Raw genomic sequence first — 51,041 nt, 5'->3', positions numbered from 1 at the left:
CCCCCCCCCCCCCCCACCCCCCCCCCCCCCCCCCCCCCCCCCCCCCCCCCCCCCACTCCTACAGTTGTTTTAGGGGGTATTCAAAATCAGGCTCAAACATCAGATTCCTGATGCGGCTTGAACCCTTGGCCCTCTCGGCGCATCTTTATTCCTGTCGCACAACAAGAATAAGGAACCGTCATGTTCGATATCAGCACGTTCCCCAAAGCCGATGCCGTCCGCCGGGCTGCGCAGTTGAGTCAGGACGACTATAAGCGTCTGTACCGCGAATCCATTGAACACCCCAGCGCCTTCTGGGCCGAACAGGCCACCCGCTTCCTCGACTGGAGCACACCGTGGCAGACCGTGCAGCGCTACGACCTGAAAACCGGTGAGGCGTCCTGGTTTGCCGGCGGCCAACTGAACGTCAGCTACAACTGCATCGACCGTCACCTCGCCCAGCGCGGCGAGCAGACCGCGATTCTCTGGGAAGGCGACGACCCTGCCGAATCGGCGCAGATCACCTACAAAAAACTCCACCATCACGTCTGCCGCCTGGCCAATGTGCTGAAAAGCCGTGGGGTGAAAAAAGGTGATCGGGTGTGCATCTACATGCCGATGATCCCCGAGGCGGCCTACGCCATGCTCGCCTGCGCGCGGATCGGCGCGATTCATTCGGTGGTGTTCGGCGGCTTCTCCCCGGACTCATTGCGTGACCGCATCCTCGACGCCGACTGCCGCACCGTGATCACCGCCGATGAAGGCGTACGCGGCGGCAAGTTCGTCCCGCTCAAGCACAACGTCGACAAGGCCCTGCAAAGTTGCCCGGACGTCAGCACCGTCGTCGTAGTCGAGCGCAGCCAAGGCCAGGTCGATTGGGTCGAGGGTCGTGACCTCTGGTATCACCAGGCCGTACGTGAGGTCAGCGACGATTGCCCGCCAGAACCGATGGACGCCGAAGATCCGCTGTTCATCCTCTACACCTCCGGCAGCACCGGCAAACCCAAGGGCGTGCTGCACACCACCGGCGGCTACCTGCTGCAAGCGGCGATGACCTTCAAGTACGTGCTCGATTACCGCGAAGGCGAAGTGTTCTGGTGCACCGCCGACGTCGGCTGGGTGACCGGCCACAGTTACATCGTCTACGGCCCGCTGGCCAACGGCGCAACCACGCTGATCTTCGAAGGCGTGCCAAGTTATCCGAGCACTTCGCGCTTCTGGCAGGTGATCGACAAACACCACGTCAACATTTTCTACACCGCGCCGACCGCCCTGCGCGCGTTGATGCGCGAAGGTGCCGGGCCGTTGCAGGAAACGTCGCGCCAAAGCCTCAGATTGCTCGGCAGCGTCGGTGAGCCAATCAACCCGGAAGCGTGGGAATGGTATTTCAACGTGGTCGGCGAGCAGCGCTGCCCGATTGTCGATACCTGGTGGCAGACCGAAACCGGCGGGATCATGCTCAGCCCGCTGGTCAGTGCGCAACGCATCAAGCCGGGTTGCGCCACGCAGCCAATGTTCGGCGTGCAACCGGTGCTGCTCGACGAGCACGGCAAGGAAATCAAAGGCGCCGGCAGTGGCGTGCTGGCGATCAAGTCCAGCTGGCCGGCGCAGATCCGCAGCGTCTACGGCGATCCGCAAAGAATGGTCGACACCTATTTCAAACCTTACCCCGGCTATTACTTCACCGGTGATGGCGCACGCCGCGACGAAGACGGCGATTACTGGATCACCGGGCGCATCGATGACGTGATCAACGTCTCCGGCCACCGCATCGGCACCGCCGAAGTGGAAAGCGCGCTGGTCCTGCACGACAGCATCGCCGAGGCCGCCGTGGTCGGTTACCCGCACGACGTCAAAGGCCAGGGCATCTACGCCTTCGTCACGCCCATGAACGGCTTCGAGCCGAGCGATGAGCTGAAGAAAGAACTGCTGGCCCACGTCAGCAAGGAAATCGGCAGCTTCGCCAAACCGGACCTGATCCAGTGGGCGCCGGCCTTGCCGAAAACCCGCTCAGGCAAGATCATGCGGCGGATCCTGCGCAAGATCGCCTGCAACGAACTCGACAGCCTCGGCGACACCTCGACCCTGGCCGATCCGAGCGTGGTCCAGGGCCTGATCGACAAGCGCCTGAATCAGTAACATCTCCGGCGCGGCCAACCGACCGCGCCCTCCACCACCAATGAGTTGTCATGGAATTCATCCGCAGCCGTATCGAAAACCAACTCATGAGCCTGACCGGTCTGTCCCTCGGTCAGCTCGATCTGGAAAATCCCAAGGGCGATCCCGGGCTGTTCGGGCCGGACTCGGTCAGTTGGCAAGTGCATGGCGACTTCAGCAGCATGCTGATCGGCGGCATCAGCGCGCTGTTGCTGCAAGCCCTGCATCCACTGGCGCTGGCCGGGGTCTGGGATCATTCGAATTTTCGTCAGGACATGCTCGGACGTTTGCGCCGCACCAGTCAGTTTGTCTCCGGCACCACCTTCGGCTCGCGCCGCGACGCCGAATGGCTGATCGACAAGGTGCGCACCATTCACCTGCAAGTGGTCGGTACCGCGCCGGATGGCCGGCCGTATGCGGCCAGCGATCCGGACCTGTTGACCTGGGTGCATGTGGCCGAGGTCAGCCATTTTCTTGCGGCGCATTTGCGTTACCGCAATCCGCAATTGTCGGGGGCGGATCAGGATCGCTACTACGCGGAAATCGCCGTGGTCGCCGAGCGCCTGGGTGCGCGGGATGTGCCGAAATCGCGGCAAGCCGTGGCCGACTATCTGCAACGCATGCGCCCGCAACTGCTCTGTGATGAGCGCAGCCGCGAAGTCCTGCGCCTGCTGCTCGACGCGCCAGCCCCGAGCGTGCTGGCCCGACCGTTTGGTGACCTGATGATGAAGGCCGGCATCGATCTGCTGCCGGACTGGGCCAGTGACCTGTTCGGCATACGGCAGAACCCGCTGCAACGCCAATTGATCCGCGCCAGCGTCAAGCGCAGTGCGCCGATGCTGCGCTGGGCGATGCGCAATGGTTCGGTACAGCGGGCCAAACGCCGAATGGGACTGCTCACCTGATTTATACACAGAACCTGTGGCGAGGGAGCTTGCTCCCGCTGGGTTGCGCAGCGACCCTCGGAATGTTGCGAGCGCTTCGCACTCGAGCGGGAGCAAGCTCCCTCGCCACAGATCTGCGCAATGTCTCAGGGCTTCGGTAACTGCTAAACTCCCGCGCCCCCATTCTCACCAGCAAGGCGCACGCATGTCTTCCTTGAATCAGGCGCTGCGCGCCGCCCTCGATCAACGCCAGGATCTGCTCGCTGAGCTGCACAGCCAGGGCACCGATTGCTATCGCCTGTTCCACGGCAGCCAGGAAGGCGCCGGTGGCCTGACCGTCGACCGCTACGGCCCGCAATTGCTGGTGCAAAGTTTTCACCAGACCCTGGAGCGTGACGACCTGCTGCAACTGCACGCCATGGTCAACCAGACCCTGGGCTTTGAAACGCTGTTGGTCTACAACGACCGCTCCCGCGGCAACTCGCGGATCGATCGCGAAGACAGCGTCTACCGCGCCGACGAGGCCGCCCTGGCGGATCTGGTCGGCCACGAATGGGGCCTGAACTATCGCGTGCGTGGGCGCCATGCCGGGCAGGACCCGCTGCTGTTCCTCGACCTGCGCAACACCCGCGGCTGGGTCAAGGATCACGCCAAAGGCAAAAGTGTGCTCAACCTGTTCGCCTACACCTGCGGCGTCGGCCTCAGTGCCGCCGCCGGTGGCGCGCGCGAGGTGTGCAACCTGGATTTCGCCGAAGGCAATCTGGCCGTCGGCCGCGAAAACGGTCTGCTCAATCCGCAGTTGCCCGAGATGCAATTTATCCAGTCCGATTACTTTCCGGCGATCCGTCAACTTGCCGGGCTGCCGATCAGCCAGCGGCGCGGGCAGAAACTGCCGAGCTATCAGCGTCTCGACCAGCGTCAATACGATCTGGTGCTGCTCGATCCACCGGCCTGGGCCAAGAGCGCGTTCGGCACCGTCGACCTGCTGCGCGACTATCAGAGCCTGCTCAAACCGGCACTGCTGACCACCGCCGACAACGGCGTACTGATCTGCTGCAACAACCTGGCAAAAGTCAGCATGGATGACTGGCGTGAACAGGTCCTGCGCTGCGCCGAGAAGGCCGGGCGCCCGGTGCGCGAATGGAGCGTGATGACCCCGGGCGCGGACTTCCCGTCGCGGGATCAACAACCACCGCTGAAAACCCTGATCCTGCAGCTGTAACCCCCCCTGCGGGACTGGCAACCATCCAATGTGGGAGCGAACTTGCTCGCGAAGGCGGCGTGTCAGTCAGCATATTTCTCGACTGATCCACCGCTTTCGCGAGCAAGCTCGCTCCCACAGTGTCTTGGTCCTACAGAACAATCTGAACAATCCTGCACCCCACGATGTACTTCGGAACCAGAATCGCGTGCCATACTCCAAGGCACTCCGATTCAGAGATGAAGCCGCACATGCCCAAAGGATTGATTCGCGCGATTGGCGCCTTGTTGACTGCTCTGGCCCTCTACAGCCTGCTGGGGTTTCTGATTTTGCCGGGCATCGCCCTGCGCATCGCCAACCAGCAGTTGGCCAACTACGCGACAGTGCCGGCGCATATCCAGCGCATCGAACTCAATCCGTTCAGCCTTGAAGTCACCCTGTGGGGGCTGGTCATCGGTGAGCCGGGCAAGGAGCAGGTCGGTTTCGAGCGGCTGTACGCCAACCTGCAACTCGACAGCCTGTGGACCAAGGCGCTGCATCTGGCCGATATCGAGCTGGACAAGCCCAAGACTGAAGTCCTCTTCGCCAAGGACGGCCAGCTCAATCTGCTGGGCCTGTTCAAAATTCCCGCCAGCGAGCCGACCCCGGCCGACCCGAATGCCAAGCCGTTCCCGCTGCGCATCGACCGCATTCAACTGGCCGGGGGCAACGTGCATTTCCAGGACGCCCGGCCGAGCGAGCCGATCGAGTTCCTCTACGACAAACTCGACTTCGAACTGAAAAACCTCAGCACCCTGCCCGAAGACAATGCTGACATGACCCTGGTGGCTGCCGGCCCGGCCGGTGGGAAGATCGACTGGAAAGGCAACTTCAGCCTGATCCCGTTCACCTCCGAAGGCACTTTGAAAGTCACCGACGGCAAGATGAAATCCTTCTGGCCCTACGTGCGCGATGCGCTGCCCTTGGTGCTCGAAGACGGCGTGATCAACCTCAGCACCGAATACAAACTGAATCTGTCGAAAGAAACCGAACTGCTGTTGAACAACGTCGCGGTGAGCATTGCGCCGTTCGCGATCAAGGCGCCGGACGGCCGCCCGCTGGCGAATCTCGAACGCCTCGATGTCAGCGAGACCTCGGTCGACCTGGCCAAACAGCAAGTGGTGGTCGGCAAGATCCGCAGCAACAAACTGGAAACCTGGGCCGCGCTCGAAGCCGACGGCCAGCTCGACTGGCAGAAACTGTTCGCCAGCCAGCCATCGAAACCGGCCGCCAAGGCCGCCGCCGAACCCAAGTCCACTCCAGCCGCCGCCGACTCGCCGAAAGCGCCGGGCGCGCCGAGCAAGCCTTGGCAAGTGCTGCTCAAAGACGTACAGCTACGCAACTACACCGTGCATCTCGCCGACCGTTCGGCCAACCCGCCGGTGGCGCTGGACATCACCCCGCTGAACATCGACCTGCAGGATTTCGACAGCCTCAACGGCTCGCCTTTCAAAGTCAGGCTCGACAGCGGCTTGGGCAAACAAGGCAAGATCAACGCCGACGGCGTGGTCAACCTGGCCCCGGTCACCGCCCAACTCAACGTGAAAACCCAAGACATCGACCTGCGTGTCGCGCAGTCCTACATCAATCCGTTCATTCGCCTGGAGCTGCGCAGCGGCATGCTCGGCAGTGACCTCAAGGTCAACCTCAAGAGCACCGCCCCCCTGGCACTCGGCGTGACCGGGCGTGCGCAGATCGATCAATTGCACACCCTCGACACCCTGAAAAACCGCGACTTCCTCAAGTGGCAGCAAGTGGTGGTCGAAGGTCTGAATTATCAGCACGGTGACAGCCTGTCGATCGACAAGGTCAACCTGTTCCAGCCGTATGTGCGGTTCATGATCAACGATGACCGCACCACCAACATTGACGACCTGCTGATCCCGCAGCCCGCCAACAGCGGTGCGAAACCTGCGGCAGCGAAACCGCCCAGCAAAGATAAACCACTGGGCATTCACATCGGCGCGATTGCGATCAACGACGGCTCGGCCAATTTCGCCGACTTCAGCCTGACGCCGAATTTCGCTACGGCGGTGCAACAGCTCAACGGCCAGATCGGTACCATCGACAGCCGTCAGGCGAAACCGGCCAGCGTCGACGTCAAGGGCAAGGTCGATCGCTATGCACCGGTGACCATCAAAGGTGCGGTCAACCCGTTCGATCCGATGGCCAGCCTCGACATCGCCACCAGCTTCAAACGTGTCGAACTGACGACACTGACGCCGTACTCCGGCAAGTTCGCCGGTTACCGCATCCGCAAGGGCCGGCTCAACCTCGACCTGCACTACCTGATCACCAAGGGCCAGTTGAAGGCTGAAAACAAAGTGGTGGTCGAGCAACTGCAACTCGGCGAGAAAGTCGACAGCCCGGATGCCGTGAGCCTGCCACTGAAGCTGGCGATTGCCCTGCTCAAGGACGTCGATGGCAAGATTTCCATCGAGCTGCCGGTGACTGGCGATCTGAATAACCCACAGTTCAGCGTGATGCCAATTGTCTGGCAGACCCTGCGTAATCTCATCGTCAAAGCTGCCGCGGCACCGTTCAAGCTGATTGGCGGGCTGATCAACGGCGGCGGTTCCGAAGACCTCGGCACCGTATCCTTTGCCCCGGGGTCCAGCGACCTGAGCAAGGACGCCCAGTCGGCGCTGGACAAACTGTCCCAAGCCCTCAAGGAACGTCCGGCCCTGCGCCTGGAAATCGAAGGCACCGCCGCTCAGAGCAGCGACGGTCCGTTGATCGCCGAACAGCGTCTGGAGCGCGAATACCAGTACAACTACTACAAGATGCTCCAGCGCCGAGGCGACAAGGTCCCGGCTCAGGCTTCCCTGCTGCAGGTGCCGGACAGCGAAAAAGGCCCGCTGCTCGAAGGCATCTACCGCACCCGACTGAAAACCCAGCCACCGGCCGAATGGAAGGATCTGGGCAAGGAAGAACGCACGGCGAAAATGCGTGACGGCGTGATCAAGTTCTGGAGTTCCAGCGATGTGCTGCTGCGGCAGTTGGGGCAGGAACGCGCCAGCAGCATCAAGGACTACCTGGTCGACAAGGGCCAACTGGCGGATGACCGGGTGTACTTCATCGACGCCAACCTTGGCGAGGCCGAAAGCGATGGTCGGGTCGTGACGCAAATGCACCTGGACGCCGAGTGATGAACCACAACTGGCTGGTTGCGCTGACACTGCTGCTCGCCGCCAGCCCCGCGCTGGCCTCCGACACCCTGCGCTGCGGCAGTCAGTTGGTCAGTCTCGGCGACCGCACCAGCGAAGTGCTGCAAAAGTGTGGCGAACCGGTCAGCCGCGATGTCCTCGGCTACAAGCGCAGCGCCAATCGCCGCGAAGAGTTTCAGGTCGAGGAATGGACCTACGGCCCGAGCAACGGCATGTACCAGTACCTGCGCTTTGAAGGCAACCGCCTGCGGCAGATCAACAGCAAGCGCGGTAACTGAACCACAACCTATATCCCTGTGGGAGCGGGCTTGCTCGCGAATGCAGTGTGTCAGCTGATGAATATGCCTGCTGACACACCGCATTCGCGAGCAAGCCCGCTCCCACATTTAGCTTTTGCTGACCTGAAATAGAACAGGCCCCGACACAAGTGCCGGGGCCCGTAATGGTCACGTCCGTGTGACCGTTCGCATGAACTCTAAAGTTGCGGCAGACGTATTGCTCGGCCCGTCTGTCGCGCCTTCTCCCGGTCCAGGCGAGAAGTCATGCCTTACTCGGCTTTCAGGCCGTCAGCGGAGACCGCTTTGACGCCTTTGATTTTCTTGGCGATAGCCACGGCGGTGGTTTTCTGAGCCTCGGTCACTGCAACAGTGGAGGACAGGGATACAACGCCTTTGTTGGTTTCAACTTTGATGTCAGTGCCTGGAATGCCTTTTTCGGTTACCAGGTCGCTTTTGACTTTGGTAGTGATCCAGGTATCGGAAGTAGCTTCTTTAGCCTTGGTCATTTCACCAGCAGCCAGAGTCATTGGAGCCTGAGTAGCCTGGGTGGTTTGTGCGAAAGCACCGGAAGCCATGGTCAGGGTCAGCGCGGTAGCAGCAGCGGCAGTGATAGCGAACTTCTTCATACGAGTAACTCCTGTTTTTCTGGAAAGTCTGCTGGTTGTCTTGTCAGCAGGGTTACTGGGTATATTGCGAAGGCTGTGCCAACTTTTCGAAAGACAATAAATCGTTATAAATCAATTAGTTATGAATTAGCCAAATTTTCGGAATCATGCAATTTGCATGACGCATGCATTATCGACATGCAAGTTGCGGCTTTTCGGAAAGTTCCTAACACGCTGAAATTATTGAAGCTTTTTTCCAGCGCAAAAAGGCAAAAAAAATGCCCCGCATCGCGGGGCATCTCAGGCCGTTTGCTGAATAGATCAGGCACCGGTACCCGCGCAACCTTTAGGCGCGTAGTCCGGGTTGACGGTCGACGCACAGCTCCAGACGCCGGAGGTGTTGCCGGTTGCAGCCCCCGTGCGGGTAAGGGTGATGGTTTTACCCAGCACCGGGCCCGGGGCGTTCACCAGTGTGCAGGTAATGGTGCCGGCACCTGTCGCAGCTGTTCCCGAAGCCGCCAGTGTGCAGTTGGAGGTGGTAGCTGTGGCACTACCGGCCACAAGTAACAGGGTTGGATCGGTACCTTGATTAATGGTGTCCTCGAACGGCACCTTCAGCGCGCTGATTTCGGCCAGACCTGCCGTCACCTTCGAACGCGCCTGATACTTGGAGTATTGCGGCAGGGCGATGGTCGCCAGAATGCCGATGATCGCCACCACGATCAGCAGCTCGATCAGAGTGAAACCTTTTTGGTTGTTCATAGACAGGCTCTCCATGCATGAGTCGGAATCTCATGATCTGCAAAGGGCTCAGCATAGGCCGTGCCAACCGCTTGCAGACCCCGTGCGCTCGGCATAAAGGGGCCGTGTCGCGCTTTCCTACAACCCGTAACCGCACTATCTGACACTTTTTGTCACCTGTACCGGGCGTGTTTGGCGCTGTCACTTGACTAGGCTATAAGTCATGAACTGTCAGCATCCGGAATCCCCATGAATGACATCGCTCTGAGCGGTCTGGCCAAGCAATTGGTACAGGCCGAACTGCTTACGGAAAAAAGCGCCCAGCAGGCCTGGCAACAGGCGCAGCGCAATCGGCTGTCGCTGGTCAGTTACCTGGTGCAGAACAAACTGGTGAAGAGCTCACAGGTCGCCGAGATCGCTTCCGAGCATTTCGGCATGGCCTTCATGGACCTCAACTGCCTCGACAAGGAAACCCAGCCCAAAGGCCTGGTCAGTGAAAAACTGGTGCGCCAGCACCACGCCCTGCCCTTGTGGCGCCGTGGCAACAAACTGTTCGTGGGCATTTCCGACCCGAGCAATCATCAGGCGATCAATGACATTCAGTTCAGCACCGGGCTGAGCACCGAAGCCATTCTGGTGGAGGACGACAAGCTCACCGAGGCCATCGAGAAATTCTTCGACACCCACGCCAGCGGCCTCGAAGAAATGGCCGACGTCGATCTCGACGGCGTGGATGTCGAGTCCGTCGACGACAGCCGCCAGGACGCCATTGGCGGACTCGACGCCGACGACGCACCGGTCGTGCGCTTCGTGCACAAGATGCTGCTCGACGCGATCAAAAGTGGCTCGTCGGACCTGCACTTCGAACCCTACGAAAAAAACTTCCGGGTGCGGGTGCGTACCGACGGCATCCTGCGCGAGGTGGCCAAACCGCCGATCCAGTTGGCCGGGCGAATCGCCGCACGCCTGAAAGTCATGGCCAGCCTGGATATCTCGGAGCGCCGCAAACCCCAGGACGGGCGGATCAAGATGCGCCTGTCGAAGAGCAAGTCGATCGACTTCCGGGTCAACACCCTGCCGACCCTGTGGGGCGAAAAAGTGGTGATCCGGATTCTCGATCCCTCCAGCGCACAGATCGGCATCGATGCGCTGGGTTACGAACCGGCGCAGAAAGACCTGTACATGGCAGCGCTCAAGCAGCCCCAAGGGATGATTCTGGTAACCGGGCCTACCGGGTCGGGGAAAACCGTATCGCTGTACACCGGCCTGAATATCCTCAACACCGTCGACATCAACATTTCCACCGCCGAAGACCCGGTGGAAATCAACATGGAAGGCATCAACCAGGTCAACGTCAATCCCAAGCAAGGACTGGACTTTGCCCAGGCCCTGCGTTCGTTTCTGCGGCAGGACCCGGACGTGATCATGGTCGGGGAAATCCGCGATCTGGAAACCGCCGAAATCGCGATCAAGGCCGCGCAGACCGGCCACCTGGTGCTGTCCACGCTGCACACCAACAGCGCCGCCGAAACCCTGACGCGTCTGCACAACATGGGCATTCCCGGGTTCAACATCGCCACCTCGGTGAGCCTGATCATCGCCCAGCGTCTGGCGCGCAAGCTGTGCAGCCACTGCAAGAAACCGATCGAGATCCCCCGCGAAACGCTGATCAAGGAAGGTTTCCCGCCGGAACAGATCGGCAGTTTCACGATCTATGAGCCGGTCGGTTGCGACCTCTGCAACGGCGGCTACAAGGGACGCGTGGGGATTTACGAAGTGGTGAAAAACACCCCTGACCTGCAACGGCTGATCATGGCCGAAGGCAATTCGCTGGAAATCGACAGCCAGATGCGTCGCGACGGCTTCGACGACCTGCGCACCTCGGGCCTGCACAAGGCCATGCAAGGCATCACCAGCCTGGAAGAAATCAACCGGGTCACCAAGGACTGAACATGGCGGTCAAGGCAGCGAAAATCAGCATCTACGCCTGGGAAGGCACGGATCGCAAAGGCAGCAAGGTCACGGGCGAGTTGAGCGGGCAGAACCCTGCGCTGATCAAGGCCCAGCTGCGCAAACAAGGGATCAATCCAGGCAAGGTGCGCAAGAAATCCACCTCCTTGCTCAGCCTCGGCAAACGCATCAAGGCCCAGGACATCGCCCTGTTCACGCGGCAGATGGCGACCATGATGAAGGCCGGCGTACCGCTGTTGCAGTCGTTCGACATCATTGGCGAAGGCTTCGACAACCCGGCGATGCGCAAACTGGTGGACGAGGTTAAGCAGGAAGTGGCCGCCGGCAACAGCTTTGCTGCGGCCCTGCGCAAGAAGCCGCAGTATTTCGATGAGTTGTATTGCAACCTGGTGGATGCCGGCGAGCAATCCGGCGCCCTCGATACGTTGCTGGAACGGGTCGCGACCTATAAGGAAAAAAGCGAAGCGCTCAAGGCCAAGATCAAGAAAGCCATGACCTATCCCGCCGCCGTGGTACTGGTGGCGATGGTGGTCACGGGGATTTTGCTGGTGAAAGTGGTGCCGCAATTCCAGGCGGTATTCTCCGGTTTCGGTGCTGAACTGCCGGCCTTTACCCTGATGGTGATCAGCATCTCGGAGTTCATGCAGCAATGGTGGTGGATAGTGCTCGGCGCGCTGATTGCGGCGGTGTTCGGCATCCGTCATGCGCTGAAGAAATCCCAGGCCTTGCGCGACCGCAAAGACACCTGGCTGCTGAAGCTGCCGCTGGTGGGCACGCTGATGTACAAATCGGCGGTGGCGCGATTCGCCCGCACCCTGTCGACCACCTTCGCCGCTGGCGTGCCACTGGTGGAAGCACTGGATTCGGTGGCCGGCGCCACCGGCAACGTGGTGTTCAAACGTGCCGTGCTGCGTATCCGCCAGGACGTCGCCACCGGCATGCAGCTGAATTTTTCCATGCGCAGCACCGGGGTCTTCCCCAACATGGCAGTGCAGATGACCGCCATCGGTGAGGAGTCGGGCGCACTGGATGACATGCTCGACAAGGTCGCCGGTTTTTATGAGGACGAAGTGGATAACATGGTCGACAACCTCACCAGCCTGATGGAGCCGTTCATCATGGTGGTGCTCGGGGTCATCGTCGGCGGGCTGGTCGTGGCCATGTACCTGCCGATTTTCCAACTCGGCTCAGCGATCTGACATGCCTATCGACGAACTCTTCAGTCTGTATCCGCTGGCCTTCGTACTCGCCGCCCTGCTGCTGGGGCTGGTGGTCGGCAGTTTTCTCAACGTGCTGGTCTGGCGTCTGCCGAAAATGCTCGAGCGCGATTGGCGCCAGCAGGCGCAGGACGTCCTTGGCCTGCCGAGCGAAACGCCGCTGCCAACCTACAACCTGATGCTGCCGCACTCCCAGTGCCCGCACTGCGGCCACCGGATTCGGGCGTGGGAGAACATTCCACTGCTCAGCTACCTGTTCCTGCGCGGACGCTGTTCGGCGTGTGCCGCCCCCATCAGCATACGATATCCCCTGACCGAACTGGCCTGCGGCCTGCTCTCGGCATTCGTCGCCTGGCATCTGGGGTTCGGCTGGCCGGCCGGTCTGTTGATCGTCTTCACCTGGGGGCTGCTGGCGATGAGTCTGATCGACACCGAACATCAACTGCTGCCCGATGTGCTGGTGTTGCCATTGTTGTGGCTGGGGCTGATCGTCAACAGTTTCGGGCTGTTCGTCTCGCTAAACGCGGCGCTGTGGGGCGCGGTGGCCGGTTACATGGCGCTGTGGTCGGTGTTCTGGCTGTTCAAGCTGCTGACCGGCAAGGACGGCATCGGCCACGGGGATTTCAAGCTGCTGGCGCTGCTCGGGGCCTGGGGTGGCTGGCAGATACTGCCGCTGACGATCCTGCTGTCATCGCTGGTGGGGGCGATTGTCGGGGTGATTCTGTTGCGTCTGCGCGAGCAGAAAACCTCGACGCCGATCCCCTTCGGCCCGTATCTGGCAATTGCCGGCTGGATTGCCTTGCTCTGGGGTGGTCAAATAACCGACTTCTATTGGCAGTTTGTCGGTTTGAAATGAATACCCCTGTGGAAAAACCCTGGATTCTCGGCCTGACCGGCGGCATCGGCAGCGGTAAAAGCGCCGCGGCCCAGCACTTCATCGATCTCGGAATCCATGTGGTCGACGCCGACCATGCGGCGCGCTGGGTAGTCGAGCCGGGACGTCCGGCACTGGCAAAGATTGCCGAGCACTTCGGCGCGGATGTGTTGCAGGCTGACGGCACGCTGAACCGCGCCGCTCTGCGCCAGCTGATCTTTGAAGTGCCGGAGGAACGCCGCTGGCTCGAAGCCCTGCTGCATCCGTTGATCGCCGAGGAAATCGCCCATCATCTGGCGCTGGCAAAATCGCCGTACGCGATTCTGGTGTCGCCGCTGTTGATCGAATCCGGGCAACACACGATGACCCAGCGGATTCTGGTGATCGACGCCCCGCAACAACTGCAGATCGAACGCACCTTGCAGCGCGACCAGACCAGCGAACAGCAGGTCCAGGCGATCCTCAAGGCCCAGTCGAGCCGCGAAGATCGCGTGAGCCACGCCGACGATGTAGTGGTCAACGACCGCGACCTCGCCTGGCTGCACAGCGAAGTCGAGCGTCTGCATCACTTTTACCTGACTTTATCCGGAGGCCAGTCATGAGCCCTACAACCGTCGAATGCCCAACCTGCGGCGCCCCCGTGGAATTCACCCCCGAGAACAAATTCCGTCCGTTCTGCTCCGATCGTTGCAAGCTGATCGACCTCGGCGCCTGGGCGTCCGAAGAGCACAAGATTCCGGTCGCCCCGGATGCCGAAGACGAAATGTTCTCCGGCGATTTCGACCCGCGTCACTGAGATCAGGGCCGCATGAAGCCGTAGTCCTGATCGTCGTCGAGGTTTTCCGCGAGAAAGCGCAACTCGTCGGCCAGGTCTTCGGCGTTGCGCACCGTCTTGCTCTGTTGCACCACCGCGCTGAGCAAGGCGCGCAAGCTCAGGCCCGGATCGAAACCCACCTCCAGCGCCATGTCCAGACTCTGCCGTGTCTCCTGCCTCGCCCACTCGTAAACACTCATGCCGCTGCTCCTGAAGGAATTTGGCCGAGCATGAAATGCCGTGCGGGTGGCGGGTTTGATGTGGATCAAGACTTGGGATCGTCGTCCTTCCAGGGCGCCGAAAGGTAGCGGGTGCGGTTGAAGGTTTCCAGCCACTCCGGACTGAACACCACCAGCGCGCTGATCACCATGCCGTTGATAAAGGCTTCGGGGAAAATCAGCAGCCACAGGTAGCCGATGAAGTCTTCCAGCCATTCCGGCATGGCGAACAGACCGTCGTACCACAGCAGGCCCAGGCTCAATGTCAGGCACAGCAACGCCGACAACGCCGCCGCAAAGAACCCGGAATAGAAGATGTACACAAACGGATTACGCGGCTGGGCACGCTCGACGATGATCGCCACGCACTCGGTGATCAACACCGGCAACAGGATCAGCAACGTACCGTTGACCCCGACCGCCGCCAGATCCTGGCGCCCGAGCAACACCAGCCCCAACTGCGCCACCAGCCCGCCGATGATCGCCAGCGGCCAGTCGAGCAGCAACGTCACGGCGGTCATGCCGATAAAGTGATAAGAAACCCCGGTGTCGAAATCCCTGCGCACCATCCACAGCAGAAACAAGGCGAACACCGTGCCGAACAGCAGATGCTGGCGGCGACTGTCAGTGAACAACTCGACCCACGGCGCACGACAGATCGCCCAGGCCAGCACCGGCAGGTAAATCAGCCAGCCAAGTGTCAGGATTGTCGAAGACAGCAGTTCTGCACCGATCATGAATCCCTTACCTTCTCCATGGGTTTGATTCCTTCATCGGAGTCTACACCGCCCTCTTCCAGGCATCAGCCGATGCAAAGCTTTCTGCTTGTCGCATTTGAACGCTAAGCTTGGGCCTATGGATGACTCAGATTACTTACGCCTGCTGACCATTGCGGCCGAGCAAGCCAACGCGTTCCTGTCCAATGCCCGCAAATGGGAGCGTGAGCGTTGGGTCTGCCAGCGCCTGCTGCAAGGCTTGAACATCCCTTACCGCGCCGATGAGTTCGCCCCCGCTGGCGAGCCGCCGGACGTGCTGTTTCGCGATGCCAATTTCGAAGTGTTCTTCGTTCTCGATGAAGGCCGCCGACTCAACGACGAATGGCGCGATGAACTGCAACGTCGCCGCAGTGCGTTTTCCCTCAGCCAACTGGTGCGCCGTGAAGCCAAGCCACGGCGGATCCCGGCCAATGAGTTCTTGCTGCGACTGGCGCCGACCTTGCGCAAAAAAGCGCACAACTACAAAGAACGCGGTATGGATCTGGGTGAACTGGACATCATTGCCTTCGCCAGCCTCAAGCGCGAGGTGCTGGACCTGAACAGCCATTTTCCACCGCCGACCGAGTATCTGCGTCAGGGTTGGCGCTCGCTGTCGCTGGTCGGCCCGACCTTCGCCCGAGTGCTGTTCGCCCATCCCGATGCGCCGGACTTTCTGCGCAGCAACCTCGGTCGCAGCATCGTCTTCGATGTCGGGATCAGCCTGTGACGCCGCTGCAGCAGTTGATTGCCGAAGTCCCGCAGACTGGCCGCGTACGCTGGATCGGCGTGCGCCCCGAGTCTCGCGGCCCGATGATCGAGCTCGACGCCGTCGAGGCACGGCTCGAAGCCGGATTGACCGGTGACCACGCCCGCCCCGGCGTGCGCAATGCGCGGCAAGTGACGTTGATTCAGTTCGAACACCTGGCGGTCATCAGCGCGTTGATGGGCCGGCCTGAAGATCAACCCGTGAGGCCTGAAGACCTGCGGCGCAATCTGGTCATCAGCGGTATCAATCTGTTTAGTCTCAAGGGTCGGCGCTTTCGCATCGGTCAGGCAATATTCGAGACCACCGGCTGGTGTCAGCCCTGCGCGCGCCTGCAAAACAACCTTGGCCCCGGCACCTTTCAAGCGGTGCGCGGGCATGGCGGAATTACCGCGCGGGTGTTACAAAGCGGGATCATTCGCCTCGACGACGGTGTTTCTGTCGAACCGGTTCCGGCCAGTGGCTATGCTGCCTTCAACCCGGGTTAAAAACCGCTGTAGCTTCCCCACCTTCAGCAACGTCTACCTGACGAGGCCTTTATGACCAGCCGCCTGAACCCCGAAGACCAGAAGCATGTCGAAGAGTACCTGCAGTTGTCCCAACACCGTGTCGAGCGCCGGCCTTTCCGGCCGTGGATGCTCCTGGTGCTGGTACTGGCAGTGACCATTGGTCTGGGCTTGCTGAGCCGATTAATCAGTTACCTGACGCTATGAGCTGCCTCGCGCTCGCTCGGGTAACCGCACCGATTTCCTTTAAAAACCTTGCGAGTTATCCCTATGTCCCATCGTATTGTTATTGTCGGCGGCGGCGCCGGCGGTCTGGAGCTGGCTACCCGTCTGGGTAAGACTCTGGGCAAGCGCGGCACGGCCAGTGTGATGCTGGTCGACGCGAACCTCACGCACATCTGGAAACCACTGCTGCACGAAGTGGCCGCCGGATCGCTGAACTCTTCCGAAGACGAACTCAACTATGTTGCCCAGGCGAAATGGAACCACTTCGAGTTCCAGCTTGGGCGTATGAGCGGGCTTGATCGCGCGCAGAAGAAAATCCAGCTGGCCGCCACCTACGACGAGAATGGCGTGGAACTGGTACCGGCTCGTGAAGTGGCCTACGACTCGCTGGTGATCAGTGTCGGCAGCACCACCAACGACTTCGGTACCCAGGGCGCGGCGCAGCACTGCCTGTTCCTCGACACTCGTAAACAGGCCGAGCGTTTTCACCAGCAACTGCTCAACCACTATCTGCGCGCGCATGCCGGGCAGACCGATGTGATCGAGCAGATCAGTGTGGCGATCGTCGGGGCCGGCGCCACGGGCGTCGAGCTGGCGGCAGAACTGCACAATGCCGCACACGAACTGGCGGCCTACGGCCTGGACCGGATCAAACCGGAAAACATGCACATCACCCTGATCGAAGCCGGCCCTCGGGTGCTGCCAGCCCTGCCGGAGCGCATCAGCGGCCCGGTGCACAAGACTCTGGAGAAACTCGGGGTCAATGTGATGACCAACGCTTCGGTCAGCGAAGTGACCGCCGACAGCCTGATCACCGCCGATGGCAACGTGATCAAGGCCAGCCTGAAAGTCTGGGCTGCCGGGATTCGCGCGCCGGGTTTCCTCAAGGACATCGACGGTCTGGAAACCAACCGTATCAATCAGCTGCAAGTGCTGCCGACGTTGCAGACCACCCGCGACGAAAACATTTTCGCCTTCGGTGACTGCGCCGCGTGCCCACAACCGGGTTCGGATCGCAACGTGCCACCGCGTGCGCAAGCCGCGCACCAACAAGCTTCGTTGCTGGCCAAGTCGCTCAAGCTGCGCATCGAAGGCAAGACCCTGCCGGAGTACAAATACACCGACTACGGCTCGCTGATTTCGCTGTCGCGCTTCTCGGCTGTGGGTAACTTGATGGGCAACCTGACCGGCAGTGTGATGCTCGAGGGCTGGCTGGCGCGGATGTTCTATGTCTCGCTGTACCGCATGCACCAGATGGCGCTGTACGGGCCGTTTCGCACGGCGATGCTGATGCTGGGCAGCAAGATCGGTCGCGGCACCGAGCCACGCCTGAAGCTGCATTGATTTAAAAACGGTGGGAGCGGGCTTGCTCGCGAAGAGGTCGTGTCATTCAACATTCCTGTCGACTGATACACCGCTTTCGCGAGCAAGCCCGCTCCCACATTGTTTTGCGCAGCTCACAAATCCAGCTCACTCCTAGTTCATCAGAGCTGGAAGCGCCGCACCATGCCTTGGAGCGCGTTGGCCAGTTGCGACAGTTCGTGACTCGACGCGCTGGTCTGATCGGCGCCCGCTGCCGAACGGACCGACAGGTCGCGAATGTTCACCAGGTTACGATCCACTTCCCGCGCAACTTGCGCCTGCTCTTCGGCGGCACTGGCGATCACCAGATTGCGCTCATGAATCTCATGCACTGACGCGGTGATGGTTTCCAGCGCCTCCCCGGCGCGCTCGGCCAACGCCAGCGTGGTCGTGGCCCGTGCAGCGCTGGCCTGCATCGAATCCAGCGCCAGGCTTGAACCACTGCGCATGCCCTGCACCATCTGCTCGATCTCCTGCGTCGATTGCTGGGTGCGATAGGCCAGCGCCCGCACTTCATCGGCGACCACCGCAAAACCTCGTCCGCTCTCCCCTGCGCGGGCCGCCTCGATGGCGGCGTTGAGCGCAAGCAGGTTGGTCTGCTCGGCAATGGCACGGATCACATCCAGCACTTTGCCGATGTCCTGTGACTGGTTGGCCAGCGATTGCACCAACTCGCCGGTGTGCTGCACGTCGCTGGCCAGCGCATTGATGGCCGATGCGGTGTCGCTGACCCGCGCCTGTCCCAGTTGCGCCGATTCACTGGATTGACGGGTGGCATCGGACGTCGACACGGCATTGCGAGCGACCTCTTCAACGGCCGTGGTCATTTCATTGACCGCCGTGGCGGCCTGTTCGATTTCGTTGTTCTGCTGTTGCAGACCTTGTGTGCTATCGAGCGTCACGGCGTTGAGTTCATCGGCAGCGGTCGCCAGTTGCGTGGCCGAACCGCTGATGCCTTGCAGCGTTTCCCGCAGGTTCTGCTGCATGGTCGCCAGCGCCTTGAGCAAACGACTGACCTCATCGTTGCCGTGGGTTTCGATCGGTCGGGTCAGATCGCCCCGGGCCACGCTTTCGGCAGCGCTGACAGCGCTGCTCAGCGGACGGACGATGCTGCGGGTGAGCAACATGGCCAGGGCCACCGTGGCCAGCGCCGCCAGCGCGATGAACAGACTGACGATGGTGCGCGAGGTCTGATAGTGGTCAGCGGATTTCTGGCTTTCAGCGGCCACCTGTCTGGCGAACAGATCCGCCAGGTCATTGAGTTGCTTGCCGGAGCCGTCGACCACGGTTTTCATATCAATCAGCAGCAGTTTGGTCAGTGCGTCACGCTGGCCTTGATCGGCCAGGGTGAAGGATTGCGCGATACCGGTGCGATACGCGGCAAAGGTTTTTTTGAACTGGTCATAGAGCTGCTGGCCTTCCGGCGTGGTGACCAGTTTGTCGTAGGCGGCGATCTTCTCGCTCAGCTCTTTGTCGCGGGTGTCCATCTGGCTGCGGTAAGTCGCAATGTTCTTCGGATCCTGATCAAGTGCCATGCGCAGGGAAATCGTGCGGATCCGCAGCATCAACTCACGAATCTCGTCGCCGCCGCGAATGCTCGGCAGCCACTGGCTCTCTACCGCGACCTCACTGTCACGGATGCTCGACATCTGCCCCAAGGCAAATACGCCAAGCAACGCCACCAGTACCGCGATCAGGGCAAAACCCAGTGCGGCACGTGGAGCAATATTCAATTGACGAAGCAACATGAGGGACGCCCTTATTCTTGTATTGGCCAGATTGAAGGGGCGAACAGCGGCAGTCCCCTCTCGTTAGCGGGCTATCGGCAAGTTGTACGATGACTTGAAGGGAATTGTCTTTTGCGAGGACAAAAAAAATCCCCGTATCTTTCGATACGAGGATTTTCAATATGGTCGGGGTAAGGGGATTCGAACTCCTGACATCCTGCTCCCAAAGCAGGCGCGCTACCGGACTGCGCTATACCCCGGTAAAAAAAAGGCGACCTTTCAAAGATCGCCTTCTTCGATCAGCGCTTTTGGCCTCTGATCTTAAGATTCGATCCCAGCGCTAACTGGTTTCAAAAATGGTGGGTCGTGTGGGATTCGAACCTACGACCAATTGGTTAAAAGCCAACTGCTCTACCAACTGAGCTAACGACCCAAAAATGGTCGGGGTAAGGGGATTCGAACTCCTGACATCCTGCTCCCAAAGCAGGCGCGCTACCGGACTGCGCTATACCCCGGCTTGAAATTGGCTCCGTGACCAGGACTCGAACCTGGGACCCAATGATTAACAGTCATTTGCTCTACCGACTGAGCTATCACGGAACTACATATTTCAATTTACAACAGTGAAACTTGAAGCTTCTCGACATCGTTTTCGCATCGCTGCGTTCGTGTGTCTGAGGCGCGCTATTCTACAACCTAGAACACCTCTGTCAACCCCCTAAATCGCTTTCAAGTTAATGATTTGCAACTTATTTCAGTTTTCAACCCAGTGGATTGAAACGCTGCCGGTGACTGACTGCGGGGCGCACTTTACAAGCCTTTTCCTTAGAGTTCAACAGCCTAACGAAAAAAAGGCCTCGCAAAGCGAGGCCTTCCTTATTTCATTGGCTTTGCCGCTCAGTCGAAAACGATTTCGTCGTTCACGACCTTGCCGGTCGCCGTATCGCCCGGCAGGAAATGCCCTGACAGGATCAACTGCGCCAACGGGTTTTCGATCCAGCGCTGGATCGCACGTTTGAGCGGACGTGCGCCATACACAGGGTCGTAACCCACGGCAATCAACTTGTCCATCGCTTCCGGACTCAGTTCCAGCTTCAGCTCGCGCTCGGCCAGACGACTGCGCAGACGGCCCAATTGGATCTCGGTAATGCCCGCGATCTGATCCCGCGCCAATGGCTCGAAGATCACCACTTCGTCGACCCGGTTGATGAACTCGGGACGGAAGTGCGACGTCAGCGCGTCCATCACCGCTGCACGCTGGGCCTCACGGTCACCGACCAGTTCCTGGATCTGCGACGAACCGAGGTTCGACGTCATGACGATCACGGTATTGCGGAAATCCACCGTGCGTCCGTGACTGTCGGTCAGACGGCCGTCCTCCAGCACTTGCAGCAGGATGTTGAACACATCCGGGTGCGCCTTCTCGACCTCATCCAACAGGATCACCGAGTAAGGCTTGCGACGCACCGCTTCGGTCAGGTAACCACCCTCCTCATAGCCAACATAGCCTGGTGGTGCGCCGATCAGCCGTGCCACGGAATGTTTCTCCATGAACTCGGACATGTCGATCCGCACCATCGCCTCTTCAGTATCAAAGAGGAATTCGGCCAGCGCCTTGCACAGCTCGGTTTTACCGACACCGGTCGGGCCGAGGAACATGAACGAGCCGCTTGGACGATTCGGATCCGCCAGCCCGGCACGCGAACGGCGTACCGCGTTGGAGACCGCAACCACCGCTTCGTCCTGACCGATCACACGCTGGTGCAACAGGCTTTCCATCTTCATCAGCTTGTCGCGCTCGCCTTCGAGCATTTTCGACACCGGAATACCGGTCCACTTCGAAACGACTTCGGCGATTTCCTCTTCGGTCACCTTGCTGCGCAGCAACTGGTTTTCGCTCTTGCCGTGCTGGTCGACCATTTGCAGGCTGCGCTCCAGATCCGGGATCACCCCGTACTGCAATTCGGCCATGCGATTGAGGTCGCCTTTACGGCGCGCCGCTTCCAGCTCCTGACGCGACTGCTCGATCTTTTGCTGAATCTGCGCCGAACCCTGTACCTCGGCTTTTTCCGAGTTCCAGATTTCTTCCAGATCCGAGTACTCACGCTCGAGGCGGACGATTTCCTCCTGGAGTTTTTCCAGGCGTTTCATCGCCGCTTCATCGCTTTCTTTCTTCAGTGCCTGAGATTCAACCTTGAGCTGAATCAGGCGACGCTCCAGACGATCCAGCACTTCCGGCTTGGAGTCGATCTCCATGCGGATACGGCTGGCGGCCTCGTCGATCAAGTCGATGGCCTTGTCCGGCAACTGCCGATCCGTGATGTAGCGATGGCTGAGCTTGGCCGCGGCGATAATCGCGCCGTCGGTGATCGCCACTTTATGGTGAACCTCATAACGCTCCTTGAGGCCACGCAGGATGGCGATGGTGTCTTCTTCGCTCGGCTCGTCCACCAGCACTTTCTGGAAACGCCGCTCAAGCGCCGCATCCTTCTCTATATATTGGCGGTACTCGTTGAGCGTGGTTGCGCCGACGCAGTGCAGCTCACCGCGCGCCAGTGCCGGTTTGAGCATGTTGCCGGCATCCATCGAGCCTTCGCCCTTACCGGCGCCGACCATGGTGTGCAATTCGTCGATGAACAGAATGATCTGCCCTTCCTGCTTCGACAGCTCATTGAGCAACGCTTTCAGGCGCTCTTCGAACTCACCGCGATACTTGGCACCGGCAATCAGCGCGCCCATGTCCAGCGACAGCAGACGTTTGCCCTTGAGGCCGTCCGGCACTTCGCCGTTGATGATGCGCTGGGCCAGACCTTCGGCAATCGCGGTTTTACCCACGCCAGGTTCACCGATCAGCACCGGGTTGTTCTTGGTGCGACGCTGCAGAACCTGAATGGTGCGGCGAATTTCGTCATCACGGCCGATCACCGGATCGAGCTTGCCTTCTTCGGCACGCTTGGTCAGGTCGACGGTGTATTTATCCAGCGCCTGACGCGACTCTTCGTGGTTGGCGTCATTCACCGCCTCACCGCCGCGCAGGTTGTTGATCGCGTTTTCCAGGGCTTTCTTGCTCACGCCCTGGCCAAGCAGCAATTTGCCGAGCTTGCTGTTCTCGTCCATCGCGGCGAGCAGCACCAGTTCGCTGGAAATGAACTGGTCGCCCTTCTGCTGGGCCAGACGATCCGCCTGATTGAGCAGGCGCGCCAAGTCCTGCGACATGTTCACGTCGCCGGTCGGGTTCTGGATTTTCGGTAATTGGTCGAGCTCTTTGGTCAGCTCTTTGCGCAAGCTGTTGACGTCGAAGCCGACTTGCATCAACAGGGGTTTGATCGAACCACCCTGTTGTTCAAGCATGGCTTGCATCAAGTGCGCCGGCTCGATGGCCGGATGATCGTGGCCGACAGCCAGGGATTGGGCGTCGGACAACGCCAACTGAAGTTTGCTGGTTAAACGGTCTATACGCATGGGGTCACCTTCCTTTTGAGCAGGCCGGACCTAAAAACCATCCTGAATAAAGAAACCTGCCAGATACCACTGTAGATGTGGTCGATTCTGGGAGATTCAAGCGGCGGACAGTTGATGCAGATCAGTCAGTCTAGCGGGTGAGCCAGATTAAGGAGGCGAACCGACCTGTGCGCGACGCACGGCGGTAAGAAAAGAAGCGCGGGTCGGTCACGGTGCAGAAACCGCCGCCATAAACCGCGGTGACACCGCGTTCAGCCAGACGCAGGCGCGCCAGCAGATAAATGTCAGCCATGAACTTGCCAGCATTGTGGCTGGGCACGAAGGCGGCTGCCGCTCCGGGCAATTGATTGACGAAGACTTCGTGTACTTCCGGCCCGACTTCGAAGGCTTTCGGCCCGATGGCCGGGCCGAGCCAGACCAGCACGTCCGCCGCAGCGGTGTCGAGATGATCGAGGGTGGCTTCAAGTACGCCCGCCGCCAACCCGCGCCAGCCGGCATGGGCCGCCGCGACGCGAGTGCCGGCACGGTTGCAGAACAATGCCGGCAGGCAATCCGCGGTCATCGCCGTGCAGGCAACCCCGGGAGTTGCCGTCCAACTGGCGTCGGCGGTGGCAACCACGCCCGGATCAGCATGAGCCACGTCAATTCCGTGCACTTGCTGCAACCAGGCAGGCTTGATCGAGAAGTGTTCGGTCAGACGCCGACGATTCTCGGCTACTGCTTCCGGGCGATCGTCGACGTGATCGCCCAGATTGAGGCTGTCGAACGGTGCCTCGCTGACACCCCCCTCGCGGGTGGTGACACAGGCCCTGACGCTGGCCGGCGCAGGCCAGTCCGGCGTCAGCCAGTTCATCCGACGAATGCCTCGCGATCCTGCTTGAGCAGGGTCAGCAGCCAGACGAAATCTTCCGGCAGCGGCGATTCCCAGCTCATGCGCTCACCGCTGGTCGGATGATCCAGTTCAAGGAAGCGCGCGTGCAATGCCTGACGCGGGAAGTGCTTGAGCGATTCGACCATGGTCGGGTTCGCGGCAGGCGGAATACGGAAACGCCCGCCGTACGCCGGGTCGCCGACCAACGGGAAGTTGATGTGCGACATGTGCACACGGATCTGGTGAGTCCGGCCGGTTTCCAGTTTGACCCGCACGTGCGTGTGCGAACGGAAACGCTCCAGCACGCGGTAGTGACTGACGGCCGGCTTGCCGCCTTCCATCACTGCCATGCGTTGGCGCTGCTGGCCGTGACGGCCGATCGGGGCGTTGATCTTGCCCCCGGCGGTCACGACACCGATCACGATGCACTCGTAGATCCGGCTGACGCTGCGGCTTTGCAGCTGGGCAACGAGCTTGGTCTGCGCCTGAATGGTCTTGGCCACCACCATCAGACCGGTGGTGTCCTTGTCCAGGCGATGCACGATACCGGCGCGCGGGACATTGATGATGTCCGGCACATGGTGCAGCAAGGCGTTGAGCAAGGTGCCATCGGCGTGACCGGCAGCCGGGTGCACCACCAGGCCCGCAGGCTTGTTGATCACCAGGATGTCGTCGTCTTCATAGACGATGTCGAGTTCGATGTCCTGGGCGATCCACTCGCCCTGGGCTTCCTGCTCGGCAGTCAGCTCAAGGATGGCACCGCCATGAACGATGTCGCGCGGGCGGATGACCGCCCCGTCCACAGTCAGGCGACCTTCTTTGATCCAGGCGGAAAGGCGCGAGCGTGAGTGCTCAGCGAAGAGTTGGGCGGCGACTTGATCGAGGCGTTGGCCGCCCAAATCGGACGGCACCTCTGCGCGAAGTTCAATTTTATCGGACATGCTCTGACTGGGCGTCGGCACAGCCTTTGGTTTCGGCTGCGCGCTTGTGGTTAAATACGGCGTCTTTTGCCCCGAGGCTTTTCAACGGGGCGCTCATCATAACAGGACGGCCCCGCCCAAGACAGCGGCCGTCATAGGGACGCAAGCCGCCATGCAAGTGAAACACCTGCTGCTGATCGCCATCCTCGCATTGACCGCTGCTTGCTCATCGAAGGAAGTCGTAGACGAAAACCTCAGCGAAGCCGAGCTGTATCAGCAGGCTCAGACTGACCTGGACAACAACAGCTACACCAGCGCCACAGCCAAGCTGAAGGCCCTGGAGTCGCGTTATCCGTTCGGTCGCTACGCCGATCAGGCGCAACTGGAGCTCATCTACGCCAACTACAAGAACGCCGAGCCGGAAGCTGCAAAGTCCGCTGCCGAGCGTTTCATTCGTTTGCATCCGCAGCATCCGAACGTGGATTACGCGTACTACTTGAAAGGTCTGACCTCTTTCGACCAGGACGTCGGCCTGCTGGCGCGCTTCCTGCCGTTGGACATGACCAAGCGTGACCCGGGCGCTGCCCGCGACTCGTACAACGAGTTCGCGCAGCTGACCAGCCGCTACCCGAACAGCCGCTACGCGCCGGACGCCAAGCAGCGCATGATCTATCTGCGCAACCTGCTGGCGGCCTACGAAATCCACGTAGCCGACTACTACCTGACCCGTCAGGCCTACGTCGCCGCCGCCAACCGTGGCCGCTATGTAGTGGAAAACTTCCAGGAAACCCCATCGGTCGGCGACGGCTTGGCGGTGATGACCGAGGCTTACCAGCGTCTGCACCTGGACGAGCTGGCCGCCACCAGTCTGGAAACCCTGAAGCTCAACTACCCGAACCACCCGAGCCTGAAGGACGGTCAGTTCGTGCCATCGGTCGCCGAAGCCGACAACCGTTCGTTCCTGAGCAAGGCGACTTTGGGCCTGATCGAGTCGCGTCCGCCGCTGCCGCCGGGAGAAACCCGCGCCAACCAGGACGTGCAGAAGCAGTTCCAGGATGCAAAAGACGCAATCCCGAACGAGCTCAAGCCAAAAGACGAAAACGGCGAAGTGATCGAAGAAACTCACGAAGCCGCCGGCAACAACGACGACCGCTCGTGGTTCAGCTACATGACTTTCGGCATCTTCGACTGATCACACCGGGTACACAAAAAAGGGAGATCTGCGGATCTCCCTTTTTCATTGCCGGGCGTTAATAGTCTGTGCGCCTGGCGACTCCTTGGCTAAACTGCCGAATCATTAGCCGAAAAGCCGCCCATCATGCTTCGTTTACTGTTCTGGATTGTCCTGATTTTCGCTGCGGTATGGCTGTGGCGAAAATTCAAGGCGCCCTCCGCGTCTGCCCAATCGCCCCGCGAGCAAGACGCCGCGCCGATGGTGCGTTGCGCTCACTGCGGCGTGCACCTGCCGCGCGATCGCGCGCTGAACCTTCAGCAACAGTGGTATTGCAGCCAGGCTCACCTTGAGCAAGGCCCAGGCACCAGTGATCGCTGAGGCCGCCAACGCCGACAGTAAACAGGCGCAGCGCCTGCTGCGCCTCTATCATCTCTACCGTTTAAGCGTCGGCATCACCCTGGTGCTGCTGATCTCCAGCAACATGGACAACCGCCTGCTGGCGTCGGCCGACGACGAACTGCTGCGCAGCGGCAGCTGGTTGTATCTGGTGCTGAACATTCTGCTGGTGGTGTTCCTGGAGAACACCCGCCGCCCGGCGCAGTTGTTCACCCTGGCGCTGGTCGATGTGCTCTTGCTGTGCGGCCTGTTCTACGCGGCGGGCGGCGTGGCCAGCGCCATCGGCAACTTGCTGATTGTCTCGGTGGCGATCGCCAACACCCTGCTGCGCCGACGCATCGGCTTGCTGATAGCCGCCATCAGCGCTCTCGGTATCATTGGTTCAAGTTTCCTGCTGAGTTTCAACCACCCCCTGAGCGCCAACAATTACCTGCAAGCCGGAACCCTCGGTGCCCTGTGTTTTGCCGCATCGCTGCTGGTACAGGGTCTGGTCAGGCGCCTGGAAGTCAGCGAAAACCTCGCCGAACAGCGCGCCAGCGAAGTGGTCGGCCTCGAAGCCCTCAACGCCCTGATTCTGCAGCGCATGCGCACCGGCATCCTGGTGCTCGATGACCAGCGCCGGGTGCAACTGGCCAATCACAGCGCGAAAAGCCTGCTGGCGCAGTCGCACCTTGAGGGGCATTTGATCGATGACTACTCGCCGGCACTGGTCGAGCGTCTGCAACTGTGGCTGAGCAACCCGACCCTGCGCCCGCAGAGCCTGAAGATTCCCGGCAACGGCCTGGAACTGCAACCGAACTTCATCGCCCTCGCACAGAGTCCGAACCAGCAAACCCTGGTGTTTCTCGAAGACCTTGCACAAGTCGCCCAGCAAGCCCAGCAACTCAAGCTCGCCGCGCTCGGGCGCCTGACCGCCGGCATCGCCCATGAAATCCGTAACCCGCTGGGCGCCATCAGTCACGCCGCGCAGCTATTGGGTGAGTCCGAGGAACTCGATGGCGCGGATCGGCGTCTGACGCAGATCATCCAAGACCACTCCCAGCGCATGAACCGAGTCATCGAAAACGTCCTGCAACTGTCGCGCCGCCAGCAGAGCGCTCCGCAACGCCTGGATCTGAAACCGTGGCTGGAACGCTTCGTCTGCGAGAGCCGCGAACAGGCGACTGAGCGCCAGTCGATTCATTTGCGGATCAACTCCGGGGACTTCATCACATTGATGGACCCCGACCAGCTCACGCAAATTCTCGACAATCTGTTACGCAACGGCTGGCGGCACAGTGCCCTGCTGCACGAGCAGGCCGAGGTCTGGCTGGCACTGTTCATCGACCCCGACAGCCAGTTGGCGGTGCTCGAAGTGCAGGACAACGGCCCCGGTGTACCACCCGATCAGCAGGCCGATCTGTTCGAGCCGTTCTTCACCACCAGTAGCCAGGGCACCGGCCTTGGGCTTTATCTGTCCCGTGAGCTGTGCGAAAGCAACCAGGCGCGCCTAGACTTCAAACCACGCCAAGGCGGCGGCTGCTTTCGCATCACCTTTGCTCACGGACGGAAACAAAGTTGAACACGAGCCCACGGCAAAAAATCCTTATCGTCGATGACGAGCCGGATATCCGCGAACTCCTGGAAATCACCCTGGGTCGGATGAAACTCGACACTCTAAGTGCACGCAACCTCGGCGAAGCCCAGGCGCTGTTGCACAACAACACCTTCGACCTGTGCCTGACCGACATGCGCCTGCCCGACGGCACGGGGCTGGACCTGGTGCAACACATCCAGCAACGTTATCCACAACTGCCGGTGGCGATGATCACCGCGTACGGCAGTCTGGAAACAGCGATCAACGCCTTGAAAGCCGGGGCCTTCGACTTCCTGACCAAGCCGGTTGATCTGACGCGCCTGCGCGAACTGGTCAGCACTGCGTTGCGCATGCCGGCAGCCGGAGGCAGCGTGACCTCGATCGACCGGCGCCTGCTCGGTGACTCACCACCGATGCGCAATCTGCGCAAACAGATCGACAAACTGGCGCGCAGTCAGGCACCGGTCTACATCAGTGGAGAATCGGGCAGCGGCAAAGAACTGGTCGCGCGGCTGATCCACGAACAGGGGCCACGCGCCAGCAAGCCGTTTGTGCCGGTCAACTGCGGGGCGATTCCGTCCGAATTGATGGAAAGCGAATTTTTCGGCCATCGCAAAGGCAGCTTCACCGGCGCAGTGGAGGACAAACCTGGGCTGTTCCAGGCCGCACACGGCGGCACCCTGTTTCTCGACGAAGTGGCGGACCTGCCGCTGTCGATGCAGGTGAAATTGCTGCGGGCGATTCAGGAGAAAGCCGTGCGCAGCGTCGGCGGCCAGCAGGAAACGGTGGTCGATGTGCGCATTCTTTGCGCCACCCACAAGGATCTCGACGCCGAGGTCGCCGCCGGGCGTTTTCGCCAGGACCTGTATTACCGCTTGAATGTGATCGAACTGCGCGTGCCATCCCTGCGCGAACGGCGCGATGACATCGAAGTGCTGGCGGCGCACATGCTCCAGCGTCTGGCGGCAGGCAGCGGCCGCGCGGCGGCTCGTTTGCACCCGCAGGCGCTTGAGGCGCTGAAGAGTTACCGCTTTCCGGGGAATGTGCGGGAGCTGGAAAACGTCCTTGAACGGGCGCACACGCTGTGTGAAAACCAGTTGATCGAGGCCGCAGATCTGCGTCTCAGCGAAGGTAATTGCACGGTCGAGGGCGGTATTGCCGACCTGACGCAGATCGATAACCTTGAGGATTATCTGGAGAACGTCGAGCGCAAGCTGATCCTGCAGGCGCTGGAGGAAACGCGCTGGAATCGTACGGCGGCGGCGCAGCGGTTGAGTCTGTCGTTTCGCTCGATGCGCTACAGGCTGAAGAAACTCGGTCTGGATTGAGGGCCCCTTCGCGAGCAAGCCCGCTCCCACAATAGATCTCGGTTGTTCACACAATTTGTGTTCACCGCAGATCCAATGTGGGAGCGGGCTTGCCCGCGAAAGCGGTCTGCCAGCCAGCAGAGAAAAATCTGACTAAATGCGACCTTCAGGCGCATACGGCGCCGGATCAATAATCGGCGCACGCCCCAGCATCACATCGGCAAACAACTGACATGACGCCGGCGCCAGCACCAGCCCGTTGCGGTAATGCCCGCAGTTCAGCCACAACCCCTCAAACCCCGGCACCCGGCCAATATACGGAATCCCCTCAGGCGAGCCCGGACGCAAACCGGCCCAGTGCCCCACCACTTCGGCATCCGCCAGCGCCGGCAGCAGCTCGACCGCCGAAGCCTTGAGGCTCTCCAGCGCGACATCGGTCGGCGTCTTGTCGTAGCCTTCGTGCTCCAGCGTACTGCCGATCAGAATGTGCCCGTCGCGACGCGGAATCGCATAACGCCCCTTGGCCAGCACCATGCTCGGCAGGAAATCCGCTGCACACTTGTAGAGAATCATCTGGCCCTTGACCGGCTCGACCGGCAGCGTCAGATCCAATGTCTTGAGCAGATCACCGCTCCATGCCCCGGCCGTCAGCACGATCTGCTCACCGCGGATCAGGCCTTTGGACGTCTCAACGCCTACCACTCGCCCGCCTTCGCGAACAAACCCGCTGACTTCGCATTGCTCGTGGATGGTCACGTTCGGCAGCGCCAGCAAAGCGGCTTTCAACGATTTGACCAGGCGCGGGTTACGCACATTGGCCACATCGGCCATGTAGATCGCCCGGGAGAATCCGCCACCCAGCACCGGCACCGCATCGTGCGCCGCCGAAATATCCACAGCCCGCAGCGGACGGTTTTCGCGCTCGGCCCAGGCCAGTGCCTCGGCTTCATCATCCAGATCCAGCCAGTACAGGCCGGTGGTGTGCACTTCGGGATCAACCCCGGTATCGGCAAACAGCCGCTCGCCCAGCTGTGGATAAAAATCCTGCGACCAATGCGCCAGCGCGGTGACTGCCGGGCTATAGCGCCACGGGTACAGCGGCGAAACGATACCGCCCCCGGCCCAGGACGATTCCTGGCCGACATTCGAACGATCCAGCAGCACCACGCTGCGCACTTCTGAGGCGAGGTTGTAGGCGGTGAGCAGGCCAATCACCCCGCCACCGACAATCACCACTTGCTGTTGCCTGGTCATGTTTGATCCAACCGTAAAAAAGACAGTGGGCGCAAAAAGGCGCCCTTGAGAAGGTACCTCAGCGGCCCCAGCAATCCTTGGTGGTCAGCCCGGTGGTTGCGTTGTTCATACTTCTGACGCCGGTGTTGGTCAGGGTGAAATCCCCGCACTTGTCGGTGGCCATGGTCGTGCCGGCCTTGCGGGTGGCCGTCAGCAGGAAGGTCTGATCAGCGATGGTCGGGGTGATGGTGTAGAAATCATTGCCCGTGCTCAGACCGGTGATGCCGGTATAAACATTGTTCTTGGTGTAGAAGCGCTCGAGGATCTGCGCCTGTTCCGAGAGCAGCGACACCACTTCGGCGCGGCGGCCCTTTTTCAGGTATTCGGTGTAGCTCGGTGCGGCGATGGTGATGATGATCCCGATGATCGCAATCACGATCATGATTTCGATCAGGGTGAAGCCCCGGTTGAATCTGCGCATGCCTCAAACTCTCACTTACTGTATTTGTCGCCACATGATACGACGGCTGCCGCCGCCGGATTTTTCCACCAGAGTGGTGACGGTGCCACTGGAATCGTTGACGATCTTGCGCGTCGCGCCGTTGACGATGGCGTTCAGGGTTGGAATACCGCCGGTGAACACCACGCCGCTGGAAATCGTGTCGTTGCTGTCGACCACGCCATCGGCGTTGGTGTCGAGCACCGCGTAGTTGAGCATCTTACCGCTGAACGCATCCAGTTCGACCAGTTTGCCGGTGCCGAAACTGGCACACGGGTCGGTGGTATCGACACTGGCGGTGGTAAACACGATGCGTCCGAGCACCAGACTGGCCTGATTGATCACCCGCTCGCCGGTCAGCACGTTGTTGTACACCAGCGGCAGATACCAGCCCTTCTCCGCCGGATAGGTCGTGTCGTTCTGGCTGGTGGTGATGAACTGTCCGGCGCTGCCGGAGAACACCCCGGTCACTGCTTGCGCCTGCAAACTGCTGACGGTCAACTGACCGGAACCACCATCGGCGTCCCACACCGAGTAGAACGCCTGCAAATCCTTGTTGGTCTTGTCGGCGGTCTCGTTGAATTTGCCGGTGCCGACGAAGATCTGTTTGCCCCCCAGCGAATTGTCCGCCAGCAGCGGCTGCGCGGTGATCGGCTGAGTCGCCCCGCCCGCCGTAGTGAACAGTGGTTTGCCGGAAAACGCCACGCCCCAGCTGTCGGTCGATGTCGCGCTCAGATCGAATTTCCACAGACGCCCTTTCAGATCACCGCCATAAGCGGCCTGCACCACGTTCGACGAATTGACCTTGAGCTTCACCGACGACAAACCATTGGTGGTTTCAGTGCTGTCGATGACGATCTTCTTGATCAACGATCCGTCACGCACATCCAGCACATACAACGCCGCCACCCCGGAGTTGCTGCCATAACCATTGGCAATGAATGCCGCCCAGCGACCATCGGCCAAGCGTGCCACTTCCGGCCGGGCATAGGCGTAACCCAGATCATTGAATACGTTGGCAGTGTTCGCCGTGGCAGGTGCACTGACTTCCCATAGGGCATTGAGCACATTGCCAGCAGACGCGTCGAACAGCTGCAGCGCGTAGAAGGTCTTGCCGCCGGCACCGGTGCCGCCGATGGCCACGGTTTTCCAGGCACTGTTGAACTGAAGATCGTAGACCCCGACCTGGCCGTCCACCAGAAACTTGTGGCTGACGCCATTGATGTACGCCGGATCGGCAATCAGCCGCAGCGACGGCAACACGCTGGACGGCATGTAGGCATAGCGTCGAGTGCCGTTGGCCGAGTTGATCACGTTGACGAAACCGTCATTGGCGTTCACCACCAGATTGGCATTCATGTTCGCCGCTTTGGTGGTCAGGTAAGTGGTGTAGGTGGTGTCGCCCGACAGGTCGGAGGCGGTTTTGTCGCTGGGCGAGGCCAGCACCAGCGGCGAGTTGATGATGTCGCCGAGCAACACGCTGCGCACCTTGAGCCCGGTCTTGTTGGTGCCCTTGCTCCACTCCACCAGATCACTGCCGCTGATGCCGGTGGGCAGGCTCTGGCTGAGCGTCGTCTGTTGGGTTGCGGAAAAGTTGCCGTAGGCCAGAGTCACGGCGGTATTGCTGCTGGTGTTCCACGATTGATAGGTCGGTGCGGTCGCGCCCGGCACGATGGTGGTATCGGTGGTCCACAACGCTGCCGAGGTGTTCACCGCGCCAGCCGAAGTGAAGCCAAAGGATTTGATCGTGCCGCGCCAGTCCTTGGGGTCGTAACTGGTCTGGAAATAACTGGTGCCACTGGCCAGCGTGGTGCCGCTGGTGACACCGCTGCCGCCGGAGCCGGCCTTGGAAGTGATGTCGCTCAACGCCGAGGACAGCGCACTGTTGAGACCGGTGCTGTCGCTCGCCTGGTAATACTTGCCCTGCCCATAGGCAGCGGCGTCGGAGAGCATGTCGTTGTCGGCAGTAAAGCCGACGGTGTAGGTGTTCATGTTCTGCTTGGGAAAATCCGCCGAGCCCCAGCTCTTGCCCGCGAGATCGGTTCCTGTCGACCGCATGTCGATGTCGAACGCAAACTTGGCAATGTCATCCAGATACAGCGTGTCACCCTCGTTATCGCCATTGAGGTTGTTGCCGTCATTGTTGATGCCGTCCCAGTTCGGCAAGCGACTTCCGCCCAACGGGTCATTGGTGGGAAACGTGCGGTCATACGTCGGAAGGCCGTCGGTGATCACTACGCCATAGTTCTTCTGGCAGCGGTACTGGATCGGACTGGTGTAAGTGGTGGGTGTGCTGTTGTAGTACGGCGTCATGCCGCGCATGTACCGGGTGATTTCGTAATAGGTTTCCGCCAATGGCGTGTTGGCCACGGCCCCCAAACCACCGATCGCCGAAATCAACGCATTGTAGTTGGCGTCGGCCTGCGCCTGGGTCACGCTGCCGGAGACCGGCGACAGATCACTGATGGAACGAGCGATGTATCCACCGTTCCCGGGGTTGTTGCTGGTCACCGGGTTGAAGGTCGACAGGCCCATGCGCAAGTTACGGTTGCTGGTGACCAGTGCGGTGGACACGTTGCGCGCGACGTTGATCCGATAGTCGTTGGGAATCGCCCCGGTGGTGAAGTCGCGAGTGCCGTTGTTGATCGCCAGCCCGACCACATAGGCGATGTAGTCCCCCGTGTAGCGAGTATTGCCGCCGCCCACCGGATCAGGCAGTTTCAGGCACAACGGCGCGACGCTGTTGTTGTAGAAGGCGAAGGCGCCGCCGGAGCAACCGGAGGTCGGCAGGTTCGAGAGAAACACCGGATCGCCAGTGATCGCCGTTGAACTCAGGCACAGCCCGAGCAACGCATTACATTGCCGGGCCGGGGTGCGTGTGACGGTCGGATCGAATCCCGCCGCATAAATGATGCTGTTCATGCTGCCGGAATCGTCGATCAGCAACATCACGTTGGGCGGTACCGCAGCGGCACTCAGCAGCGGCGAGTCGGAAGGCGTGAACGCATAAGCCGGCGCTGCCAGATAAAAGCTCAGCAGCATCCCCGCCAACAACGTCCGGCAGCGCTCAATACTTCGCATAGACGCTCTCCACCACACTGCGCGAAGTACCGGCGATGCCGACTGCGGTCACTCGGTACAAGGTCGCCGAGGTGTTGCTAGGCACGTTCACCGCCGTCAGCGTGGTACCGATGTTCTGCACACCATAGAAGCCGTTACCTGCGGCGACCCACGTCACCCCCGAGGTCGAGTTGAGCCCCGCCGCGCTGACCACCGAGGACTCCGCTGGCGGCGCACATTGCGTGGCGCTGGCACACACCGCCAGCGAATAACTGTCGAGTTGTACCGCACTCTCGCCGATGCGCAACGCCGCCTCAGCGGTCTGGAACGACTGATTGCGCAGGCTGACACTGCCGGCCATTTTCTCCTGCAGGTTGGCACTCTGCATCGAGGACAGCCCGATCAAGGTCAGCAGCAACAGAAACACCAGACTGACCAGCAACACCATGCCGCGCTGGGTTTGCCTCTGGTTGAACGTGATCCTCATCATTCCGGCCTCACTGCAAGCGGTTGCGCAAAGCGGCAACCACGTTGAAGGTTTGATTGGCCACCCGGTTGTTCGGGTCGGTGAGGGTCAGACTCAGACGCACACTGCGGATGCGCGCCGGGTCACTGGGGTTGGCGCTGTAGGAGGACGCCGCGACATCGGTGGCGGACGTCGCCAGACCGAACATGACGTTGAACGCACTGACATTGTTCACCAGCACCTGCTGGGTCGGGGTGCCGCTGCCGGTGCCCATGAGAATCTGGTTGTTGCTGAAGCTGTAGATCAAGCGGCGGATCGGAAAGGCGATCTGCCCGCTCGCCGCCGCCCGCAACCCGGTATAGGCCGTGGCGCTGTTGCGGCAATCGGAGACCACCGTCCAGGTTGGCGTACCACCATTGCCACCGACATCGGCAGTGACCAGGGTCAGCTTGAGGTTGCTGTTGTCCCAACTGATCGGGGTGATCTGCGCCGCGTTGAAATCCCCTGCCGAGCTCGCGTCAGTAATCGTGCCCAGGCAGCCGAACATGCCGACCATACGCAGTTCCTGAATCATCTTGCTCAGGACAAAACGTGCGTCTTCCTGCATGGCGGCAGCGGTGTTCTGGCTGACGTAAGTGTTCTTGGCCGCGAGAAACGTCTGCACCACCCCCAGCACGATGATCAGCCCGAGCGCCAGGGCGATGAGCATTTCGATCAGGCCGAAACCCCGGTTGGCGTGCTTCATGGGCCGGCCACCGGATCGACCGTGGCACGGCTGGTCAGGACGAAGCTGCGGGTGGTACCGGTGGCATTCGCGGCCCGTGAGTCATTCCAGTTGATGGTGATGGTGTACACCCGCTGATTGAGGGTGATCGTGCCGGTGGCAGTCGGCCCGCCGAAATTGACGATATTGGTGGTGAAATCGTAGAGATCCTGATCGCGGGCGACGCTGAGGTTGCCTGCGGTCGGCGGCGTGACCGTGTAATCGGCAGCGGAATTGGCGCGGATGCGGTCCATCATGTCGTAGGCGATGAAGCTCGCCTGACTGGTCATCCGGGAACTGTCGGTGTACTTCAGCGCATTCACTTGAACGGCGGCCGCGCCCAATATGCCGACGGTCAGAATCAGCAACGCGACCAGTACCTCGATCAGCGACATGCCCTCCTGTGCCTGTGTGCTCCCTGCCCTCATCCGCAACTTCCACCCAGTTGAATTCGTCCGTTCAGACACACGTTCAGCGTCCTGCTTTGTGTTCCCAGCACATAACTGATGGCCACCGCCGTCGACGGCGCCGCCAGGCCGCCCAGATTATTGAAATCCAGTGCGGTCACTCCTGAGGGTAGCGTCAGAGTCGCGCCGCTGCTCATCGCTGGAACAACCCGTAATACATTGGCCGGAGTGCCAGTACTGTCGTAGACCGACAATTCGCCGGTCCACACGCTGCCGCCGGCGCTCGGGCGCAAGCGTGTGGTCACGCCGCGATCAATCGCCTCCAGCCGCGCGTAGTTGATGGCGCGCTGCAGGTCACCCATTTCGGTGTCGGCCTTGCTGCTCTGGATCGAGCGAGTGAAGCCTGGCACCGCCAGGGTGATGAGGATCACCAGCACGGCGACCGCGGCCAACAGTTCGGGCAGCGTGAAACCTTTTGTACGATGATCCATCGATGCCCTCCGTTGCCGTCGGCTATACCTGCTTCTACAAGCTAGAACATTCAACCGGCCTGCGTCGGTTGATTTGCCCTGGCCGGCGAAAAGGATTGCGCCGGGCTTCATGCTCCACGGAGGGAGTCGTCATGCCGCAACAGGGTTTCAGTCTGATTGAATTGCTTATGGGACTGGCGATTGGCGCAATTGTTCTGTCGCTGGTCAGTCCGGCCTTCGCGGCCTTCACTGAATCGACTCATCGCGACCTGGCGGCCCGGTCGCTGCTCGAGGGCATTCGCAACGCCCGCACACAGGCCATCACCCGCAATCAGAGCGTGGTGATCCATGGCATCAATGGCGACTGGAGTCAGGGCTGGCGGATCATTCTGGATATCAGTGGCAAGGGGCCGCTGGACAGCAGCAACCCACTGCTGCTGGAGCACGCGAGTGACGGGCGAATACCGATCGTCGGCAATTGGCTGGTCAGTCGTTACGTGCGATTCAGCAGTCTGGGACAACCGCTGATGCCCGGGCGGGCATTTCAGGCAGGGACGTTACATCTCTGCTCGGCACAGGAGCCGGTCAGCCAGCTCCAGGTGGTGCTGGCGGCAACCGGTCGGGTGCGCCTGACCAGCGCAAAGGCTGAGCAGGCGCTGTGCCTGAAGGCGAAGAGCGTCAGATCGAACGGACGCGCAGCTCTTTCGGCATCGAGAAGGTGATGTTCTCTTCGCGGCCGGCCAGTTCATCGGCACCGGTCGCGCCCCAGGCTTGCAACTGCTGGATCACGCCGCGAACCAGCACTTCCGGTGCGGAGGCACCAGCGGTGATGCCGATGCGCTCGACACCCTCGAACCAGCTCTTCTGCAGGTCTTCGGCGCCGTCGATCAGGTAGGCCGGCGTGGCCATGCGTTCGGCCAGTTCACGCAGGCGGTTGGAGTTGGAGCTGTTCGGACTGCCCACCACCAACACTACGTCGCACTCGTCGGCCAGTTGCTTGACCGCATCCTGACGGTTTTGCGTGGCGTAGCAGATGTCGTCCTTGCGCGGGCCACCGATGGCCGGGAAACGTGTGCGCAGGGCATCGATCACGCGGCTGGTATCGTCCATCGACAGGGTGGTCTGGGTCACGAACGCCAGTTTTTCCGGATTACGCACCTGCAGTTCGGCCACGTCTTTTTCGTCTTCGACGAGGTAGATCGCGCCGCCATTGCTGCCGTCGTACTGGCCCATGGTGCCTTCGACTTCCGGGTGACCGGCGTGGCCGATCAGGATGCACTCACGGCCGTCGCGGCTGTATTTGGCGACTTCGATGTGTACCTTGGTAACCAGCGGACAGGTGGCGTCGAATACTTTCAGGCCACGACCGGCGGCTTCGCTGCGTACGGCTTGAGAAACCCCGTGAGCACTGAAGATCACGATGACGTCGTCCGGCACCTGATCCAGTTCCTCGACGAAGATCGCGCCACGACTGCGCAGGTCCTCGACCACGAACTTGTTGTGCACCACTTCATGACGCACGTAGATCGGCGGCCCGAAGACTTCCAGGGCGCGGTTGACGATTTCGATCGCCCGGTCCACGCCGGCGCAGAAGCCACGGGGGTTGGCGAGTTTGATTTGCATGCTGTGCCTCGTGTCTTGCGCGCGAAATAAATTTACGTCCTGCTGATCGAGCACATTGCTCAAATCCAGCAAAAATCCAATGTGGGAGCGGGCTTGCTCGCGAAAGCAGTGTGTCAGACAACTTCTATGTTGAATGTCAGTCAGCATTCGCGAGCAAGCCCGCTCCCACAATGTTCTGAGGTGTTACTCAGATCGCTTTGACGTTGATGATCTCTACGTCAAAGGTCAGCGTTTTGCCCGCCAGCGGGTGGTTGAAGTCGACGGTCACTTGCGCGTCGTCGAATTCTTTCACCACACCCGGCAGCTCAGTATTGGCCGCATCGTTGAAGATCACCAGCAGACCCGGCGACAGTTCCATGTCGGCAAACTGCGAGCGCGGGATGATCTGTACGTTTTGCGGGTTCGGCTGGCCGAAAGCGTTTTCCGGCTCGACGGTCAGCGTACGCTTGTCGCCGGCCTTGAAGCCGAACAATGCCGCTTCGAAACCCGGCAGCAGGTTGCCGTCGCCGACCTTGAAGGTCGCCGGGGCCTTGTCGAACGTGCTGTCGACCGTATCGCCGTTCTCCAGGCGCAATGCAAAGTGCAAAGTGACTTCCGTGTTCTGGCCGATGCGTTGCTCAGCCAATACCTGTTCAGTCATGAACGGCTTCTCCGGTTTTCTTACTTTTGAACATGTCCAGTGCCAGCATCACCGCACCGACGGTGATGGCGCTGTCGGCGAAGTTGAACGCCGGGAAGTACCAGCGGTTCTGCCAGTGCACCAGAATGAAGTCGATCACATGGCCCAGGGCGATGCGGTCATACAGATTGCCCAGCGCGCCGCCCAGCACCAGCGCCAAAGCGACGGCCAGCCAGGTTTCGTTGCGGCCCAGGCGTTTGAGCCAGACCACCAGCACCGCACTGACCACAATCGCGATCAGGGCGAACAACCAGCGCTGCCAGCCGGAGCTGTCAGCCAGGAAGCTGAAGGCAGCGCCGGTGTTGTAGGCCAGCGTCCAGCTGAAGTAATCGGGAATGATCACGATCTGCTGGAACATTTCGAGCTTGTTTTCGAAGTAGAACTTGCTGGCCTGGTCGATGACCAGAACCAGCAAACTCAACCAGAGCCAGCTCAACCGTCCGAAACGGCCAACGGCGTTAGGCATAGTGACGAACCTCGCCGGCGCCGCTGATGTTGTCGACGCAACGACCGCAGATTTCCGGATGTTCCGGGTTCACGCCGACGTCTTCACGGCAGTGCCAGCAACGGGCGCACTTCGGGAAGGCCGATTTGACGATCTTCAGTTTCAGGCCGCTGACTTCGGTGGCTACCGCGTCCGCAGGTGCCTGAACGAAAGGCGCCACGCTGGCGGTCGAGGTGATCAGGACAAAGCGCAGCTCGTTGCTCAGCTTGGCCAGGTCGGCGCTCAGCGCGTCTTCGGCGAACAGCGTCACTTCGGCTTGCAGGTTGCCACCGACGGCTTTGGCCGCGCGCTGGATTTCCATCTCTTTGTTGACCGCCACCTTCACTTCCATGATGCGATCCCAGTAGGCGCGACCCAGCTCGAAGCCTTCCGGCAGCTCGGTCAGACCTTCGTACCAGGTGTTGAGCATGACGGATTCGTTGCGCTCGCCCGGCAGGTACTGCCACAGCTCGTCGGCGGTGAACGCGAGGATCGGTGCGATCCAGCGCACCAGCGCTTCGGAGATGTGGAACAGCGCGGTCTGGCACGAGCGACGTGCCTTGCTGTCGGCGCCAGTGGTGTACTGGCGGTCCTTGATGATGTCGAGGTAGAAACCACCCAGCTCCTGCACGCAGAAGTTGTGGATCTTCGAGTAGACGTTCCAGAAACGGTATTCGCCGTAGTGCTCTTGCAGTTCGCGTTGCAGCAGCAAAGTACGGTCCACGGCCCAGCGATCCAGTGCGAGCATGTCTTCAGCCGGCAGCAGGTCGGTGGCCGGGTTGAAACCGGTCAGGTTGGAAAGCAGGAAACGCGCGGTGTTACGGATGCGACGATAGGCGTCCGCGCTGCGTTGCAGGATCTGCTCGGACACGGCCATTTCGCCGGAGTAGTCGGTCGACGCGACCCACAGACGCATGATGTCGGCGCCCAGGGTGTCGTTGACTTTCTGCGGCGCGATCACGTTGCCCAGCGATTTGGACATCTTGCGGCCGGACTCGTCGACGGTGAAGCCGTGGGTCAGCAGTTCGCGGTACGGCGCGTGGTTGTCGATGGCGCAACCGGTCAACAGCGACGAATGGAACCAGCCGCGGTGCTGGTCGGAACCTTCTAGGTACAGGTCGGCGCGTGGGCCGGTCTCGTGACCCATCGGGTGCGAACCACGCAATACGTGCCAGTGAGTGGTGCCCGAGTCGAACCAGACGTCGAGGGTGTCGCTGATCTTGTCATACAGCGGCGCTTCGTCGCCCAGCAGTTCGGCGGCGTCGAGTTTGAACCAGGCTTCGATGCCTTCGACTTCAACGCGCTTGGCGACTTCTTCCATCAGTTCGACGGTGCGTGGGTGCAGCTCGCCGCTTTCCTTGTTGAGGAAGAACGGGATCGGCACGCCCCAGTTACGCTGACGGGAGATGCACCAGTCCGGACGGTTGGCGATCATCGAGTGCAGGCGCGCCTGGCCCCAGGCCGGAACGAACTTGGTCTCTTCGATGGCTTTGAGCGAGCGCACGCGCAGGGTGTCGCCGCTGACCGGCTCTTTGTCCATGCCGATGAACCACTGCGCGGTGGCGCGGTAGATCAGCGGGGTCTTGTGGCGCCAGCAGTGCATGTAGCTGTGTTCGATGACGGTGGTGTGCATCAGCGCACCGACTTCGGTCAGTTTTTCGACGATGGCCGGGTTGGCCTTCCAGATGAACTGGCCGCCAAAGAACTCCAGCGACGGCACGTACACGCCGTTGCTTTGCACCGGGTTGAGGATGTCATCGTTGACCATGCCGTATTTCTTGCAGGTCACGAAGTCGTCCACGCCGTAGGCCGGGGCGGAGTGAACCACACCGGTGCCGGCGCCCAGCTCAACGTAGTCGGCCAGGTACACCGGCGACAGACGGTCGTAGAACGGGTGACGGAAGTTGATCAGTTCCAGCGCCGAACCCGGCGCGGTGGCCAGTACGGTGCCTTCAACGCCGTAACGCGACAGGCAGGATTCAACCAGCTCTTCAGCCAGGACCAGCAGCTTGTCGCCGATATCGACCAGGGCGTAGTTGAATTCCGGGTGCACGTTCAGTGCCTGGTTGGCCGGGATGGTCCACGGGGTGGTGGTCCAGATCACGATCGAGGCAGGCTTGCTCAGCGACGGCAGACCGAACGCGGCAGCCAGTTTGGCTTCGTCGGCGATCGGGAAGGCCACGTCGATGGTCGAGGACTTCTTGTTTTCGTACTCGACCTCGGCTTCGGCCAGCGCCGAACCGCAATCGAAGCACCAGTTCACCGGCTTGAGGCCCTTGAACACGAAACCGCCCTTGACGATTTCGGCGAGGGCGCGGATTTCACCGGCCTCGTTCTTGAAGTTCATGGTCTTGTACGGGTTGGCGAAGTCGCCCAGCACGCCGAGGCGGATGAACTCGGTCTTCTGCCCTTCGATCTGCTCGGTGGCGTAGGCACGGCACAGCTCGCGGGTCTTGTCCGCGCCCAGGTTCTTGCCGTGGGTCACTTCAACCTTGTGCTCGATCGGCAGGCCGTGGCAGTCCCAACCCGGAACATACGGCGCGTCGAAACCCGACAGGGTTTTCGAGCGGATGATCATGTCCTTGAGAATCTTGTTCAGCGCATGACCGATGTGGATCGTGCCGTTGGCGTACGGAGGGCCGTCGTGCAGGACGAACTTCGGACGATCCTTGCCAATCTCGCGCAACTTTCCGTACAGGCCAATACTGTCCCAGCGCTGCAGGATCTGCGGTTCGCGCTGTGGCAGGCCGGCCTTCATTGGGAAGGCGGTGTCCGGAAGGTTTAGCGTGGCTTTATAGTCGGTCATTTAAGGCTCTTCATTAGCGATGGGCGCTAGGTGCGGCTAGTGCACGGGCGGCGGCGACATCCGCGTTGATCGCCGTTTTCAGTGCCTCCAGAGAGGCAAAACGCTGCTCTTCACGCAGCTTTTGGTGGAAAACCACCGTCAGACGCCGGTCATACAGATCGCCGGCAAAATCCAGTAGATGAACTTCAAGGTGGGCTTTGCCATCACCTTGAACCGTAGGCCGCACGCCGATATTGGCGACGCCGGGCCAGGTCTTGCCGTCGATGTCCACATCCACCAGATAAACCCCGGTGAATGGCACGCGACGACGCTTGAGTTGAATATTGGCAGTGGGCGTACCCAGTTGCCGGGCCAGTTTCTGACCGTGCAGCACGCGACCGGCGATCCGGTACGGGCGGCCAAGCAAGCGTTCGGCCAAGGCAAAATCGGCGGCGGCCAACGCGTTGCGCACCTGAGTGCTGCTGACGCGAAGGCCGTCCAGCTCGACGGTCTGCGCGGCTTCCACGGTAAAACCGTGAACCTGCCCGGCCTGCAGCAGGAAATCGAAATCGCCGAGGCGATCGCAGCCGAAGCGGAAATCGTCACCGACCTCCAGATGCTGCACGCCGAGACCGTCCACCAGGATGGTATCGACGAATTCACTGGCGCTGAGCTTGCTCAGGCGCTGGTTGAACGCCAGGCACAGCACCCGGTCGACGCCTTCGGCGGCCAGCAGTTGCAGCTTGTCACGCAAGCGGGCCAGTCGGGCCGGCGCGGTCTCCGGGGCAAAGAATTCCCGTGGCTGCGGCTCGAAAATCACCACGCAGCTGGGTACGCCCAACTCCAGCGCACGCTCACGCAGACGGGCCAGGATAGCCTGGTGACCACGGTGAACACCGTCAAAGTTGCCAATAGTGGCGACGCAGCCCCGATGCTGGGGGCGCAAGTTGTGGAGGCCTCGAACCAGCTGCATAACGCGCTTCTTGCTCATAAAGTGGTCGATTATAACCACACCCGACGGTCGACGACAGGCAACACCGTAACGCAAAGTGATCGAGCCGACAAAACTGCCGGCCCGTGCCCGTTGATAAAGGCTGAAACCTCAGCTCAAAGCCTTGCGATTGAAGTCACGCAGGCGGAAACCGAGCAGCAGCAACATACCGAAATACGCCACCACACCGGCAATCACCAGCGCACCCAGTCGCAGGAAGCGCTCCAGCATGTGCCCCTGATCCCAGGCCGGCATGAAATGCATACCGAGCAGCAACACCGCCGACATCACCGCCACCGCCACCACCAGTTTGAAGCCGAACAGGTACCAGCCCGGTTGCGGCTGATACATCTTTTGCTTGCGCAGTTGATAGAACAGCAGCCCCGCATTGAGGCAGGCACCGGCACTGATCGCCAGCGCCAGACCGGCGTGAGCCAGCGGGCCGATCAACACCAGGTTGAACAGTTGAGTGACGATCAGGGTGAAGATTGCGATTTTTACCGGCGTGCGGATGTTCTGTTGCGCGTAAAAGCCCGGCGCCAGCACTTTGATCACGATAATCCCGAGCAGTCCGACAGAATAGGCAATCAGCGCACGCTGGGTCATGGACGCATCAAACGCGCTGAACTGGCCGTACTGGAACAGCGACACGGTCAGTGGCTCGGCAAGAATCCCCAGCGCCAGCGCACACGGCAGCACCAGCACAAAGCACAGGCGCAGGCCCCAATCGAGGATCCGCGAGTACTCGTGGCGATCCTTACTCGCATAGGTTTTGGCCAGCGTCGGCAACAGAATGGTGCCCAACGCTACGCCGAGCACGCCGGACGGCAATTCCATCAAACGGTCGGCGTAGTACATCCACGACACCGAACCGGCCACCAGGAACGAGGCGAAAATGGTGTTGATGATCAGCGAAATCTGGCTGACCGAGACACCGATGATCGCCGGCAGCATCTGCTTCATCACCCGCCAGACGCCGGTATCACGCAGATTCAAGCGCGGCAGCACCAGCATGCCGATCTTCTTCAGGTGCGGCAGTTGATAGAGCAACTGCGCGAGACCACCGACCAGCACCGCCCAGCCCAGAGCCATGACCGGCGGATCGAAATACGGCGTCAGGAACAGCGAAAACACGATCATGCTGACGTTGAGCAGGGTCGGCACGAAGGCCGGCACCGAAAAGCGGTTCCAGGTATTGAGGATTGCCCCGGCCAGCGAGGACAGGGAGATCAGCAATATATAAGGGAACGTCACCCGCAGCAGATCGGAGGTGAGCTGGAATTTTTCTGGCGTATCGGCAAACCCCGGCGCGGTGGCCCAGATCACCCACGGCGCGGCAATCATGCCCAGCGCTGTGACCAGCGCCAGCACCAGGGTCAGCAGGCCCGAGACATAAGCAATGAAGGTGCGGGTCGCCTCTTCGCCCTGCTGACTTTTGTATTCCGCCAGAATTGGCACGAAGGCTTGGGAAAACGCGCCCTCGGCGAAGATTCGCCGCAGCAGGTTGGGCAATTTGAAGGCGATGAAGAAGGCGTCCGTCGCCATTCCGGCGCCGAATGTGCGAGCGATGAGCGTGTCACGGACGAACCCCAGAATCCGGGAAAGCATCGTGATAGAGCTGACAGCGGCCAACGATTTGAGCAGATTCATTGAGGGAATTAGTGCCTGTCGATAAACAGCAGGCGAACAATGCGCCCACTTGTGCGATACTCCGCGCCGCAACAGCACAGAGCCAAAGCTCGCGAGTTTACAGGTCAAGCGCCGGAAATAAATATCCCGCCTCTTTACACCTACCACTTAGCGGAACGTTTCAAGCGCCCTTGACAAGACTTCAACTCATCGGCATGATTCGCGGCCTATTTTGTTTGCTATTTCCTAAAAAGTCTTTCGAGGAGCTCGACGGTGGCCAACTCACCTTCCGCCAAAAAACGTGCAAAACAGGCTGAGAAGCGTCGCAGCCACAACGCCAGCCTGCGTTCCATGGTTCGTACCTACATCAAGAATGTAGTTAAAGCCATCGACGCAAAAGACGCTGAAAAAGCTCAAGCTGCATACGTTCTGGCTGTGCCAGTTATCGACCGTATGGCCGATAAAGGCATCATCCACAAGAACAAGGCTGCTCGTCATAAGAGCCGTCTGAATGGCCACGTCAAGGCACTGAAAGAAGCTGCTTAATCGACGTAGTCATTAAAAAACCGACCTTAGGGTCGGTTTTTTATTGCCTGCGATTTGGTGAATCCCGCACATAAAAAAGTGGGAGCGGGCTTGCTCGCGAATGCAATCTGTCAGCTGACATCTCTAGCGACTGACACGACCTCTTCGCGAGCAAGCCCGCTCCCACATTGTGGATTTGCGGTGTTATTGCTGGACGGGAACCCACGGCACGATCGGAATCGCCGTCACCGCATTCTGCGGGCTACCTTCGATCACGCGATCGCTGTAGACCAGGTACACCAGCGTATTGCGCTTCTTGTCGAGGAAACGCACTACCTGCATGGTTTTGAATACCAGCGACGTGCGCTCCTTGAATACCTCGTCGCCATCCTTCAACTCACCCTTGAACTTGATCGGGCCAACCTGACGACAGGCGATCGACGCCTCGGCACGATCCTCGGCCAGACCCAAACCACCCTTTACCCCACCCGTCTTGGCGCGGGACAGGTAGCAGGTCACGCCATCGACTTTCGGATCATCGAAAGCCTCGACCACAATCCGGTCATTCGGACCGACAAACTTGAATACCGTCGACACCTGACCGATTTCCTCGGCCGAGGCCAGCAGTGGCAACGCCATCAGCAGACCCAACAATCCTTTTGCCATACGCATCGCGCTTTTCCTCAGACCAGAATCAGGTTGTCACGGTGAACCAGTTCCGGCTCAGCCATGTAGCCCAGCACGCCGACAATCGCGTCCGACGACTGACCAATGATTTTTTGCGCCTCTAGAGCACTATAGTTGGCCAAACCACGGGCAATTTCACGACCGTCCGGCGCCACGCAAACCACCATCTCGCCGCGACGGAAACCGCCCTGAACCAGTTTCACGCCGACCGGCAGCAGACTCTTGTTGCCCTGCGACAATGCCGACACCGCACCTTCGTCGAGCACCAGCGTGCCGCGAGTCTGCAAATGCCCGGCCAGCCACTGCTTGCGCGCCGCCAGCATGCCGCGCTCAGGCGACAGCAGCGTACCGATGCGCTCGCCAGCCTTCAGGCGATCGAGCACTCGCTCCAGACGCCCACCGACGATGATCGTGTGCGCCCCGGAGCGCGCCGCCAGCCGCGCCGCACGCAGTTTGGTCTGCATGCCGCCACGTCCCAGCGCGCCACCAGTACCGCCCGCCACCGCATCAAGCGTCGGATCATCGGCGCGCGCTTCGTAAATCAGCTGCGCATCGGGGTTGTTGCGCGGATCGGCGTCGAACATGCCGTCGCGATCGGTGAGGATCACCAGCAGATCGGCCTCGACCAGATTGGCCACCAGCGCCGCCAGCGTATCGTTGTCGCCGAAACGGATCTCGTCGGTGACCACCGTGTCGTTTTCGTTGATCACCGGGATGACTTTCAGCTCGACCAGTGCGCGCAAGGTGCTGCGGGCGTTCAGGTAGCGCTTGCGGTCGGACAGGTCGTCGTGAGTCAGGAGAATCTGCGCGGTGTGCCGGCCATGCTCGGCGAAGCTCGATTCCCAGGCCTGCACCAAGCCCATCTGGCCGATTGCAGCAGCGGCCTGGAGCTCGTGCATCGCACTGGGTCGCGAGGTCCAGCCCAGGCGGCTCATGCCGGCAGCCACTGCGCCGGAGGACACCAGCACCAGCTCGACACCCGCCTCATGCAGGGCGACCATCTGCTCGACCCAGACACCCATTGCCTTGCGATCCAGCCCCTTGCCGTCCGCCGTCAGCAAAGCGCTGCCGATCTTCACGACCCAACGCTGCGCACCTGTCACTTTGCTCCGCATCATCTTCAACCTTAGCTTGAGGGCCGCGCGACCCAGCGCTGCCCGTGACGTTAATCGTGGCTATTGGTGACCAACGATCGATTTCCAGATACTAAAACGCCGCTCGATTGAGCGGCGCTTAAGTTTACTGCAACGAATCAGTCGCGCACGTAAATGATTTCCGGACCGTCTTCATCATCCACATCTTCTTCGTCCCAGTCATCGTCACCGATGTCATGGACCGACTTCACGCCGCTGCGACGCAGGGCACGCTTGTCATCCAGCGCCTGCAACTGCGCACGGGCTTCGTCTTCGATGCGCTGATCGAGATCAGCCAGTTCTTCCCTGTACGCAGGGTCGTTGGCCAGACGATCGGCACGATCTTCCAGATAACGCATGATGTCGCGCGTCAGGCGCTCGGTGCCTTCTTTGGCGATGGCCGAGATCACATAAACCGGACCTTCCCACTGCAGGCGATCAACGATTTCCTTGACGCGCTCTTCGTGCTCTTCCTCGAGGATCTGGTCACACTTGTTCAGCACCAGCCAGCGATCACGCTCGGCCAGCGACGGACTGAATTTGACCAGTTCGTTGACGATCACTTCAGCCGCGTCCGGTGCACTGGTGTCATCCAGCGGCGCCATGTCGACGAGGTGCAGTAACAGACGTGTACGCGCCAAGTGCTTGAGGAAGCGAATGCCCAGACCAGCACCGTCGGAAGCACCTTCGATCAGCCCCGGAATGTCGGCGATGACGAAGCTTTTCCAGCGATCAACGCTGACCACACCCAGGTTCGGCACCAGCGTGGTGAACGGGTAGTCGGCGACTTTCGGCTTGGCCGCCGACACCGAACGGATAAAGGTACTTTTACCGGCGTTCGGCAAGCCCAGCAGACCGACGTCAGCCAGCACTTTCATTTCCAGTTTCAGGTCGCGCTGCTCACCCGGCTTACCCGGAGTGGTCTGGCGCGGCGCACGGTTGGTACTGGATTTGAAACGGGTGTTGCCCAGACCGTGCCAACCGCCCTGCACCACCATCAGTTTCTGGCCGGCCTTGGTCAGGTCGCCAATCACTTCCTGGGTGGCCGAGTCGATCACGGTGGTACCGACCGGCACGCGCAGAATCAGGTCTTCACCTTTCTTGCCAGTGCAATCGGTGCTGCCGCCGTTGGAGCCACGCTCGGCATCGAAGTGCCGGGTGTAACGGTAGTCGACCAGGGTATTGAGGTTTTCGTCGGCCATCATGTAGATGGAACCGCCGTCACCGCCATCACCGCCGTTCGGGCCGCCGTTTTCAATGAATTTTTCCCGACGGAAACTCATGCAGCCATTGCCGCCGTCACCAGCTTTTACGCGGATCGATACTTCGTCTACAAACTTCATAACTCAACGCCTCTCGCCATACGGACGAGCCGAAAAACAATCAAGACATAAGACTCTTGCAAAAATGAGCGCAGCGACCCCAAACCACGACCTGCATCGCACGCCGACAGCCCATACAAACAGTTTTGCAAGAGACTCACCCCACAAACGAAAAAGCCCCGTCGCAAGACAGGGCTCTTCCAGCGATCTCGCGATTAAGCCGCGACAACGCTCACGTAACGACGACCGAAGGCGCCTTTTACTTCAAACTTGATCACGCCTTCGATTTTCGCGAAGAGAGTGTGATCTTTACCCATGCCAACGCCGTAGCCAGCGTGGAATTGGGTGCCGCGCTGACGCACGATGATGTTGCCGGCCTTGATGACCTGGCCGCCATACATCTTCACGCCAAGGCGTTTGGCTTCTGAGTCGCGACCGTTACGGGTACTACCACCAGCTTTTTTGTGTGCCATGAGTTCAATTCTCCTAGTGAGGAATTAGGCTGTAATTAAGCCTGAATACCGGTGATTTTGATCTCGGTGAACCACTGGCGGTGGCCCATACGCTTCATGTGGTGCTTACGGCGACGGAACTTGATGATACGGACTTTATCGTGACGACCTTGGGAGATCACTTCAGCCTTGACGGTTGCGCCAGCAACAACAGGTGCGCCGATGTTCACGTCGTCGCCATTGGCGACCAGCAGAACGCGGTCAAAAGTCACGGATTCGCCAGTAGCGACTTCCAGTTTTTCGATCTTCAGGTATTCACCTTCAGCGACCTTGTATTGCTTACCGCCGGTAACGATTACTGCGTACATGGTATTTCTCCGATAATCCTGCTCACCCAGCTCTTTATAAGAAGAGGTATTGGCTGGCATGGCTGCATGGGGCTGGAACGGCCCAAGTGCAATTGCGTAAGGCAGGTGCTGCCCAGGAAGTTCAGGGTGCGCGATTGTACGCAAGCCGCGAGAGTCACGCAAGTGGCCGTCCATCGCGCCTTGACAGGCCCCGGTGTGGGTCCTAGCATGCCGCGCAACCCTTCTGGAGCAACTGTCGCTGATGCAACCCCAAGCTTTCTACCGCGCGGTGGCGGACGATTTTAACGCCGTCGACGGCATCATCAAGAAGCAGCTGACTTCCCGAGTGCCGCTGGTATCGAAAATCGGCGATTACATCACCTCGGCCGGCGGCAAACGCCTGCGTCCGTTACTGGTGCTGCTGTGTGGCAAGGCCCTGGGGCGCGAAGGCGACGACATGCGTCTGCTGGCCGCCACCATCGAATTCCTGCACACCGCGACCCTGCTGCATGACGACGTGGTCGACATGTCCGGCATGCGCCGTGGCCGCTCCACCGCCAACGCCATGTGGGGCAACGCCCCGAGCGTGCTGGTCGGCGACTTCCTGTACTCGCGCTCGTTCGAAATGATGGTCGAGCTGGGTTCGATGCCGGTGATGAAGATCCTGTCCCAGGCCACGCGCATCATCGCCGAAGGCGAAGTGTTGCAGCTGTCCAAGGTACGCGACGCCAGCACCACCGAAGAAACCTACATGGAAGTCATCCGCGGCAAGACCGCGATGCTCTTCGAAGCCTCGACCCACAGCGCTGCCGCACTGGCCGGTGCCACCGCCGAACAGAGCGAAGCCCTGCGCACCTTCGGTGATCACCTGGGCGTGGCGTTCCAACTGGTCGACGACCTGCTGGACTATAAGGGCGACGCCGAGACCCTGGGCAAGAACGTCGGTGACGATCTGGCCGAAGGCAAGCCGACCCTGCCGCTGATCTACACCATGCGTGAAGGCACACCTGAGCAGGCTGCACTGGTCCGCCAGGCAATCCAGAAAGGCGGGATCGAAGACCTCGAAAGCATCCGCATCGCCGTGGAAGCCTCGGGTTCGCTGGAGTACACCGCGCAACTGGCCCGCGACTACGTGGCCCGTGCGATCAAATGCCTCGACGCGCTGCCAGCCAGCGAATACCGCGATGCACTGGTAGAGCTGAGCGAGTTTGCGGTCGCCCGCACGCACTGATCTGCCTTCTGTGGGAGCGGGCTTGCTCGCGAAAGCAACCTGTCATTCAACATTAATGTTTGATGACACACCGCATTCGCGAGCAAGCCCGCTCCCACAGTTGTTTCTGCGCCATGCCCTCCTGCGCGTAAAACCCTATACAATGTGCGACTTTTAGCGATCCCCTATCAAGGAGCCTTAGTGAGCACGTTGCCACCCTGCCCGAAATGCAATTCCGAATACACCTACGAAGACGGTGCCCAACTGATCTGCCCCGAGTGCGCCCACGAGTGGTCGGCCAATGGCGAAGCCGAAGTGGCGTCCGATGATGCCGTGAAGAAAGATTCGGTCGGCAACGTGCTGCAGGACGGCGACACCATCACCGTGATCAAGGACCTCAAGGTCAAGGGCACTTCGCTGGTGGTCAAGGTCGGCACCAAGGTCAAGAACATCCGCCTGTGCGACGGCGACCATGACATCGACTGCAAGATCGACGGCATCGGCCCGATGAAGCTCAAGTCCGAGTTCGTCAGAAAGGTCTGAGTCTGCTGCCAGCCATCCCGCGCCCGGCGTGGGATGGTGCGTCACCCTCCCCGTTTTCCCTTCCCGCATTCTCACGTAATAGCCAGACGCCAGCCGTTTTGACCTTACGCAATCTTTACCCGGAAAAAATCGCATTCCGCCAATAGGCACTTGCTATTTGACGAATAAGAATTATTCTCATTGAAACCTTTCAAGGAGATGAGACCCATGACTTATTTGATCGACGCCTGGCTGGATCGCCCACACCCATACCTCAGGATCCTGCATCGGGAAACCGGAGAAGTCTGTGCGGTACTGGAAGAAGAAGCCCTGCATGAGCTGCAGGATCAGGGTGATCTGGACGTCAGCAGCCTGAATTCCAGCGAACCGCTGGTGCTCAAGGAGCTGGTGCGCAATCTGTTCCTGTTCTGCTATGCCCGGGCGTTGCGCCCGACCAATGAGCTGCATCACAAGATCGAAATATGAAGCCCCAAAAAACTGTAGGAGTGGGGCGGGGGGGGGGGGGGGGGTTTTATGCCACAGGCTTTTGGCCCGCTAAAAAGCC

General features: G+C 60.4%; 49 protein-coding genes, 4 tRNA genes and 1 pseudogene. 23 read left to right on the top strand and 31 right to left on the bottom strand.

What is annotated here, in order from left to right:
• Positions 1 to 180 precede the first annotated feature (180 nt).
• The 5 genes from acs (at position 181) to NTD85_RS23170 (ending at position 7,705) form a co-directional block, all read left to right on the top strand.
• Positions 181 to 2,118: an acetate--CoA ligase gene (acs, locus tag NTD85_RS23190; RefSeq protein ID WP_262143303.1), complete on the top strand. Its 1,938-nt coding sequence runs from the start codon at positions 181 to 183 to the stop codon at positions 2,116 to 2,118.
• A gap of 50 nt (positions 2,119 to 2,168) precedes the next feature.
• A complete protein-coding gene (locus NTD85_RS23185; RefSeq protein WP_103521369.1) occupies positions 2,169 to 3,041 on the top strand; it encodes an oxygenase MpaB family protein in 873 nt (290 codons plus the stop codon).
• Between the two features lie 184 nt (positions 3,042 to 3,225).
• Positions 3,226 to 4,242, top strand: coding sequence for a class I SAM-dependent rRNA methyltransferase (locus tag NTD85_RS23180; RefSeq protein WP_103521370.1), 1,017 nt, complete (start codon positions 3,226 to 3,228; stop codon positions 4,240 to 4,242).
• Positions 4,243 to 4,460: 218 nt separating this feature from the next.
• Positions 4,461 to 7,409: a DUF748 domain-containing protein gene (locus NTD85_RS23175; RefSeq protein ID WP_262143302.1), complete on the top strand. Its 2,949-nt coding sequence runs from the start codon at positions 4,461 to 4,463 to the stop codon at positions 7,407 to 7,409.
• Positions 7,409 to 7,705, top strand: coding sequence for a DUF2845 domain-containing protein (locus NTD85_RS23170; protein WP_003228281.1), 297 nt, complete (start codon positions 7,409 to 7,411; stop codon positions 7,703 to 7,705). Before NTD85_RS23175 ends, NTD85_RS23170 begins: the two co-directional genes overlap by 1 nt.
• Positions 7,706 to 7,974: 269 nt before the next feature.
• On the opposite strand, the gene NTD85_RS23165 is transcribed toward NTD85_RS23170, so the two are convergent.
• Entirely contained in the window at positions 7,975 to 8,331 is a 357-nt protein-coding gene (locus NTD85_RS23165) for a BON domain-containing protein (protein WP_262143301.1), read from the bottom strand.
• 300 nt (positions 8,332 to 8,631) lie between these two features.
• A complete protein-coding gene (locus NTD85_RS23160; RefSeq protein ID WP_003228285.1) occupies positions 8,632 to 9,072 on the bottom strand; it encodes a pilin in 441 nt (146 codons plus the stop codon).
• A gap of 228 nt (positions 9,073 to 9,300) precedes the next feature.
• Between NTD85_RS23160 and pilB the strand changes: the two genes are divergently transcribed.
• Genes pilB through yacG form a run of 5 tightly spaced genes read left to right on the top strand, consistent with a single transcriptional unit; the run spans position 9,301 to position 13,909 of the window.
• Positions 9,301 to 11,001: a type IV-A pilus assembly ATPase PilB gene (gene pilB / locus NTD85_RS23155; RefSeq protein WP_262143300.1), complete on the top strand. Its 1,701-nt coding sequence runs from the start codon at positions 9,301 to 9,303 to the stop codon at positions 10,999 to 11,001.
• Positions 11,002 to 11,003: 2 nt separating this feature from the next.
• Positions 11,004 to 12,221 (top strand): type II secretion system F family protein, encoded by a 1,218-nt coding sequence (locus NTD85_RS23150; RefSeq protein WP_003228289.1) that lies wholly within the window; start codon positions 11,004 to 11,006, stop codon positions 12,219 to 12,221.
• 1 nt (position 12,222) lies between these two features.
• Complete coding sequence (locus NTD85_RS23145) at positions 12,223 to 13,095, top strand: prepilin peptidase (RefSeq protein ID WP_262143299.1); 873 nt, start codon at positions 12,223 to 12,225, stop codon at positions 13,093 to 13,095.
• Entirely contained in the window at positions 13,092 to 13,715 is a 624-nt protein-coding gene (coaE, locus tag NTD85_RS23140) for a dephospho-CoA kinase (protein WP_262143298.1), read from the top strand. The genes NTD85_RS23145 and coaE overlap by 4 nt, the downstream gene beginning before the upstream one ends.
• A complete protein-coding gene (gene yacG / locus NTD85_RS23135) occupies positions 13,712 to 13,909 on the top strand; it encodes a DNA gyrase inhibitor YacG (RefSeq protein ID WP_003228296.1) in 198 nt (65 codons plus the stop codon). The genes coaE and yacG overlap by 4 nt, the downstream gene beginning before the upstream one ends.
• Positions 13,910 to 13,911: 2 nt before the next feature.
• Here yacG and NTD85_RS23130 read toward each other — a convergent pair whose 3' ends face one another.
• Complete coding sequence (locus tag NTD85_RS23130; protein ID WP_003228298.1) at positions 13,912 to 14,127, bottom strand: hypothetical protein; 216 nt, start codon at positions 14,125 to 14,127, stop codon at positions 13,912 to 13,914.
• A 65-nt stretch (positions 14,128 to 14,192) separates the two neighbouring features.
• A complete protein-coding gene (locus NTD85_RS23125) occupies positions 14,193 to 14,882 on the bottom strand; it encodes an energy-coupling factor ABC transporter permease (RefSeq protein ID WP_262143297.1) in 690 nt (229 codons plus the stop codon).
• A 118-nt stretch (positions 14,883 to 15,000) separates the two neighbouring features.
• Between NTD85_RS23125 and NTD85_RS23120 the strand changes: the two genes are divergently transcribed.
• The 4 genes from NTD85_RS23120 to NTD85_RS23105 all read left to right on the top strand — a co-directional run bounded on the left by NTD85_RS23120 (position 15,001) and on the right by NTD85_RS23105 (position 17,738).
• A complete protein-coding gene (locus tag NTD85_RS23120; RefSeq protein ID WP_003228301.1) occupies positions 15,001 to 15,627 on the top strand; it encodes a DUF1780 domain-containing protein in 627 nt (208 codons plus the stop codon).
• Positions 15,624 to 16,151, top strand: coding sequence for an MOSC domain-containing protein (locus tag NTD85_RS23115; protein ID WP_262143296.1), 528 nt, complete (start codon positions 15,624 to 15,626; stop codon positions 16,149 to 16,151). The genes NTD85_RS23120 and NTD85_RS23115 overlap by 4 nt, the downstream gene beginning before the upstream one ends.
• Before the next feature lie 51 nt (positions 16,152 to 16,202).
• The gene (locus tag NTD85_RS23110; RefSeq protein WP_003228304.1) at positions 16,203 to 16,376 is read left to right on the top strand and encodes a DUF3094 family protein; all 174 of its coding nucleotides are present in this window, start codon (positions 16,203 to 16,205) and stop codon (positions 16,374 to 16,376) included.
• Positions 16,377 to 16,439: 63 nt separating this feature from the next.
• Positions 16,440 to 17,738: an NAD(P)/FAD-dependent oxidoreductase gene (locus NTD85_RS23105; RefSeq protein ID WP_003228306.1), complete on the top strand. Its 1,299-nt coding sequence runs from the start codon at positions 16,440 to 16,442 to the stop codon at positions 17,736 to 17,738.
• Positions 17,739 to 17,878: 140 nt separating this feature from the next.
• On the opposite strand, the gene NTD85_RS27835 is transcribed toward NTD85_RS23105, so the two are convergent.
• From NTD85_RS27835 to rluD, 9 genes and pseudogenes are all read right to left on the bottom strand, one after another.
• Complete coding sequence (locus NTD85_RS27835; protein WP_410017547.1) at positions 17,879 to 18,742, bottom strand: methyl-accepting chemotaxis protein; 864 nt, start codon at positions 18,740 to 18,742, stop codon at positions 17,879 to 17,881.
• Positions 18,734 to 19,504 (bottom strand): annotated as a pseudogene (locus NTD85_RS27830) (MCP four helix bundle domain-containing protein); the annotation flags it as partial. The pseudogene NTD85_RS27830 and the gene NTD85_RS27835, both read right to left, overlap by 9 nt.
• A 162-nt stretch (positions 19,505 to 19,666) precedes the next feature.
• Positions 19,667 to 19,743, bottom strand: a tRNA-Pro gene (locus tag NTD85_RS23095).
• 97 nt (positions 19,744 to 19,840) lie between these two features.
• Positions 19,841 to 19,916: transfer RNA gene (locus tag NTD85_RS23090), tRNA-Lys, on the bottom strand.
• A gap of 5 nt (positions 19,917 to 19,921) precedes the next feature.
• Positions 19,922 to 19,998, bottom strand: a tRNA-Pro gene (locus NTD85_RS23085).
• Positions 19,999 to 20,007: 9 nt separating this feature from the next.
• Positions 20,008 to 20,083 (bottom strand) — tRNA-Asn (locus tag NTD85_RS23080).
• Positions 20,084 to 20,380: 297 nt separating this feature from the next.
• Entirely contained in the window at positions 20,381 to 22,945 is a 2,565-nt protein-coding gene (gene clpB / locus NTD85_RS23075; protein WP_201136558.1) for an ATP-dependent chaperone ClpB, read from the bottom strand.
• 130 nt (positions 22,946 to 23,075) lie between these two features.
• Positions 23,076 to 23,798 (bottom strand): peptidoglycan editing factor PgeF, encoded by a 723-nt coding sequence (pgeF, locus tag NTD85_RS23070; protein WP_262143295.1) that lies wholly within the window; start codon positions 23,796 to 23,798, stop codon positions 23,076 to 23,078.
• Positions 23,795 to 24,757 carry a 23S rRNA pseudouridine(1911/1915/1917) synthase RluD gene (gene rluD, locus NTD85_RS23065; RefSeq protein WP_003228314.1) on the bottom strand — a complete coding sequence of 321 codons (963 nt, stop codon included), beginning with the start codon at positions 24,755 to 24,757 and terminating at the stop codon, positions 23,795 to 23,797. The genes pgeF and rluD overlap by 4 nt, the downstream gene beginning before the upstream one ends.
• A 151-nt stretch (positions 24,758 to 24,908) precedes the next feature.
• Here rluD and NTD85_RS23060 point away from each other — a divergent pair, with 151 nt between their 5' ends.
• The 4 genes from NTD85_RS23060 to NTD85_RS23045 all read left to right on the top strand — a co-directional run bounded on the left by NTD85_RS23060 (position 24,909) and on the right by NTD85_RS23045 (position 29,210).
• Positions 24,909 to 25,928 (top strand): outer membrane protein assembly factor BamD, encoded by a 1,020-nt coding sequence (locus tag NTD85_RS23060; RefSeq protein WP_003228317.1) that lies wholly within the window; start codon positions 24,909 to 24,911, stop codon positions 25,926 to 25,928.
• A gap of 126 nt (positions 25,929 to 26,054) precedes the next feature.
• On the top strand, positions 26,055 to 26,288 hold the full coding sequence (locus NTD85_RS23055) for a PP0621 family protein (RefSeq protein WP_045122641.1): 234 nt from the start codon (positions 26,055 to 26,057) through the stop codon (positions 26,286 to 26,288).
• Positions 26,278 to 27,867, top strand: a complete 1,590-nt coding sequence (locus NTD85_RS23050) for a sensor histidine kinase (protein WP_262143305.1) — start codon at positions 26,278 to 26,280, stop codon at positions 27,865 to 27,867. Before NTD85_RS23055 ends, NTD85_RS23050 begins: the two co-directional genes overlap by 11 nt.
• Positions 27,864 to 29,210: a sigma-54-dependent transcriptional regulator gene (locus NTD85_RS23045; RefSeq protein WP_226501106.1), complete on the top strand. Its 1,347-nt coding sequence runs from the start codon at positions 27,864 to 27,866 to the stop codon at positions 29,208 to 29,210. Before NTD85_RS23050 ends, NTD85_RS23045 begins: the two co-directional genes overlap by 4 nt.
• 132 nt (positions 29,211 to 29,342) lie before the next feature.
• Here NTD85_RS23045 and thiO read toward each other — a convergent pair whose 3' ends face one another.
• The 7 genes from thiO to NTD85_RS23010 are packed head-to-tail and all read right to left on the bottom strand — an operon-like array spanning position 29,343 to position 36,108.
• The gene (gene thiO, locus NTD85_RS23040) at positions 29,343 to 30,443 is read right to left on the bottom strand and encodes a glycine oxidase ThiO (RefSeq protein WP_262143294.1); all 1,101 of its coding nucleotides are present in this window, start codon (positions 30,441 to 30,443) and stop codon (positions 29,343 to 29,345) included.
• Between the two features lie 58 nt (positions 30,444 to 30,501).
• Positions 30,502 to 30,903: a type IV pilin protein gene (locus NTD85_RS23035; RefSeq protein ID WP_041065326.1), complete on the bottom strand. Its 402-nt coding sequence runs from the start codon at positions 30,901 to 30,903 to the stop codon at positions 30,502 to 30,504.
• Positions 30,904 to 30,918: 15 nt separating this feature from the next.
• Complete coding sequence (locus NTD85_RS23030; protein WP_262143293.1) at positions 30,919 to 34,002, bottom strand: pilus assembly protein; 3,084 nt, start codon at positions 34,000 to 34,002, stop codon at positions 30,919 to 30,921.
• A complete protein-coding gene (locus NTD85_RS23025) occupies positions 33,989 to 34,468 on the bottom strand; it encodes a PilX N-terminal domain-containing pilus assembly protein (RefSeq protein ID WP_045122842.1) in 480 nt (159 codons plus the stop codon). Before NTD85_RS23025 ends, NTD85_RS23030 begins: the two co-directional genes overlap by 14 nt.
• A gap of 10 nt (positions 34,469 to 34,478) precedes the next feature.
• Positions 34,479 to 35,192, bottom strand: a complete 714-nt coding sequence (locus NTD85_RS23020) for a PilW family protein (RefSeq protein ID WP_103485407.1) — start codon at positions 35,190 to 35,192, stop codon at positions 34,479 to 34,481.
• The gene (gene pilV, locus NTD85_RS23015) at positions 35,189 to 35,638 is read right to left on the bottom strand and encodes a type IV pilus modification protein PilV (protein WP_003228332.1); all 450 of its coding nucleotides are present in this window, start codon (positions 35,636 to 35,638) and stop codon (positions 35,189 to 35,191) included. The genes NTD85_RS23020 and pilV overlap by 4 nt, the downstream gene beginning before the upstream one ends.
• Positions 35,635 to 36,108 (bottom strand): GspH/FimT family pseudopilin, encoded by a 474-nt coding sequence (locus NTD85_RS23010; protein WP_103485409.1) that lies wholly within the window; start codon positions 36,106 to 36,108, stop codon positions 35,635 to 35,637. The genes pilV and NTD85_RS23010 overlap by 4 nt, the downstream gene beginning before the upstream one ends.
• 131 nt (positions 36,109 to 36,239) lie before the next feature.
• Between NTD85_RS23010 and NTD85_RS23005 the strand changes: the two genes are divergently transcribed.
• A complete protein-coding gene (locus NTD85_RS23005; RefSeq protein WP_103521603.1) occupies positions 36,240 to 36,809 on the top strand; it encodes a GspH/FimT family protein in 570 nt (189 codons plus the stop codon).
• Here the strand turns inward: NTD85_RS23005 and ispH are convergent.
• The 6 genes from ispH to murJ form a co-directional block, all read right to left on the bottom strand.
• Positions 36,766 to 37,710 (bottom strand): 4-hydroxy-3-methylbut-2-enyl diphosphate reductase, encoded by a 945-nt coding sequence (ispH, locus tag NTD85_RS23000; protein ID WP_003228337.1) that lies wholly within the window; start codon positions 37,708 to 37,710, stop codon positions 36,766 to 36,768. The two genes, NTD85_RS23005 and ispH, sit on opposite strands and share 44 nt — an antisense overlap.
• A 187-nt stretch (positions 37,711 to 37,897) precedes the next feature.
• Positions 37,898 to 38,335, bottom strand: coding sequence for an FKBP-type peptidyl-prolyl cis-trans isomerase (gene fkpB, locus NTD85_RS22995; RefSeq protein ID WP_262143304.1), 438 nt, complete (start codon positions 38,333 to 38,335; stop codon positions 37,898 to 37,900).
• A gap of 7 nt (positions 38,336 to 38,342) precedes the next feature.
• A complete protein-coding gene (gene lspA / locus NTD85_RS22990; RefSeq protein WP_003228341.1) occupies positions 38,343 to 38,855 on the bottom strand; it encodes a signal peptidase II in 513 nt (170 codons plus the stop codon).
• The gene (gene ileS, locus NTD85_RS22985) at positions 38,848 to 41,679 is read right to left on the bottom strand and encodes an isoleucine--tRNA ligase (RefSeq protein ID WP_201136553.1); all 2,832 of its coding nucleotides are present in this window, start codon (positions 41,677 to 41,679) and stop codon (positions 38,848 to 38,850) included. The genes lspA and ileS overlap by 8 nt, the downstream gene beginning before the upstream one ends.
• A 13-nt stretch (positions 41,680 to 41,692) precedes the next feature.
• The gene (ribF, locus tag NTD85_RS22980; RefSeq protein WP_262143292.1) at positions 41,693 to 42,631 is read right to left on the bottom strand and encodes a bifunctional riboflavin kinase/FAD synthetase; all 939 of its coding nucleotides are present in this window, start codon (positions 42,629 to 42,631) and stop codon (positions 41,693 to 41,695) included.
• A gap of 129 nt (positions 42,632 to 42,760) precedes the next feature.
• Entirely contained in the window at positions 42,761 to 44,299 is a 1,539-nt protein-coding gene (gene murJ / locus NTD85_RS22975; RefSeq protein WP_103485413.1) for a murein biosynthesis integral membrane protein MurJ, read from the bottom strand.
• A gap of 252 nt (positions 44,300 to 44,551) precedes the next feature.
• Here murJ and rpsT point away from each other — a divergent pair, with 252 nt between their 5' ends.
• Positions 44,552 to 44,824: a 30S ribosomal protein S20 gene (rpsT, locus tag NTD85_RS22970; RefSeq protein WP_003228351.1), complete on the top strand. Its 273-nt coding sequence runs from the start codon at positions 44,552 to 44,554 to the stop codon at positions 44,822 to 44,824.
• A 183-nt stretch (positions 44,825 to 45,007) separates the two neighbouring features.
• Here the strand turns inward: rpsT and NTD85_RS22965 are convergent, their stop codons facing one another.
• From NTD85_RS22965 to rplU, 5 genes are all read right to left on the bottom strand, one after another.
• Positions 45,008 to 45,475, bottom strand: a complete 468-nt coding sequence (locus NTD85_RS22965; RefSeq protein WP_003228353.1) for a CreA family protein — start codon at positions 45,473 to 45,475, stop codon at positions 45,008 to 45,010.
• An 11-nt stretch (positions 45,476 to 45,486) separates the two neighbouring features.
• Positions 45,487 to 46,605 carry a glutamate 5-kinase gene (gene proB / locus NTD85_RS22960; RefSeq protein WP_262143291.1) on the bottom strand — a complete coding sequence of 373 codons (1,119 nt, stop codon included), beginning with the start codon at positions 46,603 to 46,605 and terminating at the stop codon, positions 45,487 to 45,489.
• Positions 46,606 to 46,742: 137 nt separating this feature from the next.
• Positions 46,743 to 47,966, bottom strand: a complete 1,224-nt coding sequence (gene cgtA / locus NTD85_RS22955) for an Obg family GTPase CgtA (RefSeq protein ID WP_262143290.1) — start codon at positions 47,964 to 47,966, stop codon at positions 46,743 to 46,745.
• A gap of 194 nt (positions 47,967 to 48,160) precedes the next feature.
• Positions 48,161 to 48,418, bottom strand: coding sequence for a 50S ribosomal protein L27 (gene rpmA, locus NTD85_RS22950; RefSeq protein WP_003228360.1), 258 nt, complete (start codon positions 48,416 to 48,418; stop codon positions 48,161 to 48,163).
• Positions 48,419 to 48,453: 35 nt separating this feature from the next.
• Positions 48,454 to 48,765, bottom strand: coding sequence for a 50S ribosomal protein L21 (gene rplU / locus NTD85_RS22945; protein ID WP_003228361.1), 312 nt, complete (start codon positions 48,763 to 48,765; stop codon positions 48,454 to 48,456).
• Between the two features lie 241 nt (positions 48,766 to 49,006).
• On the opposite strand from rplU, the gene NTD85_RS22940 reads away from it, so the two are divergent.
• The 3 genes from NTD85_RS22940 (at position 49,007) to NTD85_RS22930 (ending at position 50,962) form a co-directional block, all read left to right on the top strand.
• Positions 49,007 to 49,975, top strand: coding sequence for a polyprenyl synthetase family protein (locus NTD85_RS22940; RefSeq protein WP_003228362.1), 969 nt, complete (start codon positions 49,007 to 49,009; stop codon positions 49,973 to 49,975).
• Between the two features lie 180 nt (positions 49,976 to 50,155).
• A complete protein-coding gene (locus tag NTD85_RS22935) occupies positions 50,156 to 50,497 on the top strand; it encodes a zinc ribbon domain-containing protein YjdM (protein ID WP_003228364.1) in 342 nt (113 codons plus the stop codon).
• Positions 50,498 to 50,704: 207 nt separating this feature from the next.
• Positions 50,705 to 50,962 (top strand): hypothetical protein, encoded by a 258-nt coding sequence (locus tag NTD85_RS22930; RefSeq protein WP_003228365.1) that lies wholly within the window; start codon positions 50,705 to 50,707, stop codon positions 50,960 to 50,962.
• The last annotated feature ends 79 nt before the right edge of the window (positions 50,963 to 51,041 follow it).

Origin of the sequence: Pseudomonas sp. 13B_3.2_Bac1 (genome assembly GCF_025466205.1) — a bacterium.
GTDB lineage: Bacteria > Pseudomonadota > Gammaproteobacteria > Pseudomonadales > Pseudomonadaceae > Aquipseudomonas > Aquipseudomonas fluorescens_H.
The sequence above is the reverse complement of the archived record's forward strand: the minus strand, read 5'-3'. Positions and strand labels throughout refer to the sequence as shown.

What these genes read in the sequence shown, in the direction of transcription:
- NTD85_RS23130 (WP_003228298.1), bottom strand. Translation starts at nt 14,127, where the DNA reads ATGAGTGTTTACGAGTGGGCGAGGCAGGAGACACGGCAGAGTCTGGAC.
- NTD85_RS23150 (WP_003228289.1), top strand. Translation starts at nt 11,004, where the DNA reads ATGGCGGTCAAGGCAGCGAAAATCAGCATCTACGCCTGGGAAGGCACG.
- NTD85_RS23025 (WP_045122842.1), bottom strand. Translation starts at nt 34,468, where the DNA reads ATGAGGATCACGTTCAACCAGAGGCAAACCCAGCGCGGCATGGTGTTG.
- murJ (WP_103485413.1), bottom strand. Translation starts at nt 44,299, where the DNA reads ATGAATCTGCTCAAATCGTTGGCCGCTGTCAGCTCTATCACGATGCTT.
- yacG (WP_003228296.1), top strand. Translation starts at nt 13,712, where the DNA reads ATGAGCCCTACAACCGTCGAATGCCCAACCTGCGGCGCCCCCGTGGAA.
- NTD85_RS23060 (WP_003228317.1), top strand. Translation starts at nt 24,909, where the DNA reads ATGCAAGTGAAACACCTGCTGCTGATCGCCATCCTCGCATTGACCGCT.
- NTD85_RS23175 (WP_262143302.1), top strand. Translation starts at nt 4,461, where the DNA reads ATGAAGCCGCACATGCCCAAAGGATTGATTCGCGCGATTGGCGCCTTG.
- NTD85_RS23170 (WP_003228281.1), top strand. Translation starts at nt 7,409, where the DNA reads ATGAACCACAACTGGCTGGTTGCGCTGACACTGCTGCTCGCCGCCAGC.
- NTD85_RS23160 (WP_003228285.1), bottom strand. Translation starts at nt 9,072, where the DNA reads ATGAACAACCAAAAAGGTTTCACTCTGATCGAGCTGCTGATCGTGGTG.
- NTD85_RS22930 (WP_003228365.1), top strand. Translation starts at nt 50,705, where the DNA reads ATGACTTATTTGATCGACGCCTGGCTGGATCGCCCACACCCATACCTC.
- rluD (WP_003228314.1), bottom strand. Translation starts at nt 24,757, where the DNA reads ATGTCCGATAAAATTGAACTTCGCGCAGAGGTGCCGTCCGATTTGGGC.
- NTD85_RS23110 (WP_003228304.1), top strand. Translation starts at nt 16,203, where the DNA reads ATGACCAGCCGCCTGAACCCCGAAGACCAGAAGCATGTCGAAGAGTAC.
- NTD85_RS23125 (WP_262143297.1), bottom strand. Translation starts at nt 14,882, where the DNA reads ATGATCGGTGCAGAACTGCTGTCTTCGACAATCCTGACACTTGGCTGG.
- NTD85_RS23010 (WP_103485409.1), bottom strand. Translation starts at nt 36,108, where the DNA reads ATGGATCATCGTACAAAAGGTTTCACGCTGCCCGAACTGTTGGCCGCG.
- ispH (WP_003228337.1), bottom strand. Translation starts at nt 37,710, where the DNA reads ATGCAAATCAAACTCGCCAACCCCCGTGGCTTCTGCGCCGGCGTGGAC.
- pilV (WP_003228332.1), bottom strand. Translation starts at nt 35,638, where the DNA reads ATGAGGGCAGGGAGCACACAGGCACAGGAGGGCATGTCGCTGATCGAG.
- clpB (WP_201136558.1), bottom strand. Translation starts at nt 22,945, where the DNA reads ATGCGTATAGACCGTTTAACCAGCAAACTTCAGTTGGCGTTGTCCGAC.
- lspA (WP_003228341.1), bottom strand. Translation starts at nt 38,855, where the DNA reads ATGCCTAACGCCGTTGGCCGTTTCGGACGGTTGAGCTGGCTCTGGTTG.
- NTD85_RS23180 (WP_103521370.1), top strand. Translation starts at nt 3,226, where the DNA reads ATGTCTTCCTTGAATCAGGCGCTGCGCGCCGCCCTCGATCAACGCCAG.
- NTD85_RS23055 (WP_045122641.1), top strand. Translation starts at nt 26,055, where the DNA reads ATGCTTCGTTTACTGTTCTGGATTGTCCTGATTTTCGCTGCGGTATGG.
- cgtA (WP_262143290.1), bottom strand. Translation starts at nt 47,966, where the DNA reads ATGAAGTTTGTAGACGAAGTATCGATCCGCGTAAAAGCTGGTGACGGC.
- NTD85_RS23145 (WP_262143299.1), top strand. Translation starts at nt 12,223, where the DNA reads ATGCCTATCGACGAACTCTTCAGTCTGTATCCGCTGGCCTTCGTACTC.
- pilB (WP_262143300.1), top strand. Translation starts at nt 9,301, where the DNA reads ATGAATGACATCGCTCTGAGCGGTCTGGCCAAGCAATTGGTACAGGCC.
- thiO (WP_262143294.1), bottom strand. Translation starts at nt 30,443, where the DNA reads ATGACCAGGCAACAGCAAGTGGTGATTGTCGGTGGCGGGGTGATTGGC.
- NTD85_RS23105 (WP_003228306.1), top strand. Translation starts at nt 16,440, where the DNA reads ATGTCCCATCGTATTGTTATTGTCGGCGGCGGCGCCGGCGGTCTGGAG.
- NTD85_RS23185 (WP_103521369.1), top strand. Translation starts at nt 2,169, where the DNA reads ATGGAATTCATCCGCAGCCGTATCGAAAACCAACTCATGAGCCTGACC.
- NTD85_RS23035 (WP_041065326.1), bottom strand. Translation starts at nt 30,903, where the DNA reads ATGCGCAGATTCAACCGGGGCTTCACCCTGATCGAAATCATGATCGTG.
- NTD85_RS22940 (WP_003228362.1), top strand. Translation starts at nt 49,007, where the DNA reads ATGCAACCCCAAGCTTTCTACCGCGCGGTGGCGGACGATTTTAACGCC.
- NTD85_RS23030 (WP_262143293.1), bottom strand. Translation starts at nt 34,002, where the DNA reads ATGCGAAGTATTGAGCGCTGCCGGACGTTGTTGGCGGGGATGCTGCTG.
- pgeF (WP_262143295.1), bottom strand. Translation starts at nt 23,798, where the DNA reads ATGAACTGGCTGACGCCGGACTGGCCTGCGCCGGCCAGCGTCAGGGCC.
- NTD85_RS23165 (WP_262143301.1), bottom strand. Translation starts at nt 8,331, where the DNA reads ATGAAGAAGTTCGCTATCACTGCCGCTGCTGCTACCGCGCTGACCCTG.
- coaE (WP_262143298.1), top strand. Translation starts at nt 13,092, where the DNA reads ATGAATACCCCTGTGGAAAAACCCTGGATTCTCGGCCTGACCGGCGGC.
- NTD85_RS23020 (WP_103485407.1), bottom strand. Translation starts at nt 35,192, where the DNA reads ATGAAGCACGCCAACCGGGGTTTCGGCCTGATCGAAATGCTCATCGCC.
- NTD85_RS23005 (WP_103521603.1), top strand. Translation starts at nt 36,240, where the DNA reads ATGCCGCAACAGGGTTTCAGTCTGATTGAATTGCTTATGGGACTGGCG.
- NTD85_RS23120 (WP_003228301.1), top strand. Translation starts at nt 15,001, where the DNA reads ATGGATGACTCAGATTACTTACGCCTGCTGACCATTGCGGCCGAGCAA.
- rplU (WP_003228361.1), bottom strand. Translation starts at nt 48,765, where the DNA reads ATGTACGCAGTAATCGTTACCGGCGGTAAGCAATACAAGGTCGCTGAA.
- proB (WP_262143291.1), bottom strand. Translation starts at nt 46,605, where the DNA reads ATGCGGAGCAAAGTGACAGGTGCGCAGCGTTGGGTCGTGAAGATCGGC.
- ribF (WP_262143292.1), bottom strand. Translation starts at nt 42,631, where the DNA reads ATGCAGCTGGTTCGAGGCCTCCACAACTTGCGCCCCCAGCATCGGGGC.
- rpmA (WP_003228360.1), bottom strand. Translation starts at nt 48,418, where the DNA reads ATGGCACACAAAAAAGCTGGTGGTAGTACCCGTAACGGTCGCGACTCA.
- ileS (WP_201136553.1), bottom strand. Translation starts at nt 41,679, where the DNA reads ATGACCGACTATAAAGCCACGCTAAACCTTCCGGACACCGCCTTCCCA.
- NTD85_RS27835 (WP_410017547.1), bottom strand. Translation starts at nt 18,742, where the DNA reads ATGCAGCAGAACCTGCGGGAAACGCTGCAAGGCATCAGCGGTTCGGCC.
- acs (WP_262143303.1), top strand. Translation starts at nt 181, where the DNA reads ATGTTCGATATCAGCACGTTCCCCAAAGCCGATGCCGTCCGCCGGGCT.
- NTD85_RS22965 (WP_003228353.1), bottom strand. Translation starts at nt 45,475, where the DNA reads ATGCGTATGGCAAAAGGATTGTTGGGTCTGCTGATGGCGTTGCCACTG.